The sequence below is a fragment of the Bifidobacterium catenulatum DSM 16992 = JCM 1194 = LMG 11043 genome (assembly GCF_001025195.1).
Classification (GTDB): Bacteria; Actinomycetota; Actinomycetes; order Actinomycetales; family Bifidobacteriaceae; genus Bifidobacterium; species Bifidobacterium catenulatum.
In genome coordinates, this window is sequence record NZ_AP012325.1 from 921,347 (window position 1) to 979,017 (window position 57,671).

Consider the following 57,671-nt stretch of genomic DNA (forward strand, 5'->3'; position numbering starts at 1 on the left):
CCATATCTCCAATCCGTCCGCACGCGACGAATTCCGCAAGCGTTCCGTGATTTCCCCGGTTGCGACCGGCACCATCACCGGCATGGGCTTCTACGGCTATAAGCTGGCGTTGGAAGCCGTGGCGCATCTGTTGGAAGCTAAGTAACGTTTTTCGATTTCTGATTGGGATTGCCTAAGCTGCACAATACATGCCGGATGCCTTCCGATGGACATCCGGCATGTATTGTGACCACCGATTCGCCCGGTCTTGATGTGCACCAGGAAGATGATGAGACCCTGCCGAACGATAGAAGCGTCACCATCTACTGCAAGCCCGATGCTGACAGCACGCCTGTCATCAAGGGACTTGCGGCTTCTGATAGTGTGGCGCTCGAATCGCAGTTTGATCAGAGCGCCACGCCTTTTCGTATTGAAGAAACACGCCGCGTCTTATACCGCTGATAAACTGAAGTTCCATGGTTAGAAGACAACATGGCAATTCTCAAGAGCACGTTACCAAGCATATTTTCGTCACCGGTGGCGTTGTTTCCTCTCTCGGCAAAGGCCTGACCGCCTCCTCTCTCGGCCGCCTACTTCGTAGCCGTGGCATCAAGGTTTTGCAACAGAAGCTCGATCCGTACATCAACGTTGATCCGGGCACTATGAATCCGTTCCAGCATGGCGAAGTCTATGTCACCGAGGACGGCGCCGAAACCGATCTCGACATCGGCCACTATGAGCGTTTCCTTGACGTGTATCTGAGCCAAAAGGCGAACGTCACCACCGGCCAGATCTACCAGGAAGTGTTGCGCAAGGAACGCGCCGGCGAATACCTTGGACAGTGCGTGCAGGTCATCCCGCACATCACCAACGAAATCAAGTCCCGCATGCGTGCGCAGGCGTCCGATGACGTCGACGTGATCATCACCGAAATCGGTGGCACCGTCGGCGACATCGAATCCCAGCCGTTCCTGGAGGCCGCGCGTGAGGTCCGCCGCGATCTGGGCGCCGAGAACTGCATGTTCGTGCACGTCTCCTTGGTGCCGTATATTGCCGCGGCTCATGAGCTCAAGACCAAACCGACCCAGCACTCCGTCATGATGCTGCGTCAGCTCGGCATCTCCCCGGATGCCTTGGTGCTGCGTTCCGACCGCCTGCTGAACCAGTCCATCAAGGACAAGATCTCCCTGATGTGCGATGTGGATTCTGAAGGCGTGGTCAACTGTGTGGACGCCCCGAGCATCTACGACGTGCCGAAGACCCTGTTCGACGAAGGTCTCGACGCCTATGTCGTGCGCGAACTCGGCCTGCCGTTCCACGATGTCGATTGGGACGAGTGGGAGGACCTGCTGGAGCGCGTGCACCACCCGAAGCATGAGGTGAACATCGCCATCGTCGGCAAGTACATCGATCTGCCGGATGCCTACCTGTCCGTCACCGAAGCCATCAAGGCCGGTGGTTTCGCCAACTATGCCAAGGTGAACGTCAAGTGGGTCGCCGCCGATAAGTGCGAGACCGAGGAGGGTGCGGCCGCCGCACTCGACCAGGTCGACGGCATCGTCGTTCCCGGAGGCTTCGGCATCCGTGGCATCGACGGCAAGATCGGTGCCCTGAAGTTCGCCCGTGAGAACAAGCTGCCGGCCCTCGGCCTGTGCCTCGGCCTGCAGTCCATGGTCATCGAATACGCCCGCCACGTCCTCGGCTTGGAAGACGCGAACTCCACCGAGTTCGAGCCCGATTGCGCGACCCCGGTCATCGCAACCATGGAGGAGCAGAAAGACATCGTCGCCGGCAATGGTGACATGGGACACACCATGCGTCTTGGCTCCTATCCGGCGGAGCTCGAAGAAGGTTCCATCGTCGCGGAACTGTACGGCACCACGCATGTTACTGAGCGTCATCGTCACCGTTACGAAGTGAACGTGGCATACAAGGACCGTCTGCGTGAAGCGGGTCTGCGCATTTCCGGCCAGAGCCCGGACGGCAAACTCACCGAGTTCGTCGAGCTTCCTCGCGAAGTGCACCCGTTCTATGTATCCACTCAGGCTCATCCTGAGTTCAAGTCCCGTCCGACCAAGCCGCACCCGCTGTTCGCAGGTCTGGTCAAGGCCGCTCTGGACCACCAGCAGGAGCGCTAGATCGACGAATTGTGATTAACGTCGGATAACCCGATACGCAACATGGCCATGGATCCAAAGGAGTTCATGGCCATGTTGCATAATGGGGACTTGGCCTCGAATTGCCAACAAGACGTATTCGTAATGAACAACCTTTACGAGGGGACATGAGTTTGAACGATATGGATTCTCCGGAAAGCGACAACCGTAAGTTCGCCTTCCCAAACATGGGCGATGACCCAAAAGTCATTTCGCAGGTGAGCTTGGATTCATTTGCCGAAACGGCCGATTCCATTGATGATGGTGCAGCGTTGTCTGTGAATGTCAGCAAGAAGCGCCATCTGTTGTGGCTGTGGATCGTTCTTGCGGTGATGCTTCTTTTCGGTGCCGTGGCCGGTGGCGGATACTGGTTCTTCCAGTCTCATGCGTTGCCAGGCGTTACACTCTGGGGCAGGTCCATGACAGGGCAATCCCGAGATCATATCGTCCAAGAGATTTCCGATACGGCGGAGTCATTGACGGTTCCCGTTTCCTATGAGGGAACGAGCAAGAAAGTTACGTTGAAGGATCTCGGCGTTGCCATTGACGCGGAATCCATCGCCGAAAATGTGATGAACGCGAAACGTGACGATTCCTTCTTTCAGAAGTATGCATTCTGGGCTCGTGAGGATGTCGACGTCGAGCCTTTCGACGATTCCCAAGCCAGTGCCCAGACGGTAGGTGGCATGCTGGGAGTGCAGTCTGCGTCCGCCACCAACCCGTCGCTACAGCTCAACGCGGATGGTACCGCCTTTGATGTGACGCCAGGTCAGCAGGGGACTGGTATCGATGTGACGGAGATTGTCAAGGAAGCCAAGAACGTGCTTGAGTCCTTTGGCAAGCAGACTGCTCAAACGGTGACTCTTGAAAATACGGTTACTGATCCCGTCATTACGGATGATCAAGCCAACGAGGCCAAGGCCTCTGCTGACGCGTGGATAGCGAAGCCGGTGTCTATCAAAATCGGCGACCATAAAGTGGCGGAATTCGGTGCGCAAGCCATAGCATCAGCCATCACGCTTGGACCGGATAGTGAGAAGCTCGGCGATAATCAAATCCGAAATGGCTCTTTGATCATCGACGGTGACAAATTGCAGCAATACTATAATGATTCCATCAAATCGAACTTCCATGCGGATCGAGTTGATGGTGATGTCATCGTTAATAGTGTCGGTGATGTGCTGCAAACCAATGTAGACGGGCATGATGGTATAACCGTTTCTGATGGTGGCGACACCAATGTTGGCCGTGATGCCGCTGAGGCGTTTGCCAAAGGCTCTGATTCAGTAAGTATTCAAGGCACTTGTGACGCGCAAAACGAGAAAAAAACTACGCGTACCGTGGTGGTCAGCTTGTCTTCACATACCGTTACAGCCATTGAAAATGGGCAGACCGTCCGTGTCATGCATATGTCTGCTGGTCAGGGCAATGATTACCAGACGGGCCAGTGCCAGCCGAGCGGCGACTTGTGCACGCCAACCTACTGCGATCCGAACTCCTATGACAACTGCACGCCTGACGGTGACTTCAAAGTGTGGCTCAAGTACCAGTCCCAAGATATGAGCGGCACGCTTACCCTGTCGGACGGAAACACCGAGAAGTGGGATGTCAAGGATGTTGGATTCGTCAACTATTTCTCGAAAACGGGTTGCGCGATTCACCGCATCGCCACTCAAAGCGCGTTTAACGACAGCAGTATTCAGGCTATGGGGAAGAACACGTCCCATGGTTGCGTCGGCGTCGGCTGGGATCAGGCTGAATGGTTCTACAATTGGTGCCTGATGGGAACGACGGTTCACGTTCAGGCCTGATATGCGGGCTATCGACAGAAAGACGAGAAGGCGGAAGGCTGAATGTTCGGCTTCCGCCTTTGCGCTATGTAAGATAAATCACGACAAATCATTGCCGAATAGCGAAAGGGGCGCTAGTATTTCGCCCAACGTTCTGTTAGGTTGTCATAGGTACAAACGAGTGATTGGAGGCAGCGTACGGTGGCAGAAAACCAAGCGCCCAACGCCGCGGCTGACGTGGAGATGAGCCAGTATGTGGCTGATCGCACGCGAGTGAACGAAGACAAAATCAAGCAGGATGACGAGATCATCCAGCAGTTCGGCGACTATACGTATGGATGGCATGACACGGATTTCGCCGGAGAAGCGGCAAAAAAAGGCATTGACGAGAATGTTGTGCGTGCCATTTCCGCAGATAAGAATGAGCCGGAATGGATGCTGGAAAAGCGATTGGAAGGCTATCGCGATTTCATCAACCGTCCGATGCCTCAATGGGGCGTCGATTTGAAGGATTTCGACGCAGACGATTTCAAATATTACGTCAAGCCGATCGACAAGCAGGCCACGACTTGGGAGGAATTGCCTGACGAGATCCGTGCGACGTATGACAAGCTCGGTATTCCCGAAGCGGAAAAAAGCCGTCTTGTCTCCGGCATCGCGGCACAGTACGAATCCGAGGTCATCTATAACTCAATCCAGAAGGATCTTGAAGACCAAGGCGTGATTTTCGTCGACACCGACACTGCGGTGCAGAAGTATCCGGAAATCGTCAAGAAGTATTTCGGCAAGTGCATTCCGAGCAACGACAACAAATTCTCGGCATTGAACACCGCCGCATGGTCGGGCGGATCGTTCGTCTACGTACCGAAGGGTGTGCATGTCGATATTCCGTTGCAGGCATACTTCCGTATCAATACGCCGAATATGGGCCAGTTCGAGCGCACGTTGATTATTGCCGATGAGGGATCGTACGTGCACTATGTGGAAGGCTGCACCGCACCGATCTACTCGACCGATTCGCTGCATTCCGGTGTGGTGGAGATTTTCGTCGAGCCGCATGCCCGCGTGCGTTACACCACCGTGCAGAACTGGTCGAACAACGTTTACAATCTGGTGACGCAGCGTGCCTACGTGCGTGAAGGCGGCACCATGGAATGGGTCGATGGCAACATTGGGTCCAAGGCAACCATGAAGTATCCGGCCTGCATTCTCGCCGAGCCGTATGCGAAGGCCAGCACCATGTCGCTTGGTTTCGCAGGCAAGGGCCAGTATCAGGATACCGGCGCAAAGATGATTCATCTTGCACCGCACACCAGTTCCACCATCGTGGCGAAGTCGATTTCCCGCGGCGGTGGACGTTCCGCATACCGTGGTCTCGTCAAAATCGTCAAGGGTGCCGAAGGATCGTCCAACTCGACGGTATGCGATGCACTGCTTGTCGATGAGTTCAGCCGCTCCGACACCTACCCACATGTGGATGTGCGAGAAGACGACGTTTCCATGGCACATGAGGCTACGGTTTCCAAGGTTTCTGAAGACCAGCTGTTCTACCTGATGAGCCGCGGTCTTTCCGAAGACGAGGCTATGGGCATGATCGTGCGAGGCTTCGTGGAGCCTATCAGCCGTGAGCTGCCGATGGAATACGCGCTTGAACTGAACCGACTGGTTGAACTGCAGATGGAAGGATCGGTGGGCTGATCACCATGGCACAAACTCAGGAAATCAACATTCCCGTTGCGGATCCGAACGATCCGTATGCGAATCCGGCAGCCATGCCCTCTTCGGCGGATCGCTCGCCGCGTTCATTTGATGTGGACGCATTCGAAGTGCCCGACCGCAAGCAGGATGATTGGCGTTATACCCCTGTGGAACGTGTCGAAGAATTCTTTGAACCGTTTACGCCGTCGAACGAAACCCAGATTGCCGTCACTATGATCGACGGCACAGCTCTCACTGAGGGCGTGACCTATAGCGAGGGCAAGCCGGGAGACGCCGATACAGGGGTTGTTTCCAAGCCTTGCGATCGCGTATCCGCGGTGCAATGGAATTCCACATCCCGCGCTGGAATTCTGCATATTGAGGGTGAAATCGAGCAACCAGTGCTTGTCAAGGTGCACGGTGCCGGAACCGACTTGGATGCTTTCCATCTGGTGATCATCGCAGCTGACCGCGCCCACGCTGATGTTGTTGTGGAGCATGACGGCGATGCACGTATCGCCGAAGGTGTGGAGATCCTCACAGGTAAGGACTCCCATGTGTCCACCACATTCATCCAGGAGTGGAACAAAGGTTCCAAGCATGTGGGCAACCAGCGTATCCACTTGGGGGAGGGCGCGTCCCTGCGCCATTCCGTGGTCACGCTTGGCGGCGATGTTGTTCGAATCCGTATGGATCAGGATTTTGGCGGCGATCAAGGCGATCTCAATATGCTTGGCATCTACTTTGTGGATCCGGGCGAGCATATCGAACATCGCACCATGATTGTGCACAACCATCCCGAGTGCAAGAGTCGTGTGGTATATAAAGGCGCTCTTGACGGCAAGGGCGCACACTCCACATGGGTCGGCAACGCGCTGATCGCTCCGACTGCGCCGGGTACCGACTCGTATGAGCTCAACCGCAATCTGGTACTTACTCCGGGCGCGATCGCTGATTCCGAACCGAATCTGGAAATCGAAAACGGCAACATCATCGGGGCCGGACATGCCTCTTCCGTCGGGCGCTTCGACGATGAAGAGCTGTTCTATCTGCAGTCCCGTGGCATTCCGGAAACCGAAGCCCGCAAACTTGTGGTGCGAGGCTTCTTCGGCGAACTCGTCGAGGAAATCGGCATTCCCGCAATCAGCGAACATCTCATGAACGTTATCGACAGGCGCCTGGCACGCGGTGAGAGCGACGCAATCGCCCAGGTGTTGGAAGAGAAGTAGAACGTAGGAGCGAAAACCATGTCAACTCTTGAAATCAAAGATCTGTACGCGCACGTCGAAACCAAGGACGGCATCAAGCCGATTCTCAAAGGCGTGAACCTGACTGTCAACTCCGGTGAAACCCATGCCATCATGGGACCGAACGGATCTGGCAAATCCACGCTGGCATACACGCTGGCGGGCCACCCCAAGTACGTGGTCGATTCCGGACAGGTGCTGCTAGACGGCGAAGACATCCTCAAGATGACTCCGGACGAGCGAGCCAAAGCAGGTGTTTTTTTGGCCATGCAGTATCCGGTCGAAGTGCCGGGTGTGTCGATGACCAATTTCCTGCGCACCGCAAAAACCGAAGTCGACGGCAAGGCTCCAGCCATCCGTACCTGGACCAAGGAACTGTCTGAAGCGATGAAGCGCCTGAAGATGGATCCGAAGTTCGCCACCCGTTCCGTGAACGAGGGTTTCTCCGGCGGTGAGAAGAAGCGTGCCGAAGTGCTGCAGCTCGAGCTTCTCAAGCCGAAGTTCGCCATCCTTGACGAAACCGACTCCGGTTTGGATGTCGACGCGTTGCGTATCGTCTCCGAGGGCGTGAACCGCGCCAAGGAAGCCAACCAGTTCGGCATCCTCATGGTCACGCATTACACGCGAATCCTCAAGTACATCAAGCCGGATATTGTGCATGTGTTTGCGGCCGGCCACTTCGTCAAGACTGGTGGCCCTGAACTGGCCGACGAGCTTGAGGAATTTGGATATGACGCATACCTGCCGGAAGGTGCCGACTCCGAAAGCGCGCTGGCATGACCGATTTCGCAGCGATCCGTAAGGAATTCCCGATTCTCAATCAGAAGATTCACGGCCATCAGCTTGTTTATTTGGATTCCGCGGCGACTTCTCAGAAGCCGCAATGCGTGATTGACGCCGAAAGCGATTTCTATCGCACCATCAACGCCGGTGTGCATCGTGGAGCGCATGAACTTGCCGCACGCAGCACCATGGCGTTCGAGGAGGCGCGTGCCAAGGTGGCGCGTCTTGTCGGAGCCAGTACGGTTGAAGGCGAGGAAGAAATCGTCGTCACTTCCGGTGCCACGGCAGGATTGAATCTGTTGGCGACCGCCTTCGGCAACGCATCCCAAGGGCGTGGGGGAGAAGCGGCACGACGTTTCGCTGTGAAGTCGGGAGACGAGATCGTCGTATCCAAGGCTGAGCATCATTCTGTGTTGCTGCCATTCCAGGAGCTTGCCGCACGTACTGGAGCGACACTGAAATGGTTTGATCTGGACGATGAAGGACGAATCCTTGCCAACACCGCAGATGAGGTGATCACTGAGCGCACGAAGATCGTGGCCGTCACCCATGTGGGCAATACCACTGGTGCCATCACCGATATTGCGCCGATTGTGAAGCGTGCGCACGAGGTGGGCGCAGTGGTTGTGCTTGACGCGTGTCAGTCCGTGCCGCACCTGAAGATCGATTTACACGCATTGGACGTGGATTTCGCTGCATGGAGTGCGCATAAGATGTACGGTCCAACGGGCGTCGGCTTCCTATATGGTAAGCGTGAGATGCTCGAAGCGTTGCCTCCGGCGAATTTCGGCGGATCCATGGTAGAACTTGCCTGGATGGATCAGGAAGCGCAATATATGGCACCTCCGGCACGTTTCGAGGCGGGTACGCAGCCGGTTGCCCAAGTCGTGGCAGCAGGTGTTGCAGCCGAGTGGCTAATGAACATTGGCATGGAAAATCTTGAAGCCCACGAACGCGTTATCGCAGGCGAACTGCTCAAGATGGGACAGATCGAGGGTGTACGCATTCTTGGACCGCATGCTAATGAGCGACGTATCGGCACGGTTGCTTTCGAAATCGAAGGCGTTCACCCGCATGACGTCGGCCAGTTCATCGATGCGCAAGGCATCGCCATCCGTGTCGGTCATCATTGCGCGCAGCCGGTGCACCGCCATTTCGGTGTATATGCATCCAACCGTGCATCCAGTGGCATCTACAACTGCGTCGAAGACGCACAGGCGTTGGTTGAGGCGTTGAAGAAGGTCCGTCCGTTCTTTGGAGTTAAGTAACACATATGAGTGATTTTGCAATGTCTGGCGACGATCTCGAGCAGATGTACCAAGAGGTCATTCTCGAAGCCTCAAAGAATCCGCATGGCAAGGAGCGTTTCGCTCCAGATCTGGCTTCTGAAAATGCCTTCCAAACGGGAAATGCCACGGTTCAGGCGGTTCACGAGTATTGCACTCCTGGCGAGTCCCATCAGTTCAATCCGACCTGTGGAGACGAGGCCACCGTGCACGTGGAGGTTTCCGACCAGGAGCCGCATGTTATCGAACGACTGGTGTGGGACGGTCATGGTTGTTCCATTTCACAGGCCAGCCTTTCGGTGATGGTCGACCTTGTGGAAGGCAAAACCGTGGATGAGGCCATGAACTTGGCTAATACCTTCCATAAGCTCATGGAATCACGTGGCAAGGGACTGGATGATGAATCCGCGGAAGAATCCCTTGAGGATGGCATCGTTTTTCAAGGAGTGTCCAAGTATCCGATGCGCATCAAATGCGCATTGCTTGGTTGGGAAGGAATGAAGGATTCCGTAGCTAAGGCGTTGTCTGCGAAAGCGTGACAAGCATCTTTCCGCAAGTGGGCCGGTGTTGTGTGCGTTATGCCTACAGTGAACGAAACACCGGCGACAAACTCCAGCCAACACGATAGGCTACTCAGCGAAATATACTCGAATCAAATATGGAGCAACAATGAGCGATACCTTGGTACCAGAACCGCAAGCCTCGATTTTCGATTCCGTTGCCAAGGCATTGGGCAATGACGAGGCCGCTGCGCGTCGCGTCATGCTTAACCCTAATCTCGCCAAAGGATTCAAGGACGGCAAACCAGTGGAAATCGAACACGAGAACATCAAGCAAGATGCTTGTGGCTGCGGCAATCAGGCTGGAGTATGCGGCTGTTCCGAGGAGCAGGATGACGGCATCGCATTGAAGGCTGTCGATGATATCGGACGTGCGACCGCCGCCGATGTGAAGGAAGCGCTGCATCAGGTCATTGATCCGGAACTTGGCATTGACGTGATTGATTTGGGCTTGGTATATGGCATTGAGATCGATGAGCTTGGCCGTGCCATCATCACGATGACGCTGACCACTCCGGCGTGCCCGCTGACCGATTTGATTGAAGACGAGTGCGCAAGCACCCTTGCAGGTCTCGTTGAGGAATTCCGTATCGATTGGACATGGCAGCCGCGTTGGAGCATGGAAAAGATCACTCCGGAAGGACGCGAACAGTTGGCTGCGCTTGGCTTCAACTTCGATAACCTTCCGAAATACTGACAATATAGCGACATAAAACAATATAAAAAAGCGTGCTCCCGACGCTGGGAAGCACGCTTTTGTTCTGTGTGCGGCAGAACGTCAGTCGTCGACCACGGTACCCTTCGGCACCACAGTGATGCCTTCCGGCGTGACGGTGAAGCCACGAGCCAGATCATGTTCAGTATCGATACCGACGGTCGAATTCTCGGTAAGCACAACATTTTTGTCGAGAATCGCCTTGTAGACGCGTGCTCGACGATTGATGGTCACGCCGTCAAACAAAATCGAATCGACGACCTGCGACCACGAGTGGATACGCACGTTCGGTGAAAGTACGGAATGGTGCACTTCGCCGCCCGACACGATGACGCCGGGGGAGACGATCGAATCGGTGGCGTGCCCAAGACGGTCACGACCGGCATGCACGAACTTTGCAGGCGGCAGGTTGCCGGACAACGTGTAAATCGGCCATTCGGTGTTGTACAGATTGAACTCCGGCACATAGGAAATCAGATCCATATGTGCATCGTAGAACTGCTTCAGAGTACCCACATCGCGCCAGTAGGCATGATCGGTCGGCGTCGCTCCCGGAATCTCGTTGGAATTGAAGTCGTAGACGCCGGCCTCATTGCGAGCCGCGAAGTACGGGGCGATATCGCCACCCATATCATGCTTGGTGTCTTCGGCCTTTTCGTCGAGCGCCAAAGCCTCGAACAGGGCGTCCGTGTTGGCAACGTAATTACCCATGGAAGCGAGGATGGAGTTCGGATCATCTGGCAGGCCAGTCGTGGTCTGCGGCTTTTCCTGGAAGCTTTTGATCATGCCTGGGTGTTCCGGATCAACCTCGATCACGCCAAACTGGTTGGACTGGCTAATCGGCTGGCGAATACCCGCCACCGTGAACTCCGCACCGGATTCGATGTGCTGCTGCACCATCTGCTGGAAGTCCATACGGTAGACGTGGTCGGCACCGACGATCACCACAATATCCGGCTGCACGTCTTCGATGATGTTGATGGTCTGATAGACGGCGTCGGCCGAGCCGAGATACCAGTGCTTGCCGAGACGCTGCTGGGCAGGAACAGGGGAGACATAGTTGCCGAGCAACGGCGAGAAACGCCACACTGTGGAAATGTGGCGATCGAGCGAATGGGATTTGTACTGGGTGAGCACCACGGTCTGCATGTAGCCAGAATTGACCAAATTGCTCAACGGGAAGTCAATCAGTCGGAACACGCCGCCGAATGGAACGGCCGGTTTTGCTCGGTCCCTGGTCAAAGGCATCAGACGAGTGCCTTCACCACCTGCAAGAACGATGGAAAGAATTTTCGGATTCTTCGCCATGAGAACTCCTCTCTAGAGCGTCGTTACGACACCGCACACATTGGTCGGTCTGCAGCATCGCAAACCGCTTACGCACTCAATAATTGCATATTTTTTGCAACATGCAAGGAGTTTGCACCGCGAGTCTTGAAAATTTGCTGATTGTTTCAGTGAACAGCTGTTGAATAGAAGGCTACGGCGCTCGAAGCGGCGACGTTAAGACTGTCCACTCCGTGGCTCATGGGAATCTTCACCGTCAGATCGGCACGGGAAATGGTGTGATGCGACAGGCCGTCGCCCTCAGTGCCGAAAATCAGCGCCAACTTGTCAATATGGTCCTTTTCGTCGTCGGCATTGTTCAAGCGGCGAACGAGCTCTTCCAACGAAATGGAGTCGTCTTCAAGAGCCATCGCAACGGTTGTGAATCCAAGATCGTGCAATTCCTGCATGCCGGTGAACGGCCAGTAATGCCTATCATCTCCGCCGATGCGCGTCCACGGAATCTGAAACACCGTGCCCATCGACACGCGGGCGGCGCGCCGATACAGCGGATCGCCGCAAGAAGGCGTCACCAGCACGGCATCGACATCCAATGCAGCCGCGGAGCGCATAAGCGCGCCGACATTGGTGTGGTCGACGATATTTTCCATGACCGCGATGCGGCGTGCCCCTCGGCAGACTTCCTCGACGCTGGGCAAAGGCCAACGCTTCATCGCAGCCAATGCGCCTCGGTGCAGCCGATAGCCGGTCAGCTGCTTGAGCTGTTCGGGGGAGGCCACGTACACGGGAATGTCGGTGCCCCATCGGTTGTCGATGAGCGTGAAGGTTTCAGCCATGCCTTCAATCCACGGTTCTTCGACCAGCAGCGATATCGGCTCTCGGTTGGCGGCAAGCGCCCTGTCAATGACTTTTGGCGATTCCGCGATGAACAGGCCTTTGCTGGGTTCAAGCTTGTTGCGAAGCTGGATTTCCGTAAGATTTGTGTATGCCGCCACGCGCTCGTCGTCAATGGAAACAAGATGGATGAACTGCATGTGACCGATCTTTCGCCGAATAGCCTTTCAGATACAAGAAAACCCCTTGTTTCCAAGGGGTTTTGCTGGTGTCCGGAGCGGGACTTGAACCCGCACGCCTGTATAAAATAGGCACTAGCACCTCAAGCTAGCGCGTCTACCATTCCGCCACCCGGACAGGTGCGTTGCTCACCGGCAACGAATAAAAACTATAGCAGATGCTCGGCGTGATGCAAGTCTCGGCGTGTCGCGTGGAATTTCACCATTAGTATCCGAGGTGCTGGTAGTCTCTGGAGCTATGACTGATGCCCTTTTTCTGCTTGATACGGAACATGATGATGTGCCTGTGAACAGCGATGAGCTGAACGCCGGATGGAAATTGACGTTGCCTCAATCGGTACGTCGTCACGCCATTCAGGCCATGCGTCTGAAAGACGGTGATGAGTTGCAGCTTTCCGATGGTAGGGGATTGCGCATCCATGCGGTGCTGTGCGACGCGCAGCAGGGAATCGCGCAAGTGTCGAGTTTCAGCAAGGAGCAGCAACCCGTCACCAAGCTCGCTTTGGTTCAGGCGCTGGCCAAAACAGGGCATGATGAACAGGCCATCGACACGGCAACGCAGATCGGTGTGGACGAGGTAATTCCATGGCAGGCCGATCGTTCCATCGCCAAATGGAAGGTGGGGCGTACCGACAAGAAGTGGAGGCAAGTGCTTGAGTCGGCCACCGAACAATCGCGACGTTCCTGGACGCCTGAATTGGGGGAGTGCGTGGCCAGCAAGCAGTTGGTCGCCATATGCAAACGTGCCTGCGTGCGCGGCGATATGGTAATCGTGCTGCATCAGGATGCCACCAAAACCTGGAACCAGTTGGAGGAATCGATCGCGGCGCTTTCCGACAAGTGCCTGCAGGATGGTCGCCAGCGTACCGTGTACGTGGTGGTCGGGCCGGAAGGTGGTATCGGCGACGCGGAAATCGAGTCTTTTACCGACGCCGGAGCCGAAGTATGCGTGCTCGGAAGTAACATTCTGCGGGCGTCCACGGCCGGTCCGGTCGCATTATCGTTGCTCGCACGGGCGCTGGGACGTTTCGTTTGATGCCCCATGCTGGCGATTTGCCGTGGATTATCCCGGTTGCGCAATAGCATGGTCATGACGGTTTCCCAGCATTAAGGAGCATTATGAGCGACAAGGATTGTCTGTTCTGCAAGATCATCGCAGGAGAGATTCCAAGCGAAAAGGTGTATGAGGACGATACTACCTACGCGTTCAAGGACATCAATCCGAAAGCCAAAGTCCATGTGCTTGTGGTGCCTCGTGAGCATTATGCGAACGTGGCCGAGCTCGCGGCGGCCGATCCGCAGCAGCTTGCCCACATGGCTCAAGTTGCGCAGAACATCGCAGATAAGGAATTCCATGGCGCCTTCCGGCTGATCTTCAACACCGGGCTTGATGCAGGGCAGACCGTATTCCATGTGCATGCCCACGTGCTGACCGGTGAAAAGCTCGACGAGTAGCTTTCTTTTCCCCATATATCAACGTTAGAAGAGGTTTTGTGGCCACCACTACACGTACCATCGCGATTCCCCAACAGCTTGATCCGGTAACCGTGCTTGGACCGGTCGACGAGGTTCTCCGGGAAGTGGAACGAGCGTTCCCCGACCTGACCATCATCGTCAGAGGCGACCGTATCGCGATCATGTCACGTTCCAACAAATCTGAATCCCAAGCTGCGCAGGCCGAACATGTGATTGAAAACATCATTCAAGCCGCATATACGGCTCCGATGGACGCCGACACGGTGCGGCGCATGCTCGACCAAAATGTGTTGAAAACCTCTGTTCGCGCCACGCGCCCGGGGCATGGGCGTGTAGTGGAAGAACTACGTTTGGCTGATAGGCAGCAGGGGCGTGCCTCACAACGTGAGCATGCCGCAGACCGCCGCAAGCCGCACGTGCCAGGAGTGATCACCTTTGCGCTTGGTAAGCCGGTTCGCGCGAAAACCGCTGGTCAGGTCGCCTATATCAATGCCATTGAGTCGCACACCATCACGTTCGCCATCGGTCCTGCCGGTACAGGTAAGACGTATCTTGCAGTGGCCAAGGCGGTTCGCGCCTTTCAGGATCGGCAGGTGCGGCGCATCATCCTGACCAGACCTGCGGTGGAAGCCGGAGAGAACCTCGGTTTCCTGCCGGGCACACTGAACGAAAAAGTCGATCCGTATCTTCGTCCGTTGTACGACGCGCTTTCCGACATGCTTGGAGCGGACCAGCTCAAACGCTACATGGATGACGGTACCATTGAAGTCGCGCCGCTTGCGTACATGCGTGGACGCACGCTCAACGATGCGTTCGTGATCCTCGACGAAGCGCAGAATACCACCGAACAGCAGATGAAGATGTTCTTGACACGACTGGGTTTCAACACGAAAATGATCATCACGGGTGACGTGACGCAGGTTGATCTGACAGTACCGAAATCCGGCCTTGCCACCATCGAACGCATACTTGAAGGCATCGACGATATAGCGTTCGCCCATCTCAAGCCGGAAGACGTGGTACGACACGCGCTGGTCGGCAAAATCGTCGCAGCCTATGATCGACACGCGGCCATCGCCGGCGACCATAGCCGGCACATCGCAAGCAAAACCACATCCAAGCAAACGGACGAGCAAATCGAAAGGAACGCTGAATGAGCGTCGAAGTAACCAACGAAACCGTCTGGCAGATCGACGGCAAGGTGTTCTCCGATCTCGGCATATGGGTGATGGACCAGATGCGCGTCAGCACGCAATCCGACCTGACCATCATGTTTGTCGACCCCGATCCGATCGCCCAATTGCACATGCGCTGGATGAACCTTGAAGGACCGACTGACGTAATGAGCTTCCCCATGGACGAACTGCGCCCAGGAGACGGCAGAACCGTGATGGAAGGCGTGCTTGGGGATATCGTGATCTGCCCATGGGTGGCCGCCCAGCAGGCGCTTGCAGCCGGACACAGCACCATGGAGGAAATGATGCTTCTGACGATCCACGGCATTCTCCACCTGCTTGGATACGATCACGCGACACCGGAACAGGAGCGCCAGATGTTCGGCCTGCAGCGTCAACTGCTGCTAACCTTCTTTGCTCTCCGCCAAGGATCGGGAGCGCAGGCGATTCTTCCGTCAGGAGCGCCGGATGCGCTTGCCGAATGGGATCGGGAGCATGGTACCGGGCGGCAGATCGCCAAATAGTGATGACGTTGCCGGTAGCATATCGTCCGGCATGATGGGGGCTGAATTATGATGCAGGAGACAATGATTGCGGTGATCGCGGTACTTGCCGTGGTAGCGTTGCTGCTGGTCTGGCTGTCTCTTTCGATGGCTGCCACCGAAGGCGCTGTGGGACGTGTGACCCGGGCGAGCCTGAACAACCTGATTCTTGAGATTCAGACGGATGCGGAACTTTCGCAGTTCATTCGCGACAAGAAGATCAAGCGCATCCATAAGGTCCAGCGGTTGGTGACCGACCGGTATGCCACTGCAGGATCGTGTGCGTTCTTCCGTATTTGCTGCAATGTGCTTGACGGTGTGCTTGTAACTGTGATCGCAGGCATGCTGGACGCCCCACTCTGGGCCGAATTACTTGCCGGATTTGTTTTTGCCATCGTCGTTGCGGTGATTTCGCTGCTGGTGCGTCCGCGTAGTGCTGGAGCATCCAAGCCCGTCGACATCATGCTGCAGCATGCGGATACCGTCTCCGTTGCGGTGCTGTTGACCCCATTCGCAAAAATCGGCGGGCAAAAGGGCGCGAAGCGCCGTGGCAACGATCTTTCCGACGACGAGGAACTCGAAAAAATCCAGATCGAGCAGGGGCGCGCGACCATCGACCGTCTGGTCGAAGCCAACGATTTCGACCCTGAAGTTTCCGAAATGCTGCGCAACGTGCTCACGCTTTCCGAAACACTGACCCGTGAGGTCATGGTGCCGCGCACCGACATGATCTGTATCGAGCGAGGCGAGACATTGGAAAACATGTTGAAGCTTTGCTCCCGTTCCGGGTTCTCGCGTGTGCCGGTCATTGGCGACGATGTGGACGATCTGGTCGGCGTGGCCTATCTGAAGGACGCCGTACGAGCGACGGCTTTTAACCATGCGGCGATGACGCGAGAAGTCGAATCGGTAGTCCGTGATCCGATGCTGGTTCCCGAATCCAAACCAGTTGACGACCTGTTCCATCAAATGCAACGCACACGCCAGCATGTCGCCATCGTCGTGGACGAATACGGCGGTATCGCAGGTATGGTAACCATTGAAGACGCCATAGAACAAATCGTGGGCGAGCTGGAAGACGAACATGATCGTACGCAACATGCTGATCCGGAACAGATCGGTGACAAAAAATGGAGCATGCCAGCCCGCACGCCGATTGCCGATCTGGAAGAGATTTTCGAAATCGACATTGACGAGGATGACGTCGACACAGTTTACGGATTGTTGACCAAATTATTGGGACGCGTGCCGATCGTCGGCTCTTCCGCGGTCACCCGAGGATTGCGTATGACCGCAGTCGATTCCGCGGGACGACGCAAGAAGGTGTCGACCATTGTGGTGGAACCGGCCCACGTCGAGGGCGTGGACGAAACTGAAACACGTAACGAAGAACATGCGGATGATGCCGAAGAGGCATCCGACAACGATAAGGATTCCAAAGACAAGCATGACTGACGCAGCAACGACTGAGACGACTTCCGACCATTCCGATTCCACTACGCCCGTTCCATATCGTTCCGGTTTCGTTGCCGTGGTAGGACGTCCGAACGTAGGCAAGTCGACGTTGATCAACGCGTTGATCGGCACGCAGATCGCCATCGCATCATCTCGCCCGGAAACCACACGTAAGGCCATTCGCGGCATTCTTACCACAGATAATGCGCAGATCGTTTTGGTTGATACGCCTGGTATCCATCGTCCGCGCACATTGCTGGGGCAGCGCCTGAATGATGTTGTGGACGAGTCTCTTGCCGACGTGGACGCCATCGCCTTCCTGCTGCCTGGTGACCAGGAGATCGGTCCCGGCGACAGGCGCATTTTGAGTCGTCTGCGCTCTGATTTCGCAGTGAAGCGCGATGATGGCACGTTCAAATGGAAAGTGCCGCTGATTGCCATCGTCACCAAAATCGACGAATTAAGCCGTGAAGGACTGATCAACAAGCTTATCGAAATCAACGAGTTCGCCGATTTCACCGATATCGTGCCGGTCAGCGCACTCAAGCATGACAATCTTGCCGAAGTCAAGAACGTGCTTATCGAAAACATGCCGGAAGGTCCGCAAATGTATCCGGCTGAACAGATCACCGAAGAACGTCCGGAAGAGACCATAGCGGAACTGGTTCGTGGCGCATTCTTGGAAGAATTGGATGACGAGCTGCCGCACTCGTTGGCCGTGGTCGTGGACTCCATTGAATATCCGGAAGACAACGATAGCGGAGCGGCTTACGATGGCAAAGCCCACGTCATTGTGTCGATTTATGTGGAGCGTGATTCCCAGAAACCGATTATCATCGGCAGGGGAGCGGAACATCTCGTGCGCGTCAAAAAGAAGCTGCGCACGCCGGTCAACCGCATCGTCGGTCAGAAAGCAAAACTCGACTTGCATGTCAAGGTCGCCAAAGGATGGCAGTCGGATCCGAAACAGCTTGAAAAGCTAGGCTTCTAAGCAGTTTAAGGTTCGTTCGCAGTCAAGCAGCTTGAAAAGCTAGGTTCTTGATTTGTTTAGGATCCGTTTCGCAACGGGTTGAATAGAATGAGGTCCGGTTCCCGCAGGAACCGGACCTCATTCTATTTTCGAAGAATCACTTCCTCTTAGTATACATCTGCGTGTTCAGCAAAGTGGCGTAACGCTGGATGACCTTCGGACGAATCACCTTCATGGAAGCGGTCATCAAACCGTTCTCCTGAGTGAATTCCTCCGGCAGAATAATGAACTTGCGTACGGATTCCGCACGGGAAACACCTTCGTTGGCCTGATCGACCCACTTCTGCACTTCGGCGCGGACGGCCGCGTTATTGGCGGCGTCTTCCATCGACATGTTACGGTCCAGACCCTTGCTTTCCAGCCATGGACGCAGGGATTCCTCGTCGAGTGTGACCAAAGCGGAAATGAACGGACGCTTGTCGCCGAGAACCAGCGCTTGGGAAATGAACTCGCAACGCTTGATGGCTTCTTCAATCGGACCAGGGGAAACGTTCTTGCCGCCCGCAGTGATGATGAGATCCTTCTTACGCCCGATAATGTACAGGAATCCATCATCATCGATACGTCCCAAATCGCCGGTACGATACCAACCATCCTCGGTGAACGAATCCTCAGAAGCCTCTTCGTTCTTGTGGTACTTCGGGAACACTGCCGTACCCTTGACCTGAATCTCCTCATCCTCGGCAATACGAAGCTCGAAACCAGGGAAGGCGACACCAACGGAACCCTGATGATATGGCACACCAAGCGGGTTGAACGCGCACGGAGCGGTGGTTTCGGTCAAACCATAACCTTCATATACGGGTACACCGGCGCCACGGAAGAACGCCATCAGTTCCGGATCAAGAGGAGCGCCGCCCGCCACAATCCACTGGGCACGTCCTCCGAGTACCTCACGCAGCGAAGCATAGACCATCGGATCAAACGCCATACGGCGAGCCTTGGTCAGAGCGCTGGCCTTGCCCTTCGCACTGACTTCCTTCATGTAATTCTGAGCTGCCACAACCGCCGCAGCGAAAGCCACTCCCTTGGCACCATGTCCGGCCTTTTGCGAAGCCGCGTTGTATACCTTCTCGAGTACACGCGGAACAACGATCATAACGGACGGTTTGGCGACCTGCAGATCGGCGATCAGCGTCTTGATACCCTGCGCGATGTAAATATGCAGCTCGCTGGCCACGCAGATGTAGTTGATGGCGCGTGCGAAGGAGTGTGCCTGAGGAAGGAACAACAGCACGTTCTTCTTCTCGTGCAGCAGCTGCGGCATGTATACCGGAAGATTCAACGCGGTGGTGCAGTAATGCTCATGAGTCATTTCCACGCCCTTCGGTGCGGCGGTGGAACCGGAAGTGTATACGATGGAGCATAGGTCGGTTTTCTTGATGGAATCAATGCGCGCATCGAGTTCCTCGTCGCTTACGCCGGAACCATAGGCCATAATCTCGTCAAGACCGCCGTTTTCGAAGCAGATGATATGTTCCAGCGTTGGGCATTCCTTTTCGGCGCCGTCGGCTTTGGTACGCATATCGGTGGTTTCGACCACCAGCAGACGTGAATCGGAATTATTGACGATGTTGCGAATCTGCTCCGCGGAATCTGTGTCATAGATCGTGGCGAGCACGCCGCCGCACGCCATAACGGCAGCGTCGAACACATCCCACTCGTAAGAGGTGCGGCACATGAACGCCACGCCATCGCCCTTCTTCAGACCGTAATGCATCAGGCCCTTGGCGATCTGGCGAATGTCGGCAAGCACCTCATTGCCGGTTTTGGTTACCCATTCGCTATCTGATTTATAGGTGTAGAGCGGTTCGTCACCCATACGTTCTGCACGATTGGCGTAGATGTCGTAAATGGTGGTGCCCTCGTCCAGCGGCGGCTGGCCCTCGGTTTTGGTGGTCAGCAAACCGGTTTCCGGGTCAAGGAACGTGGTGGATGGGAATCCTTCGCCCCACTCGACGGTGTGTGGAAGATCGATATGACCGTCGGGGGAGATGATGTTGCTCGGATTGTTGTAGTCCGGAGTGTTACCGGAATCGTCGCTGACGGGGTGAACGAAGTCACCGCCCAGACGCAGTGCCTTCTGCGCAAGATTTGCAGCTCGCTTGTTCAAAGAGGTGATGACGGACACGTGACTCTCCTACACATCTAAATCCAATATCTGTAGGAATGATAGACCCTTGAACGCGACACGTCACCTTACGGTAGCGTAGGAAAAGCGTATGCGCTAATAAAGCGCTGCATGAAGAAATCGTCATGGAATGCCATTCAATAGGTGAACTTTTCTTCATGCAAAGGTGCGACCTACGTTACACTGGTGCGCTGTATCTGTTCATTTTGATTTCTTTAACGAGGAAGAAAGGGCACCTATGGCTGAAAAAGCTGAAGCCACCGTGGTCTTCGGAGTTCTTAATGAGACTTCCGAGCACGAGTCTCGCGTTGCTCTGACACCGGATATCGTAGCGAGGTTGCGCAAATCGGGTGTTAACTGCCTGATTGAAACCGGTGCGGGAATCGCATCGCATTATGTTGATGAGGATTATATTAAGGCCGGAGCGCAGGTCGTCTCCGCTGATGAAGTGATTGCGCGTGCTGACGCGCTTGGTTTTGTCGATCGTCCGAGCGGTGCGTTGCTCGCTCGCGTCAAGCAGGGTACTTGGATTATCGGTATGCTTGGCTCGTTCACCGATGCCGGTTATATCGCTGCGATTGAGAAGGCCGGCTTGGTCGGTGTTGCCATGGAGAAGCTGCCGCGTCAGTTGAGCTCCGCTCAGTCCATGGATGAGATGACCTCCCAGAACTCCGTGATGGGTTATAAGGCCGCTATTGTGGCAGCCAACGCTTACGATTCGTTCCTGCCGATGATGACCACTGCCGCCGGCACGATCCGCCCGGCCAAGGTGCTCATTCTTGGCGCCGGTATCGCCGGCCTGCAGGCCATCGGCACCGCCAAGCGTCTTGGTGCGGTCGTCACCGCATACGACGTGCGCCCGGCCTCCAAGGGTGAAGTCGAATCCTTGGGTGCCAAGTTCCTGGATCTGGGTCTTGATTTCTCCAAGGGTCAGGGTGAGGGTGGCTATGCTCGTGCGCTGAGCGCCGAAGAGCAGACCCAGCAGCAGGCTGCCGTCGACCAGAAGGCCGCCGGTTTCGACATCGTTATCACCACCGCCAAGGTTCCTGGTCGCAAACCGCCGGTTCTGCTGACCAAGGCCGGCGTGGCAGGTCTGCACCGCGGTGCCGTGATCGTCGACTGCGCGGCAAGCGACCTCGGCGGTAACGTCGAAGGTTCCACTGTCGGTACTCAGGTTACCGAGAACGGTGTGACCATCATTGGCGCTCCGTACTTGGCAAGCGGCGTTTCCACCACCGCATCCAACCTGCTGAGCCGCAACGTGGCCGACGTGCTTGCGCATTTCGTACGTGACGGCAAGCTGGCCATCGATTTGAACGAAGAGCTTGACAGCGCCATGGTCGTGGCTGGCCGCGGCGAGGAAACCAAGAAGGAAGGGGAGTAAGCAATGGATATCGTTGTTGCGATCACTCTGTTCGTCCTTGCGCTGCTCATCGGTGTTGAGGTTATCGGCAAGGTGCCGGCCACCTTGCACACTCCGTTGATGTCGGGCGCGAACTCGATTCATGGCATCGTCATCGCAGGCGTCGTCATCGTCGCCGCGCATGCCACCAGCCCGCTCGCTTGGGTGTTTATCTTCCTGGCTGCAGTGCTGGGCACGATGAACGTGGTCGGCGGTTACGTCGTCACCGATCGCATGCTGGAAATGTTCAAGTCCGACAAGGGCAAGAAGAAGGAAGAGGAGGCCAAGTAAATGGGTACCATAGCTGAAATGCTGAGCACTCCGCTCGGTGTCGTCGAATGGTTTGTCTATCTGCTGGCCGCCGTGATGTTCGTTATCGGCCTGCACCTGATGAACTCTCCGAAAACCGCCCGCAAGGGTAATATGGTTTCCGCCATCGGCATGATCCTCGCCGTGGTCATGGCGTTCATCGTGCTGTTCGCCGGTGAGATCTCCAATGGTTTCCAGCATGGCGTGGCTGTTGTGCTGCTGATCGCCGGCATCATCATCGGTGCCGTCGCCGGCGTGGTTTCCGCCAAGAAGGTCAAGATGACCGACATGCCGCAGCTGGTGTCCGTGTTCAACACCGTGGGTGGTGGCGCGGCCGCGCTTGTGGCTTTGAACGACATTCTGACTTCCGAAGGCACGCCGTCCGTCGTGGTGCTGATCACCGCCGGTTTAGGTATCATGATCGGTTCCGTCACGTTTTCCGGCTCTCTGATCGCAGCTGGCAAACTGCAGGGCATCAAGTGGGTCAAGAAGCTGAGCCTGCCGGGCAAGGGCTTCTGGAACATTCTGTTCGCCGTGCTGACCGTTGCGTCCTTTATCATGCTGTGCGTGCAGCCGGGCCAGCGTCTGCTGTGGTCCGTGCTCACCACCGTATTCGCCCTGTGCTACGGCCTCGTGTTCGTCATCCCGATCGGCGGCGCCGATATGCCTGTGGTCATTTCCGTGCTCAACGCCTGCACTGGTACTGCAGTGGCCATGTCTGGCTTGGCCATCAACAACATCGCTCTGATCGTGGCCGGCGCACTGGTTGGCGCCGCTGGCGTGACCCTGTCCATCGCCATGTCCAAGGCTATGAACCGTCCGCTGCTGTCCGTGCTCGCAGGCGGTTTCGGCGGTGCCAATGCCGCCGCTGGCGCTGGCGAAGGTCCGGAAGGCACCATGAAAGAAACTTCCGCCGATGATCTGGCCGTGCAGCTTGTGTACGCCGAAAAGGTCATTTTCGTGCCGGGCTTCGGCTTGGCTCAGGCCCAGGCTCAGCGCGAGCTCGCCGATCTTGGTGTGCTCCTGAAGGACCATGGCGTCGAAGTCTCCTACGCCATCCACCCGGTGGCGGGCCGTATGCCTGGCCACATGAACGTGCTGCTCGCCGAAGCCAACGTGCCGTATGAGGAACTCGTCGACTTGGACGACATCAACCCGCAGTTCCCGCAGGCCAATGTGGCTCTTGTGGTTGGCGCCAACGACGTGACCAATCCGGCTGCACGCAAGCCAGGAACTCCAGTCTCCGGCATGCCGATCCTCGACGTCGACAAGTCCCAGAACGTGGTGGTCATGAAGCGTGGTCGCGGTACCGGTTACGCTGGTATCCAGAACGAACTGTACTTCGAAGACAACACGCAGATGCTCTTCGGCGACGCCAAGTCCAGCCTGCAGGCCGTTATCGCGGCAGTCAAGGAGCTCATCAACTAACAGCTGAAACGTTGCATTGATGCTTTCCTGAAAGGTCTCTTCCAGTGATGGAAGGGACCTTTTTGCATATGGTGGTTTTCGTAAGATCAGGTCTGTTGCATGCGAATTGTGAGTTATCCACAGTTGTTATTCGCCTGTGGATATGGGTGGAGTTTTCCACATATCCACAGATTTCCAAGGTTCGGTGGCGCAAGATGATTTGAATATGAGACAGTAGGTGCACCCTACAACAAAGGAGTTGCACATGGCGGAAATAATCACTGGCCCGTTCCATATGGATGAACAGGGATTTTTGGCAACGATCGAAGAACTTATCGAGCGTTTTGATGGATACAGTTCTGGCAAATATTTTGCGGAATTGGGGAAAATCCACGATGAATACGGTGAAATCGGGCCTCTTTCGCTTTTTGACGAAAAAGTCTGTGAACTGGGGAAAGAATTATTCTGCAGCACATCATGGGTGGCGAATCTGGCGTGGGCCATGATTTCGTTCGATTATGATCTGGTTGAGCATGATGCGAATTTTCTTGATGGATGCCGTAACATCGTGCGTAAGTACGGTATGAGCGTTTGGCTCTATGAAATGATCAATGACGCTTCGATGGCGGTGGCTTTGCAAAGGCCCAGCAGCAGAATGCCATTCCAGATTGGATTGACCTGCACCAAGGATGTGTTTCGGAGAAGCAAGAAAAAGGGCGGAAAATACGTTACTGGCAAAAAGAAGAGACTGGCCTGCATGGCTGAATATTTGCAGGAAGTATACTGGCTGGCCGCATACAGTCTGCTGCGTTGGGGTGAGGAAGAGCCGCGTGCGGCCGAGGTTGCGTTGATGGTGCTTGGATATGGCGGTATCGGCATGTGCATGCTGAGGGACGATCCGAAAGTGGTGGATTCCGGATGCGATGAAGACTTCTCCTATCGCAATCTGTGCGACCATCTGCGCGATCTTAGAATTCAAGCCGATCTGGACTATGCTTGCAATGCCGACCTTGCCGAATCCATGTTGCTTGAATATCCGGCGTGTATGGATGCGCGGTATCTGTACGATGCGGGGAAAATCGTGGAAGCGTATCGTGTTTTGTGGAACAAGCAGACTGAATCAGCTTCGCAAATCATGGAGCGCGTTTACCAGAAGGGCGCATATCAGGTGACGAACATTTGGGAGGATCCGCTGTACCTGCATGATCTTGCCCTGTCGTTGTTGGGGGCAGTGGGCTCGCGGCCCCTTACTGAAGGGTTCCGGACCCGTGATGACAAGATGTTCCAGCAGGGAGTGGAAAGTCTGAGACGAACGACTGAATCCGTTAAAGGGATGGGGTTGGTGATGACATTGGGAGGGTATATCTGCTTCCCGGAACCGGAAAGTAGGGATGATGCGCTTTTCGCACCGCGAAAGGAGAAGAAACAATTAATGGACACCTGTAACGGGCTTAGGGATCTGTCGACAATGGTTGCGCTGTACCGCTTTCCGAGAGATGTCGAATCCCTACGTGCCACGCGTGCGCTTTTAGCTCATGACGCGAAAGAATATATCGATCTGATGGATCCATACATGGGAAGCGTGGATGAGACGGGAGGAAACGAGGAGAGGCCGGTTTCAGTCGGCGACTGATCGGCCTCTTAGATTGCGAACGTCAAAGCGTATGTATCATGGTTGCGCCGAGATTGAATGGAGGAACGTTCTGATGAGCTCTGTCTCTTCAATCTCGGTGCATGCTATGCCGTATTGCTCCAACAATTCGCGAAATGCTTTCACGTATCTATCTGTGGTGAACTTCTGTGTGGATGTCAGTCAGAATTTCTCGTTTACGCAATTCACTTCCACCAGCATGGGCGTCGGATCCGCATAGGTGTAGCAATTTTGGATATGCCGTGCCAAAGAACCCCGATCGAACATTCCTGTATAACAGATGTCAACCGTTGAACGTCGCATGCTGATAACTTGTCTGCACATCTGTTTCTGGGCTTTCCAGATTCGGCAGGCTCTCAAGATAGTGATTCAGCCAAGTGGCTCCGGCCAGCTTGGGAATCAGTGTTTCAATATCGCACTCGTCTATCTGTTCATGGGATATTTTCATCTTGGTCCGGCAGATGTGGCTCTTGGCGCAATTTAGTGTTGATTTGCCTCGGCTTCGATACATGGATGAAACGCCGCGGACCGCTGAACCAAGCAGTCAAATGACCGCTGCTCGTTCGTCACCCTGCCTTACTTGGAAATCGTATCGTCAAGGTGCGTAAACAGTGGGTGAGCCAGCCATGCCAAGGGTAGTGATGCCAGTGCTGAGATCAGTAGAATAAGCCAAACCGTGCAATGTGCGTGCAGCCATCCGTAAAGCATTTGCCCGAGTGGCTGGGCGCATATCGTCAACGATGAAATAATGGCCATGACCTTGCCGGTAAACGCGGTTGGCGTCCTCATCTGAATAGATGGCACGAGAATGAGGTTCAAGAAATCAACGGAGATTATGACTACCGCAGTGCAGAATACCAGCATGATGAGCTTGGTTTGCGTTGAACATGGAAGCAGGAAAGCGATGGCCGGCGGAAGCAGCATAAGACTTTCCACGAACAACAACGAAGGGGCGTTTTGTGATTTCAAACGGTTGGCGAAACATCCAGCAATGAATGTTCCCGCTATGCCGGCAATGCCGATAATGCCATCGCATAGACCATATGTCGCCGCATCGTAGCCTAACGTAGTTCGAATAATGTAAGGAAAGCTTACTGAACTGAATCCAGTCAGTATCAGATTAATCCATGTGCAAACACCGGCTAATCGTGCTACGGTCGGCTCCTTGCGAAGCAGGAAAGCGGTCGCCGAATGCATATCGCCAATAATGACGCCGAGCAGGCAGATGCCGGTATCATCTTGATTCGATAGGGGCTTCGCGAGTCTGATGAAGCATTCAACCATGGCTGCCGACATAAGACATGCTGCGGTGATGAGCATCATCGGTCGAATGCCAACCAGCCCGTACATCACGCCGCCTAGGAAACTCGGGAGTAATTGGCTGAGCTGCTGCACTTGATTGATGATGGCCGTGCCTCGGCGAAGGTCAGTGGAGGACTCTCTTCCGATGATTTGTGGCAGTGCGGATTGTACGACGGGAGTTTCCATCGCATCGAGTACAGCCAACACTACCTGCATGATGGCGATGACGAGAATGTTGAATCCGGATAGTGCGAAAAACACAGTCGCGAGCAGTGTGACGATTCCTGAGATGATATCGAGCGCCACCATCATGGCACGTTTGCTTATTCGGTCGGCCATGATACCTCCGAATGGGCTGATAAGTATGGTCGGAATGACGGATATGGTCAGCACGGTGGCGAAGGTCGTGGATGATGCGGTTTCGTCCAGCACCCACATGGACATGGCAAATCGGAGCATGGTATTGCCGAACAAGGAAATGCCTTGACCGAGTACAAGCAGGATGAAGTTTGCAGAGCGCAAGCTGGATTGGAGCGTCGTTTCTGACGAGTTTTTCATGTCATTCCTTTCGATACCGACTGACGGTATGAAAAAACGGTACAAATAAAGATAGATTGACATTGCCGAGCTTTTATTGCGGATTGCTGGCGAGTAGGAAGAAGCCTTCCGCAAGCCGATCTTCCATATCACTGGCGTGATCGATAAGTGGAACTCCGAGCGAGTCCATAATCAATCCAAGACAGTGGATGCGATGCTTGAATTCACTAAGGGTAGTGATGGGGTAGAAGTTTGGGGCTAGCCAGTAATTGAACAGCAGTGAAAAAAGTTCCGCGGCTTCTTGAGGGTATTCGGTTGTGATTGAACCGTCCTTTAACCCCTCCTGGATGAAGTCGTATGCGATTTTAGTGCTGTCGGTTCGCCAGATGCGAAGATTTTCGGCGAGGATTTTCGGGTCGTTCAGCAGGGGAAATGCATCGCGCATGAGGGTCATATGTTCGGCGTCGGTAATCTGCAGCATGAGCGAATTGCGTAGTTTTTGCAATCCGTTTCGTGAGTCATCCTCTTGATTTGCTTGGGGAAGAAGTCGTTCGTTGTCGGAATCTACTAGCGCATGCAGCATCGCTTCTTTGTTTTTGAAATGATGGTAGATAGCGCCTTTGCTGAGGTCCTCGAGCTCGTCGAGAATATCTTGAATCGTGGTGCGTTCATACCCCTTTTGCGCAAACAGCTTTTTCGCGGCGTCAAGGATTCGCTGTCGCGTCACCTCAGGGTGTGCATTGCGCGCCATATGCCTCTCCTTCAATGGTGGAGTCGAATACACCAACATTATACATACCGTTGGTCGGTATGGTATGTTGGATGCCTCCCAGATCGGTCGAAAAGTGTGCCGAAAGAATCTCTGCGGATTTCTGCAAAGAAACCTGAATCTGCGTTGCCGGGGTGCGGGATGTCTGTCTTTTCTGCGGTTAGTGCATGATTGGGCGTCCAAGGTCAACTTGAGTGAGTGACGGCTGGGTTCCCGAAGGAGAATAAGACCCTGGTTCCTATATGCCTTTTATGGCATGGGGCTTTTAGTGAAGAACGATTGCATCCGATGTGAAAAATCCCACAAATCCGGCCCACGTCCTGCTCTAGAACTTCAAAACTGTTGCCAATGCTGGAAACACGCCGTATATAGTGTTTGAAAATGTGACGAGACACTGTATGTTGTGGTCTTGATTTTTATTTTCGTTCGGATAATGTGTGCCACGTACCAACGACGTACGGTCGTGAAAGGACGTGGAACATGAACATTACGTTATACACCAAAGCAAACTGCCCGCAATGCACGGCGACAAAACGCCAATTGGACAAACGAGGCCTTCCGTATACGACTGTCGACATTACGGCCAACGCACGTATTTCCGACAGATTGCGGAACGAAGGATGGCGGCAGATGCCAGTCATCATCGCAGACGACGAATCCTGGTCCGGGTATCGTCCCGACAAAATCCACGAGCTGGAGGCTCGCTGCCGGTGAGCGCGCTGGTGTACTTCTCGTCGGCATCGGGCAATACGGCACGCTTCGTTGAGGGATGCCGATTGGATGAATTCGGCATCCACGTAATGCGCATTCCGCTGCGGCCGGATGAGCCGGAACTGCATGTGGATGAGCCCTATGTCTTGCTGACACCTACATACGGCGGAGGAACAATCGGCAAAGCAGTGCCCGTGCAAGTCAAACGATTCCTCAATGATGAACGCAACCGCAGTGGCATCATCGGAGTCATCGCATCGGGTAACACCAACTTCGGCGAAGCCTACGGCATCGCAGGTGACATCATCGCGGCTAAATGCCGCGTACCGCTACTCTACCGGTTCGAACTGATGGGCACTCCGGAAGACACTACGGCCGTGCGCGAAGGACTGCGCAGATTTTTCGACGAATACACACAACAGGAACAACGATAACCATGCCAAAAGATTCAACGACACCACACGTAGCAACCGACGTTATAACCTCCTACGATCGCGCCCATGACTGGCACTCTCTTAACGCGATGCTGAATCTCTACGACAAGCAGGGGCGCATCCAATTTGATAAAGACCTTCAAGCCGTACGCGAGTACGTCGAAAAGCATGTGCTGCCGAACACCGTCCACTTCAAATCTACGCAAGACAGACTCAGTCGGCTCATCGCAGACGGTTACTACGACGAATCCGTATTTGCCCAATATGACACCGAATTCCTTGACAGGTTCTACCGCAACGTGGATGAGTGCGGCTTCGAATTTGATACATTCCTCGGAGCCTTCAAGTTCCACCGCTCATACGCATTGAAAACTTTCGACGGCAAACAATATCTGGAGAACTTCCCGCAACGCGCAGCCGCCGTTGCGCTCGCGCTTGCCGCCGGCGACCATGCGGCTGCCGAATCGTATTTCGAAGAACTTGTATCAGGGCGTTTCCAACCGGCGACGCCCACTTTCCTCAACCTCGGTAAAGCGCAGCGTGGAGAGGCGGTCAGCTGTTTTCTCATACGTATCGAAGACAACATGGAGTCCATATCGCGTGGCATTAACGCCGCATTGCAGTTGAGTAAGCGAGGTGGAGGCGTCGCGCTGTTGCTTAGCAATCTGCGTGAGGCCGGCGCGCCCATCAAGCGCATCAAACATCAGTCCAGCGGCATTGTGCCTGTGATGAAACTGCTTGAGGATTCTTTCAGCTATGCCAACCAGTTGGGCGCTAGACAGGGTGCCGGTGCGGTGTACCTCAGCGCTCATCATCCGGACATCATGCATTTCCTCGATACCAAGCGTGAGAACGCGGATGAGAAGATCCGTATCAAATCTTTGGCTCTTGGAGTAGTGATCCCCGACATCACATTCGAGCTGGCGAAGAGACACGAACGTATGGCCCTGTTCAGTCCATATGACGTCGAACGCGTCATGGGCAGACCCTTCGCTGATGTTTCCATCAGTGAAAACTACCGGAACATGGTGGATGATGAACGCATTGGGAAAACCTATATCGACGCACGAGAGTTCTTTATGACTTTGGCCGAATTGCAATTCGAATCCGGATACCCGTACATGGTGTTCGAAGATACTGTGAACCGAGCCAACCCGATCGACGGACGAATTGCCATGAGCAACTTGTGCTCGGAGATCCTCCAAGTGCAGGAGCCAAGCACCTATCATGAGGATCTGTCCTACGATCACGTGGGACGTGACGTGTCCTGCAATCTTGGATCGCTCAACATCGCCAAAGCGATGGACGGTGATTTGGGACGAACTGTGGAACGTGCGATTCGCGCATTGACCTCGGTGTCGGAACGTACGGACATCGCGTGTGTGCCATCCATCCGACGCGCCAACGACGAAGGTCATGCCATCGGCTTGGGACAGATGAACCTCCATGGATTCCTTGCCAGAGAATCAATCATGTACGGTTCACCGGAAGCTCTCGACTTCACCGACATGTACTTCATGACCGTTGCATACCATGCCTACCGTGCCTCGCATGAGCTCGCAGTCGAACGCGGGACACGGTTTGTAGGCTTCGAACGGTCCGCCTATGCGAAGCCTACAGGCGCAGGCAACTATTTCGACAAATACACGAACGGCGAGCGACCGCTGGCACCGAAGACCGGGAAAGTCGCGTCGCTGTTCGCACGGCGGGGCATCCATATCCCCGACGAGGATGATTGGCGTCGTCTGCGTGACGACATCATACGTGACGGTATCTTCAACCAATATCTGCAGGCTGTGCCGCCCACTGGGTCAATTTCGTACATCAATCATTCCACGAGCTCCATCCATCCTATCGCCTCGAAGATTGAGATTCGCAAGGAAGGCAAGATTGGACGGATCTACTATCCAGCTCCGTATATGACCAACGACAATCTCCAGTATTTCGCGGATGCGTACGAAATCGGTTGGAAGGCCATTGTTGATACGTATGCCGAGGCAACGCGGCATGTCGATCAGGGCCTGTCGCTGACCTTGTTCTTCCCCGATACGGCGACTACCCGAGATTTGAACAAGGCGCAAATTTATGCATGGCGCAAAGGCATCAAAACGCTATATTACATCCGCATTCGTCAGCAGGCGTTGTCTGGCACCGAAGTGCAAGGCTGCGTCAGTTGCATGTTGTGAGACCCGTGATTTGAAAGGAAAGGGAAAAGACATGTCTCGTTTGGTTTACCGCGCGATACTTCGCTTGACGGCTCCGGACGAATACAGGCGGTTATACGGCCGCAACGATAAGACGACGATTAGAAAGGACAACCATCATGGCGCCGATATCCGTACCTCGGCAGAGAATTAAGCTCATTGACCGTGTGAGTGCCATCAACTGGAACAAACTTGAGGATGACAAGGACCTTGAGGTATGGGACAGACTGACCGGCAATTTTTGGCTGCCGGAGAAAGTACCCGTCTCCAATGATCTGCCCGTTTGGCGCGCAATGAGCGAGGCCGAACATACGTTGACCATGCGCGTGTTCACCGGTCTCACCTTGCTTGACACTATCCAGGGAACCGTTGGCGCGGTCAGCCTCATACCCGATGCGCTTACCCCGCATGAGGAAGCCGTCTATACGAACATCGCGTTCATGGAATCAGTGCACGCCAAGAGCTATTCTTCGATTTTCTCCACCTTGTGTTCCACCCGACAGATTGACGAGGCGTTCTCTTGGAGCGAGGAGAACGAGTATCTGCAGAGGAAAGCACGCATCGTGCTCGACTATTACGAGGGGGATAGTCCACTCAAGCGCAAAGTGGCCTCCACGCTGCTGGAATCGTTCCTGTTCTATTCAGGCTTCTATCTACCGATGTATTTCTCCGCGCATGCCAAACTCACCAACACCGCCGACGTGATCCGTCTTATTATCCGCGACGAAGCCGTGCATGGTTATTACATCGGATACAAATATCAAAAAGGGCTTGAGCGGGTCAGCGAGGACAAACGCGGCGAACTGCGCGACTACACCTACGACCTGCTCAACGAGTTGTATGACAACGAGGTGGAGTACACGCGCAGCCTCTACGAGCCTGTCGGATTGACGCAAGATGTCGAAAAGTTCCTGCGATACAACGGCAACAAGGCGTTGATGAATCTCGGATATCCAGCGCTTTTCCCACAAGAGATCTGCGACGTGAACCCGTCGATCCTTGCCGCGTTAAGTCCGAACGCCGATGAGAACCATGACTTCTTCTCCGGTTCGGGAAGCTCGTACGTAATGGGCAAATCAGTCGAGACCGACGACGATGACTGGGATTTCTGACTGTATCCCAGACAACCCCGAGGAAAGCAGCTATGGGAAACCGTCACGGGCGAGTTCGCGTCGGATCATCCACGCAGATATCTGCCCGTGACGCTGTCAGGACAGGCACGGACCGTTTCCGGTGTTCCCTCGCATACGATGCGACCGCCGGCCATGCCTCCGCCCGGACCCATGTCGATGAGATAATCCGCGTTCGCGATTACATCAAGATCATGTTCGATTACTACAACTGTCGCCCCAGAGGCCACTAACGAGTCGAACACGCGTAGTAATACCAGCACATCCAACGGGTGTAGCCCGATCGTCGGCTCGTCGAACACGAATACCGAACCGGACTGTCCGCGTCCCATTTCGCTGGCCAGCTTCAGCCGTTGCGCTTCGCCGCCTGATAACGCAGGAGTTGGCTCGCCAAGTGTCAGATACCCCAGGCCAAGCTCATGCAGTGTGGACAGTTTCGATCGAACGGGGCGTAGGAAATCCAATAGAGGCATCATCTCGTCGACGCTTAGCAACATCAATTCCGGCAGTGAACGAGCGACGCTGTCCGTGCAAACCAATCGAATGTCATCGGCGGTCTGTGCATACCGTGTCCCATGGCAATCGGGACACGTGACGTCAACATCGGGCAGGAACTGCACATCCAACGAAATGGTACCGGTTCCATCGCAAGTGGAGCAGCGCAACTTGCCCGTGTTGTATGAGAATGCGCCAGGTTTGAGATTCTTCTTATGGGCATCGGAAGTCTTCGCAAACGCACGACGCAGATCATCGTGAACACCGCAATACGTCGCTACGGTCGAACGGATGTTTGCTCCAATGGGCGTGGCATCGATCAGTTCCACTTTCGAAATGCCATCCGCGTCAATCAGGCGAATCGAGCTCGGGAAAACGGTACCATCAGCGGCCGAGCGCAACGCAGGGACCAGTGTCTCCAATACCATCGTCGTCTTACCGGAACCCGACACGCCAGACACCACAGTGAGACGTCCTCGCGGAATGTCCACCAATAACGGATGCACCGTATGCACGGTATTCGTCTCCAAATGAATCCGACCCTTGGCGAACATCGCATCTAAGTCAATCTGCGGCCGCGCCCGCTCATGTATTTTGCCACCATCACGCAGAAAAGGAGCTATCTGAGAACCAGGTGCCGTCATAACATCCGCCACCGCACCCTGAGCGATCACATGACCACCTTCGGCACCGGCCGTTGGACCCATCTCCACCAAATGATCCATCGCGGCAAGCACACGGGTATCATGATCGACCACAACCACCGAATTGCCGTCAGCCACCAAATCGCGCATCACGCCCAACAGTCCATCCACATTCGCCGGATGCAATCCGATAGACGGTTCATCCAGCACATACAGCACGCCTGTAGTGCGGTTACGCACCGAACGGGCCAACTGCACACGTTGGCGCTCGCCGGTGGACAGTGTCGCACCTGCGCGGTCAAGCGACAAATAGCATAATCCGAGTTCCACGAGCCGCTCGGCCGTATCTTCGAACGATTCGCAGATGGCTGCGGCCATCGCACGCATCTCCTGCGGCAATGACTTAGGTACTGAACGCACCCAACGTATCGTTTCGTCAAGTGTCATCGCCGTGGCTTGTGCCAGATCAATACCGAGAATCTGCGGTTGACGAGCCTGCTGTGAAAGCCTCGTACCGGAACAATCCGGACATGGTTTCTCGCTGAGGAATCTCGACACGCGTTTGATACCCTTCTCATCCTTGGCTTTGGCGAGCGCATTCTCCACGGTATATACGGCGTTGAAGTACGTGAAGTCAAGTTCGGCGAAATCATTGCCTTTCTTCGGTTTGTATAGAATATGCTTCTTGACGGCCGGGCCGTTGAACACGATGTCCCGCTCGGCGTCGGTCAGCTGGTTGAACGGAATGTTCGTGCGCACTCCCATCGCGCCGCACACCTGCTTCATCAGATCCCACATCAACGATCCCCATGGTAATACTGCGCCGTCGTCGATGCTTTTGGTCTCGTCTGGCACTAGGGAAGCACGGTCGACGATTCGCACGATGCCTGTTCCGGAGCAGGTCGGGCATGCGCCGGCGGAATTGAACGACAGCTGTTCGGCGGATGGTGGGTGCATGAGTTGGTTGCAGGATGCGCATCGTATAGGCAACTCGGCCGCCACGTTCATTGTGGGACGGTTGCGTACGCCACAATGCTCGCAGACATGCGAGGCGCAACGGGAGAACAACAGACGTAGACTGTTGAGCAACTCCGTCATCGTGCCGAACGTGGATCGCACGCCGGGCACTGAAGGTCTTTGATGGAGGGCGAGAGCTGCGGGCACATGACGTATATCGACTACCTGCGCTCGACTCGCTTGGGTGAGACGTCGCCTGGTATACGTCGACAAAGCCTCCAGATAGCGTCGGGATCCTTCAGCGTATAGCACACCTAAAGCGAGAGAGCTCTTTCCGGACCCGGAGATGCCGGCGATACCGACTAATTTGTTCAACGGAATGTCGACGTCGACGTTCTTGAGATTATGCACGCAGGCACCGCGCACTTCGATGCGGGACGGTGGGAAAGCTCCAGATGATTGTTTCATACCTGCTACAGTACCTGTGTGGCGGAAAAACACGTGGGCAGGGGAGCCTTATCCGTCATGGTATTGCGGCATGTGGTATTTGATCCATATATTCGACCGCAACGGAGGGGATGTCATTGTTTCCACGGCTGTCGTCAGTGTGCGTGAATCGGAAGACGATGCGGTGGAATACGGAGAAATGGATTGGGAAAGGAAGGAATCATGTACATCGTATATATCAATGGGAAGAAGTTTGCCGGGGAACAGGACCGGAGTCTGTTCCCCGGCGTGGGGCGGGTTGCGGGCGAATGCCCAGAACATCCGTGTAAGGTGTTGATGGGCTCATCCGCCGTGTCAGCGTGTTGAACGATGTGTCATTGCTGTTCAGCGTGATGATAAGGCGTTGGCGCTCTTGCCTTTCGTGGCGAGCGTCACGGCGATGATGGATATGAGAGCGACGGCGTACAGTACGGTGATGATCGGAATCAGCGTGCTGTATCGGTGGGCTGCGTCCGTCGTATGGGAGACGACGAAGGACGCCAGCTGGTTGCCGGACAATCCGGCGAACGCCCACGCGCTCAAAGCCAGTCCGTGCACGGTGGACACTGATTTCATACCGAAGTGCTGCTCAAGCAGCACCGGCAGCGTAGAGAAGCCGCCGCCATAGCCGGCGTTGATAAGGAACAGCATCGTCACAATCAGCCATAGGGTGCCGTTGTCAATCGAATGTGTGAAAATCTGCAGCGCGCACACCGCGATGGACATGATGAAAATCACCAGTGCATGACCGGGCTTGCGATGGCCTTGGCCAGACCGAATCCCGCGACGGCGATGCCGGTGGCGAGACCCTTGTTGTCAGCGAACCACAGCATCAGGTTTTTCACCGGCGTCAGATACATGAGGAATCTCATGTGAGTCTTGACACAGTTTTCATGGCTCACAATTCGAATGCGCGTTTGATGAAGGTGTTGACGGTGTTCCAATACAGTTCGGGATCCACGACGGATGCTTCCATATGGCGTGCGTCGGGAATCATGAGCTTTTCTCGATCGATGCTTGAGCACGCTTCGTAATTGATCTTGAGGAAACGTGAGCTCACGATGTCGTCCTGTTCGCCATGAATGAACAGCATCGGAATGACGGTATGTCTGAGCGACTGCAGACAGGTGGCTTCCGAAAAATCGTACCCTGCATAATGTTTGCAGAACAATCCCGCGGCGTCCACGCATACCGCGGCAAGCGGTTTTGGCAGATGCGACGAATGCCGAAGGTTGTCGATGAACACCATACGTGCAGACGTGTAGCCGCTATCGACAATCGCGGACACCACATTGCGCGGCAGGCGCGGGTCTCCCGTCGTCATCATCACCGTTGCTGCGCCCATCGAACCGCCATACAGCAGGATGCGGGCGTCGGGGTCACTCGACACGATAAGGTCAATCCAATTCAGTAGATCATTGCGTTCAAGCCAGCCCATGCCGACGTACCGTCCCTCGCTCAAGTCTTGGGCACGCTGCGACGGAACCAATACGGTGAAGCCCATGCGGGCGTAACGATGTGCCCATTTCGCGGTTTCCTCCGGTACGCCGGTATACCCATGCATGCAGATTGCGTACAGGTGTGGTTTTGGCGCAGTGCAATCCGGGTCGAACAGCCATCCATGCAGTCGAAGTCCATCATCGCTGGTAATCGTCACAGGCTGTTTGGCTTGCGAGAACCATTCTCCTGCTTCCTTTGCCTCACCCTGCTGAAGTTTTTCGATACGTTCCGGCGAAATCAGCGATTGATGGAAAACGGAACGTTTCCATTGCGTATCGATGCAGAAATGGAACAGGTATTTCGCAGTCGCAGCCAACGATGCGATACAGGCAGCCGTTATGGCTCCCGTGGCGATGCGAATGTCGCGAACGATTGTGTCATTGTCATGCTTCATTGCTGTCTCGATTCCTTGCGATTGACGGATTGTTCACAATTACTATCGATTGTACGTGCGTACGGCGTTTTCGTGGGCTTTGACAGATTTTTGCATTTTTGATGTGTGACGTTTTTCGATGATGTCCGCCCTCGCCGTATACTAGTTAACTGTTGTCTTGGCGAGGGAAGCGTATGGCTTCCGTAATCGACTCGGCGTGTGATTGTAGGCTCCTTGTGGGTTGATTCACGGCTCGTTGATGCGCCGAAACAGAATGAACGAATAAAACAAGGAGAAATAGCCCATGGCTACCACCATTACCCTCGAAGGCGCTGCCCGTACCGAGTTCGGCAAGGGCGCTGCCCGCCGCATGCGCGTTGCCAACCTTATTCCGGCCACCGTGTACGCAGGCGGCGAAGAGCCGGTCTTCGTGCAGCTGCCGATGAAGGAAACCACCCTGTCCCTGCGTCACACCAACGCTCTGTTCACCATCAAGTTCGGTGACGAGACCAAGATGGCTGTCGTCAAGGACGTTCAGCGCAACCCGGTGAAGCGCATCGTCGAGCACGTTGACTTCTACGAGGTCAAGGCCGGCGAGAAGATCGACGTCGAGGTGCCGGTGTTCGTCGAGGGCACCCCGAAGGGCGCTGCCGTCGCATTCGTCGACATCCAGGAGCTCAAGGTTCGCGCCGATGTCGCCAACCTGCCGGAGAAGATCGTGGTTAACGTTGACGGTCTGACCGACGGTTCCAAGGTCTTCGCCAAGGATGTCGTGCTGCCGGAAGGCGTTGTGCTCGACGTCGAGGATCCGGAAGAGTCCGTCGTCACCGTCGAGGTGCCGGAAGATGCTGCCGGTGAGGCTGCTCCGGTCGAAGCCGCTCCGGCTGATGACGCTGAGTGAGTTCAGCTAGCTTAAGGAAGCAAACTTCCATCTTACGGTTTTGAAAAACCGTAAGAGATGATAAAAAGCCCATGTGTTCAGACGCACATGGGCTTTTTCGTACCCAGGCAACACCTGTTCTGTGAACTGGAAGACATAAGAAACTGACGGCAAATCCTGCATTCCTTACGCAATATTGATACAACGGGTGGATGCGGACTATACTCACCCATGCGTTCAATGAACCCGTTCGACAATGATCTGACGCAGGATTCCAGTAAATACGTGACATGCATCAGCATTCCAATCGAATAATGACTAGCATGACTGACGATGCATGGAAACAATGCACGAGAGACGAAGTGAGACGGTGCGGAGGAGAGGAACATTTGAATAAGCATATTATTCGGCTTGATGTGGTGGCGGTGGTATTCCTTGGCGGATGCATCGGCACGGGACTGCGGTATGCGAGCTCGTCCATTGCGGACGTGGGCGGCTTCCATGTCGGTACGTTCGCGGCCAATATGGTGGCCTGCTTCGTATATGCGGCGCTTTCCGCATGGCTGGGATCTTCCAGTCTGTTGAAAGGCCGTGCAAAAGAATACGTGAATCGTGGATTCGGCATGGGCATGTGCGGAGGCCTTTCCACCATGTCCACGCTCGCATTGGAAGAATTCATGATGATTGACGATCACGCGATTCCCGGCGTCCTCACCTATTGTTGCGCAACGTTCATTGTCGGTTTTGCGCTCGCCTACGCCGGTGCCTTATGCGGTTCGTGGTTGGCGGAACGAAACAAAGACGAACATGCTGACAAGGAGGCGATCCGATGAGCGCAATGCTTGCGATCGGCGTATGCGCATGCGGTGGCGTTGGCGCGGCCGCGCGCTATATCTGCGATTCGTATATCAAGGTATTGTGGCGCAAAACGTTCCCGCTTTCGACGTTTGCCATCAATGTTGTGGCCGGTCTGCTTGCCGGCTTGGTGGCGGGATTGTTCGCGGCGAACACCATAAGTCCTGATTGCCGCCTATTGCTTGCAACAGGATTTCTTGGCGGTTTCTCAACGTTCTCAACCATGATGAACGAGACGGTTACGCTCCTGCGCAATGGGAAAATCGCTTGTTTCATCGGCTATGCTCTGGCTTCGGTCGTCGTGCCCGTCATGGCCGTTGCGTGCGGTTACTGGCTGGCCTGAGCCAACGTAAACGTGATTTCAAAATCACGTTCAAATATAGAGACTGGCTTCAGTCCGCGCGTAGCATGCAACCACGCTCGGGACTATGGGAATCACGTATACCGATAAAAAGAAGTTCACCAAAGAGCGGACGCGGCAACTGTTCCGATCCGTCGGATGGGTGTCAGGCAAATATCCGGAACGTTTGCACAAGGCTCTGATGGGATCGTCCACCGTGTTCAGCGCATGGGACGGCGACCGCTTGGTAGGCTTGGTGCGCGTGCTTGATGACACTGAGATGGTGGCTTACATGCATTACGTGCTGGTCGATCCGGAGTATCAGGGTTATGGCATCGCAGGCCATCTGGTGGTCATGGTCAAAGAGAAATACTGCGACTACCTTTATATTGAAGTCATGCCGGAAGAAAGCAAGAACGCTACCTTCTACCAGAAGCACGGCTTCTCAATCATGGAAGACGGCGTGGCCATGCAGATCCGCAATCCGGGAGAACGCCGTTGAAACAGGCAACATGCCGCCGCTTGCCGGAATCTCGATTATCTCGAATAGTTTTTCGAGATTCTTATTCTGCTTCTTGTCCAGCGTCAGATTTTTCTTAAACTGGCTGGTGCACTTTACGTCGTATCTCATACTTCGAGGGCGGATCTAAGGGCGTCCATGCTGGAATAGCTGGGAGAGGAGCGAGCAGGCTGTATTTCGCTTATATATGGCAGATTTCTGGACGTGTTATGTGATATCTCACTTATATATGGCAGGTTGTGCCGCTGTGCTGTTTCCGGAGCAAAGGAAGTTGATATGCCATGGCAGTTAACAGCAGTTCCCTAGGCCTCCTGACAGTGCCCAACCCTGGGAGCTCTTTTTAGCCGAACGAAGCTGTGGCGGGTGCCGACAGTCGTGAGGGCGGCAACTTTTTCGCAGGATGTTTCTTCCTATCTCATATCGCGAACGCTTGTAATCGAAAGAGATTATGATGTGGGAGAGTTACTAACCAGAACCGGTGCCACAAGCGCTGGAATACCAACAACCGCGGGCCGCTTTCGGGCGGCTGCAACAAGAAGAAGTAAAGAATGACTGAACAGAATCATCACGATCCGGCAGAGCTCGACAAGCTCACCGAGAAGTTCACCGTGCTCCCGAACGAAAACCCGGCCTCCGACGCCAAACGTGCCGAACTCATCGACAAGCCGGCATTCGGTCAGGTCTTCTCCGACAATATGGCCCACATGACTTGGACCAAGGGCGAAGGCTGGGGAGACCGCCGCATCGAGCCGTATGCGCCGCTGAAGATGGACCCGGGCGCATCCGTTCTGCACTACGCTCAGGAATGCTTCGAAGGCCTGAAGGCCTACCGTCACGCCGACGGCTCCACTTGGCTGTTCCGCCCGGATGCGAACGCCGAGCGTTTCCAGAACTCTGCCAAGCGTCTGTACCTGCCGGAACTGCCGATCGACGATTTCATCGGCTCCGTGGCCGCTCTTGTCAAGCGTGACGTGAACTGGGTTCCGACCCGCCGCGAGTACACCCTGTATATGCGTCCGTTCATGTTCGCTTCCGAGCCGTTCCTCGGTGTGCGTGCTCCGCAGGAAGTGGACTACTGCGTGATCGCGTCCCCGTCCGGCCCGTACTTCCCGGGCGGCGTGAAGCCGGTTAGCATCTGGGTTGAAGACAAGTGGTTCCGCACCGGTCCTGGCGGTACTGGCTTCGCCAAGTGCGGTGGCAACTATGCCGCATCTCTGCTGGGCGAATACACCGGCATCGACCACGGCTGCGAGCAGGTCTGCTTCGTCGACGCCGCCACCAAGACCTACCTTGAGGAGCTTGGCGGCATGAACATGATGGTCGTGCACAAGGACGGCCATGTGGAGACCCCGTCTCTGACCGGCAACATTCTGCCGGGCGTGACCCGCCGCTCCCTGATTCAGCTCATTCAGGACAACGGCCACGACGTGGTCGAAACCATGATCGCCCTGGATCAGCTGCTCGAAGACATCAAGTCCGGCGAAGTCACTGAGGTGTTCGCTTGCGGTACCGCAGCCATCATCACCCCAATCGGTCGTTTCAAGTCCGAGAAGTTCGATGTGACCGTTGCCGACGGCAACTCCGGCGAATTCACCGTGAACCTGCGCAACCAGCTGCTGGGCATCCAGCTTGGCGAGATCGAAGATCCGCACAACTGGATGTGGAAGGTCTGCTGATTTTTCTCGACTGACTTTCATGGGTTCTGATCCTGCGTGAGGGCGGAACATATGTTGCTCGACACGCTCAAGGTCGTTCGGCCAAGCCTACGGTCGGGCAACACATGTTCCGCCCTCACGCTTTGCTTGTGTACGATGGGAAGTCACGAAATCCGAGAGCGAGGGAAGGGAAGCATGCCGGTGGCGTTGGAGAGTAATGCCTTCTTTTGGGGGATTGAATATTTGGCGACGTTCTGCTGCGGCATGTGCGGCGGACTTGCCGCCGTGCGCAAAGGCTACGACATTTTCGCGATTCTTGTCACCACATGGCTTACCGCACTGGGGGGAGGCATCATCCGTGACTTGCTGTTAGGTATTTCGCCACCAGTCGGCGTGTCAGACAAGGGTTTGGTGATCGTCGCGTTGCTCGCTTCTGTGGCTGTAGCGGTGTGCCATCCCGAAATCAATAAGCTCAAATGGTCCATGCTTTCGTTGGATGCTCTGGCATTGGGATTGTATGCAGTCAACGGTACCAGCAAAGCCATGATGTACCACACTTCAGGCATGACCGCGGTTTTTCTGGGCATGTTCACCGCGCTTGGCGGTGGGCTGATTCGAGACATGCTCATCAACGAAGTGCCGATGGTGATTCGTGACAAACATTGGTATGCGGTTCCATCCGCCGTGGGATGCGTACTGACGGTGCTTGTCTGCAAAGGCGTGGACGCTGGAATCGTCAGTTTTCCAGCCGAAGTGGTGCTTGATCTGCTGATTGTCGCATTGATGGTCGGCATGCGATTGGTATCAGTGATTTTCGACATTCAGCTTCCGGGAGCGCTGGTGCGTCATAATACATATCTGCCAAGTGAAGCGATATATTTGAAACGGCCGGTCATTCATTCTGATAAGGATTCCGAAAAACGCAAGTGTGATAAGCGCAAGTAGCGGCAGTGAGATAGTAATTAAACGTAAAAGATATTTGCGTAACAAAAAACCCGCAGGAAAGAACCTGCGGGTTTTTGTTAGCTGTGAGCTTCTAAAACTCAGAGAGCGTTAATGGCCACGGCAAGACCGGACTTGCGGTTAGCAGCCTGGTTCTTGTGGATTACGCCAGCGCCAGCAGCCTTGTCGAGCTTCTGAGCTGCGACCTTGTAGGCGGCTTCTGCTGCGGACTTATCGCCGGCGGCGATAGCTTCGCGGGTGGCGCGAACGGCAGTCTTCAGGCTGGACTTCACGGCCACGTTGCGCTTGTGGGCCTTCTCGTTGGTGAGAACGCGCTTCTTCTGCGACTTGATGTTTGCCACTATTTCTCCAAACGACGTTTTCTATAAGGACATACAAACGATGATGATAACATGGCGCGCGGATAAATCGCCAACGGGCTCAGGAGTGTCGCGACTCACCATGCCGATACTAGCAGTTAGAATCGTTTGCGTCGAATATTTCAAGAGGAGGATGGCGTGGGCCAGCAGCATAACCAGCCCGGTTTCACCGATCAGTCGTTGATTCGCAATTTCTGCATCATCGCGCATATCGATCACGGCAAGTCTACGGTAGCAGACCGTATTCTGCAGCTCAGCGGCATCGTGCCCGAACGTGAGATGCGTGATCGTTTTCTGGACCGCATGGATATTGAGCAGGAGCGTGGCATCACCATCAAATCGCAGGCCGTGCGCGTGCCGTGGACGTTCGACGGCACCGAATACACCCTCGGCATGATCGACACTCCAGGTCACGTCGACTTCACCTACGAGGTTTCCCGCGCACTCGCCGCATGTGAGGGTGCCGTGCTGCTTGTTGACGCGACGCAGGGCATCGAAGCGCAGACCCTGTCGAACCTGTATATGGCCATTGACCACGATCTGGCCATCATTCCTGTACTGAACAAAATAGATCTTCCCAGCGCGGAACCAGACAAGCATGCCGAAGAAATCGCAGGCCTGATTGGCTGCGATCCTTCCGAAGTGCTGCGTGTGTCCGGTAAAACCGGCGAAGGCGTGTCCGAACTGCTTGATCGTATCGTTGCCGACGTTCCGGCGCCGACTGGAGATCCGGATGCACCCGCACGTGCGTTGATCTTCGATTCCGTCTACGACTCTTACCGCGGTATCGTCACCTACATTCGTATGGTCGATGGCGAGCTACGTTCCCGTGAGAAACTGCACATGATGGGTATCGGCATGACCCATGATCCGATTGAAATCGGCGTGATCAGTCCAGACATGATGCCTACGAAGGCGCTTGGCGCGGGCGAAGTCGGCTATGTGATCACCGGCGCGAAGGATGTCAGCCAGTCCAAAGTGGGCGACACCATCACGTCTGCGCTCAAGCCCGCAGCCGATCCGCTCGAAGGCTACCGTGACCCACAGCCCATGGTCTACGCGGGTCTGTTCCCGATCGACAACGCACAGTATCCGGAACTCCGTGAGGCGCTCGATAAGCTCAAGCTCAACGATGCGGCCCTGATTTATGAGCCGGAAACGTCTGTGGCGCTAGGCTTTGGCTTCCGCTGCGGCTTCCTTGGCCTGCTGCATATGGAGATCGTGACCGAACGACTGAGCCGCGAATTCAATCTTGATCTGATCTCCACCGCGCCGAACGTGCCGTACGAGGTCACTGCGGAAGACAATTCCGTGTATCGTGTGACTAATCCGAGTGAATTCCCCGACGGCAAGATCAAGCAGATCGTCGAACCGATGGTTGCCGCCGACATCATCACTCCGAAGGAATTCATCGGCGCCGTCATGGACTTGTGCCAGGACCATCGTGGCCAAATGGGCACCATGGAGTACATTTCCGCCGACCGTGTGGAAATGCATTATCGTATTCCATTGGCCGAAATCGTGTTCGACTTCTTCGACCAGTTGAAGAGCCGAACCAAGGGTTACGCGTCGCTTGACTACCATGAGGACGGCGAACAGTCCGCCGATCTGGTGAAGGTTGACATTCTCATTCAGGGTGAGAAGGTCGATGCGTTCAGCGCCATCGTGCATAAGGATAAGGCGTATTCCTACGGTGTGATGATGACGAAGAAGCTGCGTGAGCTCATTCCTCGCCAGCAGTTCGAAATCCCGATTCAGGCCGCCATCGGTTCCCGCATCATCGCACGCGAGAACATTCGCGCCTTGCGCAAGGACGTGCTTGCTAAGTGTTATGGCGGCGACATTTCCCGTAAGCGCAAGCTGCTCGAAAAGCAGAAGGCCGGCAAGAAGCGCATGAAGATGCTCGGCCATGTCGAGGTACCGCAGGAGGCGTTCATCGCCGCATTGTCGACCGGAGAGACCGGCAATGACCGTGACACCAAAGACAAGATTCGTGCGGCTCAGAAGACCGAAGGCTGATGTTCGAAGTCTACATTCATGTGCCATTCTGCATGCGTCGCTGCGGTTATTGTGATTTCAACACGTATACCGCCGTCGACATGGGGGAGGGCGCATCGCGCGGCAACTACGCCAACATGGTGATTCGCGAGATGTCGATCGTTCGCGATTGGCAGATCGCGCACGGCATTGACGAACCGGAAGCGGCCACCGTCTTCTTCGGTGGTGGCACGCCCACGATTCTGAAAGCCTCAGATCTGGTGGCCATGCTGAATGCCGTGCGCGATACGTGGGGCATTGCCGAGAACGCGGAAATCACCACCGAAGCGAATCCGGACACGGTGAACGCCGATTATGTGAAAGAATTGGCGAACGGCGGATTCAACCGCATCTCTTTCGGCATGCAGTCGGCCGTGCCAAGCGTGCTGAAAATATTGGATCGTACGCACACTCCGGCCAATGTGGCGGCAGGAATCGCCGTGGCAAATGCTGTCGGCATGCGTTCCAGCGTGGATTTGATTTACGGTGCGCCGGGGGAGAGCCTTGATGATTGGCGTGCTTCCGTACGCACGGCGATCGATTTGGGCGTCAACCATATTTCGGCATATGCGTTGACCGTTGCGCCGAACACGAAAATGGGACGTCAGATCGCGGCAGGAACATTGCCTACGCCCGATGATGACGATGAGGCGACCAAATATGAGATCGCCGATGATTTGCTGTCTGCGGCTGGTCTTGAATGGTACGAAATCAGCAATTGGGCACGGCCTGGTTATGAATCGCAGCATAATCTCGGCTACTGGCGCAATATCGACTGGGCCGGACTTGGACCGGGTGCGCACAGCCACTATGGCAATGTGCTGGATGTCGAACAGTCCACGCCGAAGGAAAAAACCGAAACAGTCAAAACTTCGGGCTTGCGCAGCTGGGATATCGCACATCCGCGCATGTGGGGCCAGGCTATCAACGCCGGCGATATGCCATGGTCGGGAAGCGAACGAATCTCCAACGAGGAAAACCTCGAAGAAATCATCATGCTTGGTCTGCGCATACGTGAGGGCCTTGATTTGAGCCTTCTTGGAAACACGGTTGATATGGCTCGCATCCAACCCATGGAAGACGAAGGTCTCATCGTGATCCGTGACGGACGTGTGATTCCAACCCGAACCGGACGCCTGCTCAACGACACCGTCATCGAGCGTTTCTTCGACGCATGCTCTTTGTAAGAAAGTTTTCGACAACAGATTGCGATAACGATAATCCACAATGCCGATAATCGCGATTAATCATCTGTTTTTCAATAAGATTTTCCCGATTGGCTGGCATCATGCGGTATTGTGACAGTGCTGGCGAGCACATGCGCGGTGGTGACCCACAGCATGTGATTCATTCCACCTAGCTCGCCTATGATGGTAGGAAGCGTGCGTTTCGACGAACGGGACTTCCTCACCCCGCGCAACGGAAAGAACGCGCAATTGGTTGTCATTGCTTGCATGAGAGGGTACAGAGCCCCGTATGATCGTCTGATTTTCTCTCACGAAAGGGTCTTGACTTTTTTGGGTATTCGTTATATGGACACATGAAACGTGTTTGATACAGGGGCGCGGTATTCTAAACCACGCATTAAAGAACCGCAAGACTTTTCTTGCCCAAAAACATTGAAGGTGGTTTCGGTGACTTTCCACGCCCCGTTAGATCTCACGATCCATGATTCCCAAGGTATGTACGATCCCGGCGCCGAGCACGACGCCTGCGGCGTGGGTATGGTCACCACCCTCAACAAGCGCCCGGAACGCAAGATCATTGACGATGCCATCGAAGTGCTCGTCAATCTCAATCACCGTGGTGCGGTCGGCGCCGAGGAGAACACCGGTGACGGCGCAGGCATCCTCATGAGCATGCCAGACGAGTTCATGCGCGCCACCGCAGGCGTGGAATTGCCTGAAGAAGGCCATTACGCGGCCGGCATCGCGTTCCTCGACCGTGACATCGCCACCTCCGGCCAGCAAGAGCAGGCTATCGCCAAGATCGTGCGCGAAGAAGGCCTTGAAGTACTCGCATGGCGCGTCGTACCCACCAACCCGGACGGACTCGGACTACAGGCGCTCGCCAGCATGCCCGCGTTCAAGACGCTGGTCGTGGCCGACCCTGAAGGACAGCTCGCCGGCATCGAACTGGACCGCAAGACGTTCCGCATCCGTAAGCGCGTGGAACATGAGGTGGGCATCTACTTCGCGTCCCTGTCCGCACGTACCATCACCTACAAGGGCATGCTCACCACCATGCAGCTCAAGCCCTTCTTTCTGGACCTTTCCGATGAGCGCATGAAGGCGAAGATCGCCATCGTGCACTCCCGCTTCTCCACCAACACGTTCCCGAGCTGGCCGCTCGCACAGCCGTTCCGTCAGCTGGCCCACAACGGCGAGATTAACACCATCCAAGGCAACCGCAACTGGCTGTCCGCACGTGAAGGCCGCCTGAGCTCCGAGCTGCTCGGCGAATTCAAGCCGCTACTGCCGATCGCGACCCCAGGCTACTCCGATTCCGGCACGTTTGACGAATGCCTCGAACTGTTGCACCTGTCCGGCCGTTCCATGCCACATGCCATCTCCATGATGCTGCCGCCGGCATGGGAGAAGAACGACCAGCTTGACCCCGACGTCAGGGCGTTCTACGAGTACAACAACACGCTGATCGAACCGTGGGACGGTCCGGCGCACATCATCTTCACCGACGGCACCCAGGTCGGTGCGCTGCTCGACCGCAACGGCTTCCGCCCCGGTCGCTGGCAGCTCACCGACGACGGCTACATCGTGCTCGCATCCGAAACCGGCGTACTTCCGGAGAACGCCGAAGAGCACATCGTATCCAAGGGCCGCCTGGAGCCGGGCAAGATGTTCCTCGTCGACACCAACGAAGGCCGCATCATTCCCGACGAAGAAATCAAGAAGTCCCTCGCATCCCAGCATCCGTACCGCCAGTGGGTCGAATGCAACACCGTCGAGATGAGCCAGCTGCCCAAGCGAGAGCATGTCAACCACTCCGGCCAGTCTGTGCAGCGCCGCCAGCGCGCATTCGGCTACACTGAAGAGGATCTGAAGCTGCTGCTCGCCCCTATGGCCAACACCGGCAAGGAACCACTCGGATCCATGGGCAACGACGCGCCTATGGCCGCTCTCTCTTCCCGCAGCCGCATGCTGTTCGACTACTTCACCCAAAAGTTCGCGCAGGTCACCAACCCGCCGCTTGACTGGGAACGCGAAAAGATCGTGACCTGCCTCGAATCTGCCATCGGCCCCGAGCCGAACCTGCTGGCCGATTCCGAACTGCACGCCAAGAAGATCCTCATTCCGCTACCGGTGCTCAACTCTGACGAAATGGCGCAGCTCAAGCGCCTTGACCGAGCCAAGATCCTCGGCAGCTACTACAAGCCGTTCGTCGTCAAGGGCCTCTATCAGGTCGCAGGCGGCGGCAAGGCTCTGAAGGAACGTCTCGACGAGATCTTCCAGGAAGTCGACGAAGCCATCGAAAACGGATCCAACTTCCTCGTGCTCTCCGATCGCGACTCCAACTACACGTGGGGGCCGATCCCGTCGCTGCTGCTCACCTCCGCGGTGCAGCACCATCTGCTGCGCAGGCACACGCGCACCCAGATCTCCATGGTCGTCGAGGCCGGAGATGTGCGTGAGATCCACCATGTCGCTCTGCTGATTGCCTACGGTGCGGCGGCCGTCAACCCGTATCTGGCGTTCGAATCCGTTGAAGACTTGTCACGCAAGGGCTATCTCAGCGTCGATGCCGAAACCGCGGTGAAGAACCTGACCAACGCGCTGTCCACCGGCGTGCTCAAGATCATGGCCAAGATGGGCGTCTCCACCATCATGAGCTACCGTGGCGCGCAGCTGTTCGAAGCCATCGGCCTGAATAAGGACGTCATCAACGAATACTTCACCGGTACCACCTCCCGCGTCGGCGGCGTCGGACTCGACGAGCTGGCCGAAGAGGTCGCCATCCGTCACCGCGTCGCCTACCCGTCGCAGTGGACCGCACGCCCGCATCGCAACCTGCGTACCGGCGGCGAATACAAGTGGCGTCGTACCGGCGAGGACCACCTCAACGATCCTGAGGCCATCTTCCTGCTGCAGCAATCCACCCAGCGTGGCGATTACGACATGTTCAAGAAGTATTCGGCGCACATCAACGACACCTCCAACCGTCTGATGACGCTGCGCGGCCTGATGAAGTTCAAGTCCGATCGCAAACCGATTGACATCAGCGAAGTCGAGCCGGCCAGCGAGATCGTCAAGCGTTTCTCCACCGGCGCCATGAGCTACGGATCCATCTCCCAGGAGGCGCACGAGACCCTCGCCATCGCCATGAACACCATCGGCGCACGTTCCAACTCCGGCGAAGGCGGAGAATCCGAAGACCGCATCAACGATCCGCTGCGTTACAGCAAGATCAAGCAGATCGCATCGGCGCGCTTCGGCGTGACCAGCGACTATCTGGTGCATGCCACCGATCTGCAGATCAAGCTCGCCCAAGGTGCCAAGCCGGGCGAAGGCGGCCACCTTCCGGGAGCCAAGGTCCCGCCGTGGATCGCCAAGGTCCGTCACGCGACCCCGGGCGTCGAGCTCATCTCTCCGCCGCCGCACCATGACATCTATTCCATCGAGGATCTGAAGCAGCTGATCAACGATGCGAAGATGGCGAATCCAAAGGCCCGCGTCCACGTCAAGCTCGTCTCCGAATTCGGCGTCGGCACCATCGCGGCCGGCGTTGCCAAGTGCCATGCCGACGTGGTGCTGATTTCCGGTTACGACGGTGGCACCGGCGCGGCTCCGCTCAACGCTATCAAACACGCTGGTACCCCATGGGAGATCGGCCTGTCCGAAACCCAGCAGACGCTCGTACTCAACGGCCTGCGTTCGCGTATCACCGTGCAATGCGATGGCGAGCTCAAGACCGGACGTGACGTGGTGATCGCAGCCCTGCTTGGTGCCGAGGAGTTCGGCTTCGCCACCGCGGCGTTGATCGTCGAAGGCTGTGTCATGATGCGTGCCTGCCAGAAGAACACCTGCCCGCAGGGCATCGCCACCCAGGACCCCGAACTGCGCGCACGCTTCAAAGGCAAGCCGGAGCACGTCATCAACTTCTTCATGTTCATCGCCGAGGAAGTACGCGAGCTACTCGCACAGCTTGGCTTCCGCACCTTGGAGGAGGCCGTCGGCCATGTCGAATGCCTCGACCAGAACGAAGCGATCAAGCGTTGGAAGTCCGACGGCATCGATTTGAGCAACGTGCTCATGCAGCCGGGACCGGTTCCGGGAACCATCCTGCATCAGACCATCGAGCAGAACCACGAACTCGACAAAGCGCTCGACAACAAGCTCATCGAGCTTGCGCAGCCGGCCCTCGAGAAGAAGGAGCCGGTGCGCATCGAGATGCCGATCCGCAACGTGTACCGTACGCTCGGCACCATGGTCGGCTACGAGATCACCAAGCGCTACGGTGAGGAAGGTCTGCCGGATGACACCATCGACATGACCTTCCACGGTGCAGGCGGCCAGTCCATCGGCGCGTTCATTCCGCGCGGCGAAACCATCCGCATATACGGCGAAGTCAACGACTACGCGGGTAAGGGACTGTCCGGTGGACGCATGATCGTGCGTCCGGAAGCGTGCATCACCTTTGATTCGCATGAGAACGTGATCGCAGGCAATGTCACCGGTTTCGGTGCCACCTCCGGCCAGATGTTTGTGGCGGGCCGCGCCGGCGAACGTTTCGGCGTGCGCAACGGCGGTGCCACCTTCGTGGTGGAAGGCGTCGGCGACCACGGATGCGAATACATGACCGGCGGCACCGTCGTGATTCTCGGCACCACGGGCCGTAACCTCGGCGCAGGCTTCTCCGGCGGACACGTGTATGTGCTCGATCTCGACATGAAGCAGGTCAATCCGGTAGCCGCCACCAATGGCGCACTGTTGTTCGAACCGCTCGACAGTGAGTCGGACGAAATCGTGTATGGCCTGGTCAAGCAGCACGCGGAAGAGACCGGCTCTGCATTCGCAGCCGGACTGCTCGCCGACTGGAAGAATGCATCCAGGCGATTCACACACATCGTGCCGAAGCACTTCCTCGCCATGCAGAAGGCGATGAAGAACGCCGAAGAGAACAATATCGATTTCAATACGCCCGGCGTCTGGGAACAGGTGTACGAGCAGGTTATGGAAGGAGCGCGCTGACATGGGAGATCCACGTGGATTCCTGAAGGTCCGTACCCGTCGCGAACTGGCCGAACGCCCCGTCGAGGAGCGAATCAAGGATTGGTTCGACGTCCACGCCGAATCCGGCCTGCAACCTTGGACCACCGAGCAGGCGGCCCGATGCATGGATTGCGGCACGCCGTTCTGTATGAACGGCTGCCCGTTGGGCAACATCATTCCAGAATTCAACGATCTGGTCCGCCAGGAGAAGTGGGAGGACGCGTACAACCGCCTGTCCGAGACGAACAACTTCCCTGAGGTCACCGGCCGCATCTGCCCCGCGCTGTGCGAGGCCGCCTGCGTGCTAGGCATCCACCAGCCGCCGACCATGATCAAGAACGACGAGTGCACGATCATCGATCAGGCATGGGAGCTTGACTACGTCAAGCCGTTGCCTCCACAGCGTCTGACCGACCAGACCGTCGCCGTGGTCGGCTCCGGTCCGTCCGGTCTAGCATGCGCCCAGCAGCTTACTCGCGCCGGCCACACCGTGGTCGTATACGAGCGTGATGACGCCATCGGCGGTCTGATGCGCTACGGCATTCCGAACTTCAAACTCGACAAGCGACTCATCGACCGCCGTGTGGAACAGATGGAGGCCGAAGGCACCGTGTTCCGTACCGGCGTGGAGATCGGCAAAGACATCTCCTGGGACGACCTGCGCTCCCGCTACGATGCCGTGGTCGTCGCCATCGGCTCCACCGTGCCACGCGACATGAAGATTCCGGGCCGCGAACTCAAAGGCATCCACTTCGCCATGGAGTTCCTGCCTGACGCGACCCGCCGCGTCTACGGCGTTAAGCCAGTCAATGACATCACCGCCGAAGGCAAGCACGTCGTGATCATCGGCGGCGGCGATACCGGATCCGACTGCTTGGGCACGTCCATCCGTCAAGGTGCCAAGGACGTCACCGTGCTGCAGATCATGCCGCAGGAACCAAGCGAACGCCCGGCCAACCAACCGTGGCCGACTTTCGCACGCCTGTACCAGAAGACCTCCTCCATGGAGGAAGGCTTCGAAACCCAGCGCGCCGAATACGTGTACAGTACGGATTCCGTGAACTTCGTCGGCACCGAAGAGGAACAGGCTAAGGTGAAGGTGGAACACTCCACCGCCACCGAAGGCTTCGTGGCCGACGAGAACGGACATGTGACCGGCCTCAAGGTCGTGAACGTGGCACCCGGCGAAAACGGCCCGTTCACCCGCCAGCTGGGCACTGAACGCGTGATTCCGGCCGACCTGGTGCTCATCTCTGTCGGCTTCCTGCATCCGGACACCACCACGCTTGTGGACCAGCTGCCTGTCGACCTCGACGGGCGTGGCAATGTGGCTCGCAATGACAAGTTCGCCACCAGCCAGGATGGCGTATTCGCCTGCGGCGACGCCGGACGTGGCCAGAGCCTCGTGGTATGGGCCATCTCCGAAGGCCGCTCTTGCGCGGCTGCCGTGGATGAATACCTTACCGGTGCCACTGAACTGCCGGCACCCATCGTGGCCTCCAAAAGGCCGATGATGCTTCCGCGCTGATTCGACGGCGACACCAAGATCCAAGTGGTCTTCACCCGTATCCATCGGAATGCGGATGAAGACCACTTTTCCTATGGGCAACGTTTTTCTTGAATCGATATGACTGAAGCGTGGAAAACAGACGGCATACAGGTCTAGCATACGCTAAAGTAGCATGCAGCAACACGTAACAAAGGAGTGCACCAATGCCAAATCGCGCCGAACGACGTGCCCAAGCCAAGCAGAACCGCAGGGGAGTGCCCCAACAGTACGACCAGACCAGAGGCCGTGGCCGTTCCGGCATGCTTGACGAATACCAGCTTCAGGAGAAGTCCCGTCGCCTGCAGGACGGCACCGATGGTCCATGGAAGCCGACCGGCGACAGCGTCGTGGAAAACGAAAACCTGCTGACCACCAATCCGGATTATACAAATCCGAAGATGTTCAAAGCGCCGCATTCCATGCGCCAGTGGTTCCGCGTGGCCAGCTGGGCGCTGATCGCATTGTCCGCAATCGCATTCCTTGTAGTCATGTGGCTTCCATCGCATCCGATGTGGCTCATTGCAACCGTTTCCATTGTCTTTGCGGTCGGTGTGCTTAGCCTGTTCTTCACGGCGGGTAACCCGAAGCATAATCCGAACCTCGATCAGAATGGTACGGCCGTTTGATAGTAAGTCGATGAACATAAAGCGGGGCTGCGTCCGATGGAAGGATGCAGCCCCGCTTTCACATGCGAGTCACGAATGACGATGCTATTCATTCTTGGTTTATCAGAAAAGATGCAAAACTTTGTGACACGAACGAAACAATCAGGCGTTTCGTTGAAAATTTGCCTTACAGTAGTGATGGAATAACTGCCTGACTCGAAGAGGAGAGCACAGATATGAAGGTTGAGATCCTTTCCCGTGAATATCCGCCCAAGGTGTACGGTGGCGCAGGCGTGCACGCGGAGGAGCTTTCCAAAGTTCTGGCGGAACGCGTGGATGTGACGGTCCGTGCGTTTGATGGACCGCGTGCCGAGAATGAGATTCCCGAGATTCCGGGCGACAATCCCAAAGGTTCGCTCAAGGTCATCGGGTACGACGTTCCCAAGGAACTTCAAGAGGCGAACGGCGCGTTGAAAACATTTGGCGTCGACTTGCAAATCGCCAACGACGTGGACGCCGACATCATCCACGCCCACACATGGTACACCTGCCTAGCCGGTTACCTCGCCAAGATGCTGCACGGAACGCCGCTGGTCATCACCGCGCATTCCCTCGAACCGTTCCGCCCATGGAAGCGTGAGCAGTTGGGCGGCGGCTATAACCTGAGCTCATGGGCTGAACGTGACGCATACGAGCACGCCGACCGCGTCATCGCCGTATCCGCCGGCATGCGCGAAGACATCCTGTCCGCTTATCCGAATCTCGATCCCGACAAGGTGGTCGTGGTACACAACGGCATCACTATGAGCCAGTTCGAAACTCCTGCTGACGACGATCCAGGCTGGAAGGTGTTCGAACGCTACAACATCGACCGCAATAAGCCCACGCTCCTGTTCGTCGGCCGCATCACCAGACAGAAGGGTTTGCCGTACCTGCTGCAGGCGCTGCATTTCGTCGATCCGGGTATCCAGGTCGTGCTGTGCGCCGGAGCGCCCGACACTCCGGAAATCATGAACGAGGTCAAAACCGCGTTCGCCAAGCTTGATGAGGAGCGCGGCAACATCATCTGGATTGAGGAAATGCTGCCGAAGCCGGAGCTTAACGCGCTCGAACACGGTTGCGACGCGTTCATCTGCCCGTCCATCTACGAGCCGCTCGGCATCGTGAACCTTGAAGCCATGGTCTGCGGTCTGCCCGTGGTGGCCTCCGCGACCGGCGGCATTCCTGAAGTCGTCGTCGACGGTGAAACCGGTTACCTTGTGCCCGTCGACCAGTTGCACGACGGTACTGGTACCCCGACCAATCCAGACAAGTTCGTGCACGATATGGCCGACGCCATCAACCGCATCATGGCCGACCCTGAAAAGGCGAAGCAGATGGGCCAGGCCGGTTACGAACGCGCACGCGACAACTTCAGCTGGGAGTCGATCGCCGACAAGACCGTCAAGGTTTACGAGAACGTGCTTGCCGAGCAGGGCAAAGCCGCCGAATAGCCCGTTCGCCACGTAGACGATACGTGAACGCCTTCCTCCGGACGCATTATTCTGGCGGAAGGCGTTTTCATGACTGCAATCTGAACAATGGCAGGGGAGGAAGAATGTCGGAAAAGAACATCGCGCTGAAACTCACTGACGTGGAATTCCGTCGTCGTAAGCGCGTGATTCTCACTAAGGTCAATTTGGAAATCAACAAAGGTGAGAAATGGGTGCTGTTCGGTCCTAACGGCATCGGCAAATCAAGCCTGGTTCAGATGATGAGTACCAGAGGCTTCCCGTCGGAAGGTACCGTCGACATTCTTGGCAACCGTCTCGGCAAAGTGGACGTGTTCTCCTACCGTAACCGCATCGGTTTGAGCTCCGCGGAACTGAGCCGTGCGTTCCCACCTCAGGAAGATCCGCTTGACGCTATCGTGACCGCATTGACCGCGACCACCGGCCGTTGGCGCGACACCTACACCGACGAGGATTATGCCAAGGCGCGCTCCCTCATGCGCGAATTCGGCATCGAGTACCTCGAAGGCAAGATGATGTTCAAGCTTTCGGAAGGCGAACGCACACGCGTGCTAATCTGCCGTGCGCTGATGGCCGATCCGGATCTGCTGATTCTGGACGAACCGACCACAGGACTCGACCTGGGCGGTCGTGAGATCGCGCTCCGTGCGTTAAGCCGGGTCGGCGCCGAACAATCAGACCGTGCCGTGGTATTGGTGACGCATCGTCTTGAGGAGATTCCGCAGGGATTCGACCATGTGGCGATCATGGGTAGAATCACCGGCAGCGAAGCCGATGCCTATGCCGACAATGTGGCAGGCAACGATCCGGCCCCCGGAACCATCGTGTATACGGGCGACTTGGAACATGGCTTCACGTCCGCGCGCTTGAGCGAGGTGTTCGGCCTGAAGCTCGAGGTGACGCACGCGAATGGGCGTTGGAACGCGTACGCGCTGTAACTGACGCTTTGCATCGCAGAAACATGCTGTAGCATGAATAGCGCCAGACAGGCGAGTCTTGACCGCGCTGTCGCAATGATGAAATCTATATTGGGAATGAAGGAGCGATTGATGCGTCGAGGACCGTTGATGGCGGGCGAGAAAGTGCAGTTCACGGATCGCAGATCCAATAAGATCACCGACCAGCTGGTGCCTGGTGGCGTGACGCAGACCTCACATGGCATCATTCTGCACGACGACGTGATCGGGCAGCTGGAGGGATCCGTGGTGGTGACGGTGAGCGCCAAACGTGAGACCCAGATTAACCAGGACCATCCGGAACGCGACGCCAACAAGCCTTGGAAGGGCACGCGCGCCATCGGTGGATGGCAGTTCGCGGTAATGCGTCCGCGGCTGGCCGACTATGTGCTGTCGATGCCTCGCGGCGCGCAAATCATGTATCCGAAGGACATTGCCCAGGTGATTCAATTGGGTGACATTCGTTCCGGCATGAACGTGCTGGAATCCGGAGCCGGATCTGGCGCCATGAGCATCAACCTGCTGGACGCGGTGAGTGAGTCCGGCCGTCTGACCACCATCGAGATGCGTTCGGAATTCGCCCGCGTGGCCGAAGCGAACGCTACGGTTTATTTCGGAGGCCGCCCTGCTTGGTGGGATTTGAAAACCGGAGATTTCGACTCGGTGGCGGCCGCGTTGCCGGAGCATTCCTTCGACCGCATCATGCTTGACATGCTCGACCCTTGGAACCGGCTTGAACAGGCGTATCGAGTGATTGCCCCCGGAGGCGTGCTTGTGGCGTACGTGACCACCACCACGCAGCTGAGTCGTATGGCGGAGGCGTTGCGCGAAGCCGGCTGCTGGACGGAACCGGACATTCAGGAAACGCTGGAACGTGACTGGAAGGCGCAGGGTTTGGCGATCCGCCCCGACCATCAGATGATCGGGCACACCGGTTTCCTCATGGTATCCCGTGCGATGGCTCCGGGATTCCAGGCGTTACGCAAACGCGACCGCGCTACGAAAGACACGACCACAGATATCGATTCCCTGAGCGCCGAAGAACGTGCCGAACAGCTCGAAGACCTTGAACTGCGTGACATTTCAGACCGTAAGCTGCGCAAAGTGCTGCGCGATCTTGACGCTCAGGTCGAGGCTATCGGCGATTGATACGGTGTTTCTTGCAGTTGTTCTGAGACAATAGTCGTGTGCGTTGCGTTGACGCGCACCAGATCGTTAAGGATTGGAGCATTCGTCCATGGGAACGAGCCTCAAGAAGGTTGCGAAGAAAGCCAAGGATTACAAATATGTGCTGCTGGTGATGCGCCACGCCAAGACCGAACCGTTCGGTGACGGCGGCGATGCCGGGCGCGAACTGACCGACAAGGGACGCAAGCAGGCGAAGGCCGTCGCCAAAGGCTTGACCGCGCACAAAATGGTGCCGACGCGTATCGCTTGCTCCAGCGCCACCAGAGCAAGGCAGACATGCGATCGCATGCTCAAGGTGTTCGGCGACGATCCGAAGGTCGACTATCGCCAGAGTCTGTATGAGGGTGGGGTGCAGTCCGTGTTCGACGAGCTCGCCCAGACCAAGGAAAAGCATCGCGAATTGTTGGTGCTCGGCCATGAGCCCACCGTGTCGATCGCATGCCAGTGGCTGGCGAGCTCCGAATCGAATGCGACGCTGCTCGACTTGCTGAACCTGGGCATGTCGCCGGCTTCGCTCGCCGTGTTCGGATCGAACGAGCCGTTCAACCAATGGCAGCTGCACAGTGGTGAACTCATCGCATTGCTGACGGCCAAGGATTTTGAATAATTCCTTTGCAATCGACATGATGTTGAGGGACATGAAACGCTGTCGCACCAACTGATATAAACCGTGCTAATACGCGCCACACTATGCCGGTGTGACGCCGAATCGTTGGAATACCGCGGAAACGTAGACGGCAGTAAGGCTTGTATGGTGTTGTGCGCGCGTGACGCTGATACGAGTTTTCCCGCCGAAAACGGCGTTTTACGCCCGCTTAGAGTGTGATTTAGAGTGGACTCCCTGACACGGGAGGACAGTCATGGCGGGCAAGACGAAAAACAGGAGGACCGGGGGATCCGGAAGCGTGTTCCAGGACTCCAAAGGACGATGGCACTTCCGCAAGGATATGGGAACCGACCCGGCGACCGGACGCAGACGCCCGCCGATCGAAGCCACCGGCATGGTGAAAAGCGAGGCGCGCGCCCGTTTCCAGGCGAAGATAGCGGAATGGGAACGGGACGGAAGACTGCCCACCAAGGACGGCCCGAAAACCGCGGACTACTTCGAACGGTGGATGGAGGAGCACAGGACCGCCGTCAACCCCACCACTTGGCGCAACGAATCCAGCTGGATGCGCACCATGAACGCGATCATCGGGAACATCCGCCTCAACCGGCTCACCGCCGACGACATCAACGGCATGTGCAGGAGACTGCGCCGCACGCGCAAAAGCAAGACCGTCAACACCTATCTCGCAGTCCTTGGCGCCATGCTCCGAACCGCGAAACGGG

Annotated in this window: 49 protein-coding genes, 1 tRNA gene and 1 pseudogene (2 of these 51 running past the window's edge); 41 read left to right on the top strand and 10 right to left on the bottom strand. The window is 56.0% G+C overall.

Annotation, left to right across the window (positions count from 1 at the left end):
- The 10 genes from aroQ to BBCT_RS03895 all read left to right on the top strand — a co-directional run.
- Positions 1–145, top strand: the 3' end of a protein-coding gene (gene aroQ, locus BBCT_RS03850) for a type II 3-dehydroquinate dehydratase (RefSeq protein ID WP_003835112.1). The gene continues 305 nt to the left of window position 1, outside the view; 145 of the gene's 450 nt are visible here — the last part of the coding sequence; the start codon falls outside the window, past its left edge; the stop codon is at positions 143–145.
- A gap of 50 nt (positions 146–195) precedes the next feature.
- A complete protein-coding gene (locus tag BBCT_RS03855) occupies positions 196–441 on the top strand; it encodes a hypothetical protein (RefSeq protein WP_003835111.1) in 246 nt (81 codons plus the stop codon).
- A 14-nt stretch (positions 442–455) separates the two neighbouring features.
- On the top strand, positions 456–2,117 hold the full coding sequence (locus BBCT_RS03860; RefSeq protein WP_003835109.1) for a CTP synthase: 1,662 nt from the start codon (positions 456–458) through the stop codon (positions 2,115–2,117).
- A gap of 146 nt (positions 2,118–2,263) precedes the next feature.
- A complete protein-coding gene (locus BBCT_RS03865; protein ID WP_003835108.1) occupies positions 2,264–3,946 on the top strand; it encodes a L,D-transpeptidase family protein in 1,683 nt (560 codons plus the stop codon).
- Between the two features lie 222 nt (positions 3,947–4,168).
- Positions 4,169–5,623, top strand: coding sequence for a Fe-S cluster assembly protein SufB (gene sufB, locus BBCT_RS03870; protein WP_095279446.1), 1,455 nt, complete (start codon positions 4,169–4,171; stop codon positions 5,621–5,623).
- A gap of 5 nt (positions 5,624–5,628) precedes the next feature.
- Positions 5,629–6,852 carry a Fe-S cluster assembly protein SufD gene (sufD, locus tag BBCT_RS03875; RefSeq protein ID WP_003835104.1) on the top strand — a complete coding sequence of 408 codons (1,224 nt, stop codon included), beginning with the start codon at positions 5,629–5,631 and terminating at the stop codon, positions 6,850–6,852.
- A gap of 18 nt (positions 6,853–6,870) precedes the next feature.
- On the top strand, positions 6,871–7,650 hold the full coding sequence (sufC, locus tag BBCT_RS03880; protein WP_003835102.1) for a Fe-S cluster assembly ATPase SufC: 780 nt from the start codon (positions 6,871–6,873) through the stop codon (positions 7,648–7,650).
- Positions 7,647–8,921 (top strand): SufS family cysteine desulfurase, encoded by a 1,275-nt coding sequence (locus tag BBCT_RS03885; protein ID WP_003835100.1) that lies wholly within the window; start codon positions 7,647–7,649, stop codon positions 8,919–8,921. Before sufC ends, BBCT_RS03885 begins: the two co-directional genes overlap by 4 nt.
- A 5-nt stretch (positions 8,922–8,926) precedes the next feature.
- On the top strand, positions 8,927–9,478 hold the full coding sequence (sufU, locus tag BBCT_RS03890) for a Fe-S cluster assembly sulfur transfer protein SufU (RefSeq protein WP_003835098.1): 552 nt from the start codon (positions 8,927–8,929) through the stop codon (positions 9,476–9,478).
- 130 nt (positions 9,479–9,608) lie between these two features.
- A complete protein-coding gene (locus BBCT_RS03895) occupies positions 9,609–10,196 on the top strand; it encodes a metal-sulfur cluster assembly factor (RefSeq protein ID WP_003835096.1) in 588 nt (195 codons plus the stop codon).
- A gap of 81 nt (positions 10,197–10,277) precedes the next feature.
- On the opposite strand, the gene glgC is transcribed toward BBCT_RS03895, so the two are convergent.
- The 3 genes from glgC to BBCT_RS03910 form a co-directional block, all read right to left on the bottom strand.
- A complete protein-coding gene (gene glgC, locus BBCT_RS03900) occupies positions 10,278–11,522 on the bottom strand; it encodes a glucose-1-phosphate adenylyltransferase (protein ID WP_003835094.1) in 1,245 nt (414 codons plus the stop codon).
- A gap of 146 nt (positions 11,523–11,668) precedes the next feature.
- On the bottom strand, positions 11,669–12,535 hold the full coding sequence (locus tag BBCT_RS03905; RefSeq protein WP_003835093.1) for a TrmH family RNA methyltransferase: 867 nt from the start codon (positions 12,533–12,535) through the stop codon (positions 11,669–11,671).
- Positions 12,536–12,601: 66 nt separating this feature from the next.
- A tRNA-Leu gene (locus BBCT_RS03910) sits at positions 12,602–12,692 on the bottom strand.
- 120 nt (positions 12,693–12,812) lie between these two features.
- Here BBCT_RS03910 and BBCT_RS03915 point away from each other — a divergent pair.
- From BBCT_RS03915 to era, 6 genes are all read left to right on the top strand, one after another.
- Positions 12,813–13,610, top strand: coding sequence for a 16S rRNA (uracil(1498)-N(3))-methyltransferase (locus BBCT_RS03915; protein WP_003835091.1), 798 nt, complete (start codon positions 12,813–12,815; stop codon positions 13,608–13,610).
- Positions 13,611–13,693: 83 nt separating this feature from the next.
- Positions 13,694–14,029: a histidine triad nucleotide-binding protein gene (locus BBCT_RS03920; protein WP_003835089.1), complete on the top strand. Its 336-nt coding sequence runs from the start codon at positions 13,694–13,696 to the stop codon at positions 14,027–14,029.
- Between the two features lie 38 nt (positions 14,030–14,067).
- The gene (locus tag BBCT_RS03925; RefSeq protein ID WP_003835087.1) at positions 14,068–15,207 is read left to right on the top strand and encodes a PhoH family protein; all 1,140 of its coding nucleotides are present in this window, start codon (positions 14,068–14,070) and stop codon (positions 15,205–15,207) included.
- Complete coding sequence (ybeY, locus tag BBCT_RS03930) at positions 15,204–15,749, top strand: rRNA maturation RNase YbeY (protein WP_003835085.1); 546 nt, start codon at positions 15,204–15,206, stop codon at positions 15,747–15,749. The genes BBCT_RS03925 and ybeY overlap by 4 nt, the downstream gene beginning before the upstream one ends.
- A 48-nt stretch (positions 15,750–15,797) precedes the next feature.
- The gene (locus BBCT_RS03935; protein ID WP_003835083.1) at positions 15,798–17,222 is read left to right on the top strand and encodes a hemolysin family protein; all 1,425 of its coding nucleotides are present in this window, start codon (positions 15,798–15,800) and stop codon (positions 17,220–17,222) included.
- Positions 17,215–18,213, top strand: coding sequence for a GTPase Era (gene era, locus BBCT_RS03940; protein ID WP_003835081.1), 999 nt, complete (start codon positions 17,215–17,217; stop codon positions 18,211–18,213). The genes BBCT_RS03935 and era overlap by 8 nt, the downstream gene beginning before the upstream one ends.
- A gap of 136 nt (positions 18,214–18,349) precedes the next feature.
- Here era and BBCT_RS03945 read toward each other — a convergent pair whose 3' ends face one another.
- Positions 18,350–20,383: an AMP-dependent synthetase/ligase gene (locus BBCT_RS03945; protein WP_003835079.1), complete on the bottom strand. Its 2,034-nt coding sequence runs from the start codon at positions 20,381–20,383 to the stop codon at positions 18,350–18,352.
- Positions 20,384–20,621: 238 nt separating this feature from the next.
- Between BBCT_RS03945 and BBCT_RS03950 the strand changes: the two genes are divergently transcribed.
- The 4 genes from BBCT_RS03950 (at position 20,622) to BBCT_RS03965 (ending at position 25,134) form a co-directional block, all read left to right on the top strand.
- A complete protein-coding gene (locus tag BBCT_RS03950) occupies positions 20,622–21,767 on the top strand; it encodes an NAD(P) transhydrogenase subunit alpha (RefSeq protein WP_003835077.1) in 1,146 nt (381 codons plus the stop codon).
- Between the two features lie 3 nt (positions 21,768–21,770).
- Positions 21,771–22,076: an NAD(P) transhydrogenase subunit alpha gene (locus BBCT_RS03955; protein ID WP_003809446.1), complete on the top strand. Its 306-nt coding sequence runs from the start codon at positions 21,771–21,773 to the stop codon at positions 22,074–22,076.
- Complete coding sequence (locus BBCT_RS03960) at positions 22,077–23,522, top strand: NAD(P)(+) transhydrogenase (Re/Si-specific) subunit beta (RefSeq protein WP_003835074.1); 1,446 nt, start codon at positions 22,077–22,079, stop codon at positions 23,520–23,522.
- Between the two features lie 244 nt (positions 23,523–23,766).
- A complete protein-coding gene (locus BBCT_RS03965; RefSeq protein WP_003835071.1) occupies positions 23,767–25,134 on the top strand; it encodes a hypothetical protein in 1,368 nt (455 codons plus the stop codon).
- A gap of 594 nt (positions 25,135–25,728) precedes the next feature.
- Here the strand turns inward: BBCT_RS03965 and BBCT_RS03975 are convergent.
- On the bottom strand, positions 25,729–27,012 hold the full coding sequence (locus BBCT_RS03975; protein ID WP_033513019.1) for an MFS transporter: 1,284 nt from the start codon (positions 27,010–27,012) through the stop codon (positions 25,729–25,731).
- A 73-nt stretch (positions 27,013–27,085) separates the two neighbouring features.
- Positions 27,086–27,742: a TetR/AcrR family transcriptional regulator gene (locus BBCT_RS03980; protein WP_003835064.1), complete on the bottom strand. Its 657-nt coding sequence runs from the start codon at positions 27,740–27,742 to the stop codon at positions 27,086–27,088.
- A 498-nt stretch (positions 27,743–28,240) separates the two neighbouring features.
- On the opposite strand from BBCT_RS03980, the gene nrdH reads away from it, so the two are divergent.
- From nrdH to nrdF, 4 genes are all read left to right on the top strand, one after another.
- Positions 28,241–28,474 carry a glutaredoxin-like protein NrdH gene (nrdH, locus tag BBCT_RS03985; protein WP_003835061.1) on the top strand — a complete coding sequence of 78 codons (234 nt, stop codon included), beginning with the start codon at positions 28,241–28,243 and terminating at the stop codon, positions 28,472–28,474.
- Positions 28,471–28,905, top strand: coding sequence for a class Ib ribonucleoside-diphosphate reductase assembly flavoprotein NrdI (gene nrdI / locus BBCT_RS03990; protein WP_003835060.1), 435 nt, complete (start codon positions 28,471–28,473; stop codon positions 28,903–28,905). The genes nrdH and nrdI overlap by 4 nt, the downstream gene beginning before the upstream one ends.
- Before the next feature lie 2 nt (positions 28,906–28,907).
- Positions 28,908–31,091: a class 1b ribonucleoside-diphosphate reductase subunit alpha gene (gene nrdE / locus BBCT_RS03995; RefSeq protein WP_047750615.1), complete on the top strand. Its 2,184-nt coding sequence runs from the start codon at positions 28,908–28,910 to the stop codon at positions 31,089–31,091.
- A 137-nt stretch (positions 31,092–31,228) separates the two neighbouring features.
- Positions 31,229–32,221 (top strand): class 1b ribonucleoside-diphosphate reductase subunit beta, encoded by a 993-nt coding sequence (nrdF, locus tag BBCT_RS04000; RefSeq protein WP_003835055.1) that lies wholly within the window; start codon positions 31,229–31,231, stop codon positions 32,219–32,221.
- A 65-nt stretch (positions 32,222–32,286) separates the two neighbouring features.
- Here the strand turns inward: nrdF and BBCT_RS04005 are convergent, their stop codons facing one another.
- On the bottom strand, positions 32,287–34,335 hold the full coding sequence (locus tag BBCT_RS04005) for an excinuclease ABC subunit UvrA (protein WP_231858090.1): 2,049 nt from the start codon (positions 34,333–34,335) through the stop codon (positions 32,287–32,289).
- Between BBCT_RS04005 and BBCT_RS09745 the strand changes: the two genes are divergently transcribed.
- Complete coding sequence (locus BBCT_RS09745; RefSeq protein ID WP_229027363.1) at positions 34,334–34,519, top strand: hypothetical protein; 186 nt, start codon at positions 34,334–34,336, stop codon at positions 34,517–34,519. The genes BBCT_RS04005 and BBCT_RS09745 overlap by 2 nt on opposite strands.
- Positions 34,520–35,166: 647 nt before the next feature.
- Here BBCT_RS09745 and BBCT_RS04010 read toward each other — a convergent pair.
- Positions 35,167–35,678: pseudogene (locus tag BBCT_RS04010) on the bottom strand (OFA family MFS transporter); the annotation flags it as partial.
- A 41-nt stretch (positions 35,679–35,719) separates the two neighbouring features.
- Positions 35,720–36,715 carry an alpha/beta hydrolase gene (locus tag BBCT_RS04015; RefSeq protein WP_003835048.1) on the bottom strand — a complete coding sequence of 332 codons (996 nt, stop codon included), beginning with the start codon at positions 36,713–36,715 and terminating at the stop codon, positions 35,720–35,722.
- Between the two features lie 283 nt (positions 36,716–36,998).
- Between BBCT_RS04015 and BBCT_RS04020 the strand changes: the two genes are divergently transcribed.
- The 6 genes from BBCT_RS04020 (at position 36,999) to BBCT_RS04045 (ending at position 41,889) form a co-directional block, all read left to right on the top strand.
- Positions 36,999–37,595: a 50S ribosomal protein L25/general stress protein Ctc gene (locus BBCT_RS04020; protein ID WP_003835046.1), complete on the top strand. Its 597-nt coding sequence runs from the start codon at positions 36,999–37,001 to the stop codon at positions 37,593–37,595.
- Between the two features lie 293 nt (positions 37,596–37,888).
- Positions 37,889–38,407, top strand: a complete 519-nt coding sequence (locus BBCT_RS04025) for a fluoride efflux transporter FluC (protein ID WP_003835042.1) — start codon at positions 37,889–37,891, stop codon at positions 38,405–38,407.
- On the top strand, positions 38,404–38,772 hold the full coding sequence (crcB, locus tag BBCT_RS04030; protein ID WP_003835040.1) for a fluoride efflux transporter CrcB: 369 nt from the start codon (positions 38,404–38,406) through the stop codon (positions 38,770–38,772). The genes BBCT_RS04025 and crcB overlap by 4 nt, the downstream gene beginning before the upstream one ends.
- Before the next feature lie 85 nt (positions 38,773–38,857).
- Positions 38,858–39,271, top strand: a complete 414-nt coding sequence (locus BBCT_RS04035) for a GNAT family N-acetyltransferase (protein ID WP_003835039.1) — start codon at positions 38,858–38,860, stop codon at positions 39,269–39,271.
- A 566-nt stretch (positions 39,272–39,837) separates the two neighbouring features.
- Positions 39,838–40,965 (top strand): branched-chain amino acid aminotransferase, encoded by a 1,128-nt coding sequence (locus tag BBCT_RS04040; protein ID WP_003835037.1) that lies wholly within the window; start codon positions 39,838–39,840, stop codon positions 40,963–40,965.
- Between the two features lie 174 nt (positions 40,966–41,139).
- The gene (locus BBCT_RS04045; RefSeq protein WP_033501185.1) at positions 41,140–41,889 is read left to right on the top strand and encodes a trimeric intracellular cation channel family protein; all 750 of its coding nucleotides are present in this window, start codon (positions 41,140–41,142) and stop codon (positions 41,887–41,889) included.
- Between the two features lie 98 nt (positions 41,890–41,987).
- On the opposite strand, the gene rpsT is transcribed toward BBCT_RS04045, so the two are convergent.
- Complete coding sequence (gene rpsT / locus BBCT_RS04050; protein WP_003835031.1) at positions 41,988–42,248, bottom strand: 30S ribosomal protein S20; 261 nt, start codon at positions 42,246–42,248, stop codon at positions 41,988–41,990.
- A 156-nt stretch (positions 42,249–42,404) separates the two neighbouring features.
- Between rpsT and lepA the strand changes: the two genes are divergently transcribed.
- The 10 genes from lepA to BBCT_RS04100 all read left to right on the top strand — a co-directional run.
- A complete protein-coding gene (gene lepA, locus BBCT_RS04055; protein ID WP_033513012.1) occupies positions 42,405–44,285 on the top strand; it encodes a translation elongation factor 4 in 1,881 nt (626 codons plus the stop codon).
- Complete coding sequence (hemW, locus tag BBCT_RS04060; RefSeq protein ID WP_003835028.1) at positions 44,285–45,490, top strand: radical SAM family heme chaperone HemW; 1,206 nt, start codon at positions 44,285–44,287, stop codon at positions 45,488–45,490. Before lepA ends, hemW begins: the two co-directional genes overlap by 1 nt.
- 447 nt (positions 45,491–45,937) lie before the next feature.
- Positions 45,938–50,509 carry a glutamate synthase large subunit gene (gene gltB / locus BBCT_RS04065; RefSeq protein WP_033513023.1) on the top strand — a complete coding sequence of 1,524 codons (4,572 nt, stop codon included), beginning with the start codon at positions 45,938–45,940 and terminating at the stop codon, positions 50,507–50,509.
- A 1-nt stretch (position 50,510) separates the two neighbouring features.
- Complete coding sequence (locus BBCT_RS04070) at positions 50,511–52,058, top strand: glutamate synthase subunit beta (protein ID WP_003835023.1); 1,548 nt, start codon at positions 50,511–50,513, stop codon at positions 52,056–52,058.
- Positions 52,059–52,243: 185 nt separating this feature from the next.
- Complete coding sequence (locus tag BBCT_RS04075; protein ID WP_003835021.1) at positions 52,244–52,705, top strand: Yip1 family protein; 462 nt, start codon at positions 52,244–52,246, stop codon at positions 52,703–52,705.
- 215 nt (positions 52,706–52,920) lie between these two features.
- A complete protein-coding gene (gene glgA / locus BBCT_RS04080) occupies positions 52,921–54,177 on the top strand; it encodes a glycogen synthase (RefSeq protein ID WP_003835018.1) in 1,257 nt (418 codons plus the stop codon).
- A gap of 104 nt (positions 54,178–54,281) precedes the next feature.
- A complete protein-coding gene (locus BBCT_RS04085; RefSeq protein WP_003835017.1) occupies positions 54,282–55,133 on the top strand; it encodes an ABC transporter ATP-binding protein in 852 nt (283 codons plus the stop codon).
- Positions 55,134–55,244: 111 nt separating this feature from the next.
- Positions 55,245–56,300 carry a tRNA (adenine-N1)-methyltransferase gene (locus BBCT_RS04090; protein WP_033513005.1) on the top strand — a complete coding sequence of 352 codons (1,056 nt, stop codon included), beginning with the start codon at positions 55,245–55,247 and terminating at the stop codon, positions 56,298–56,300.
- A gap of 88 nt (positions 56,301–56,388) precedes the next feature.
- Positions 56,389–56,946 (top strand): SixA phosphatase family protein, encoded by a 558-nt coding sequence (locus tag BBCT_RS04095; protein WP_003835015.1) that lies wholly within the window; start codon positions 56,389–56,391, stop codon positions 56,944–56,946.
- Between the two features lie 253 nt (positions 56,947–57,199).
- Positions 57,200–57,671 carry the start of a tyrosine-type recombinase/integrase gene (locus BBCT_RS04100; protein ID WP_003835013.1) on the top strand. 749 nt of this gene lie beyond the right edge of the window, so only the first 472 of its 1,221 coding nucleotides appear in the window; it begins with the start codon at positions 57,200–57,202; its stop codon lies beyond the right edge, outside the window.

Bases quoted from the DNA above. Each gene is read 5' to 3' on its own strand.
- BBCT_RS03855 (WP_003835111.1), top strand. From the start codon at position 196: ATGCCTTCCGATGGACATCCGGCATGTATTGTGACCACCGATTCGCCC.
- BBCT_RS03860 (WP_003835109.1), top strand. From the start codon at position 456: ATGGTTAGAAGACAACATGGCAATTCTCAAGAGCACGTTACCAAGCAT.
- BBCT_RS03865 (WP_003835108.1), top strand. From the start codon at position 2,264: ATGAGTTTGAACGATATGGATTCTCCGGAAAGCGACAACCGTAAGTTC.
- sufB (WP_095279446.1), top strand. From the start codon at position 4,169: ATGAGCCAGTATGTGGCTGATCGCACGCGAGTGAACGAAGACAAAATC.
- sufD (WP_003835104.1), top strand. From the start codon at position 5,629: ATGGCACAAACTCAGGAAATCAACATTCCCGTTGCGGATCCGAACGAT.
- sufC (WP_003835102.1), top strand. From the start codon at position 6,871: ATGTCAACTCTTGAAATCAAAGATCTGTACGCGCACGTCGAAACCAAG.
- BBCT_RS03885 (WP_003835100.1), top strand. From the start codon at position 7,647: ATGACCGATTTCGCAGCGATCCGTAAGGAATTCCCGATTCTCAATCAG.
- sufU (WP_003835098.1), top strand. From the start codon at position 8,927: ATGAGTGATTTTGCAATGTCTGGCGACGATCTCGAGCAGATGTACCAA.
- BBCT_RS03895 (WP_003835096.1), top strand. From the start codon at position 9,609: ATGAGCGATACCTTGGTACCAGAACCGCAAGCCTCGATTTTCGATTCC.
- glgC (WP_003835094.1), bottom strand. From the start codon at position 11,522: ATGGCGAAGAATCCGAAAATTCTTTCCATCGTTCTTGCAGGTGGTGAA.
- BBCT_RS03905 (WP_003835093.1), bottom strand. From the start codon at position 12,535: ATGCAGTTCATCCATCTTGTTTCCATTGACGACGAGCGCGTGGCGGCA.
- BBCT_RS03915 (WP_003835091.1), top strand. From the start codon at position 12,813: ATGACTGATGCCCTTTTTCTGCTTGATACGGAACATGATGATGTGCCT.
- BBCT_RS03920 (WP_003835089.1), top strand. From the start codon at position 13,694: ATGAGCGACAAGGATTGTCTGTTCTGCAAGATCATCGCAGGAGAGATT.
- ybeY (WP_003835085.1), top strand. From the start codon at position 15,204: ATGAGCGTCGAAGTAACCAACGAAACCGTCTGGCAGATCGACGGCAAG.
- BBCT_RS03935 (WP_003835083.1), top strand. From the start codon at position 15,798: ATGATGCAGGAGACAATGATTGCGGTGATCGCGGTACTTGCCGTGGTA.
- era (WP_003835081.1), top strand. From the start codon at position 17,215: ATGACTGACGCAGCAACGACTGAGACGACTTCCGACCATTCCGATTCC.
- BBCT_RS03950 (WP_003835077.1), top strand. From the start codon at position 20,622: ATGGCTGAAAAAGCTGAAGCCACCGTGGTCTTCGGAGTTCTTAATGAG.
- BBCT_RS03955 (WP_003809446.1), top strand. From the start codon at position 21,771: ATGGATATCGTTGTTGCGATCACTCTGTTCGTCCTTGCGCTGCTCATC.
- BBCT_RS03960 (WP_003835074.1), top strand. From the start codon at position 22,077: ATGGGTACCATAGCTGAAATGCTGAGCACTCCGCTCGGTGTCGTCGAA.
- BBCT_RS03965 (WP_003835071.1), top strand. From the start codon at position 23,767: ATGGCGGAAATAATCACTGGCCCGTTCCATATGGATGAACAGGGATTT.
- BBCT_RS03975 (WP_033513019.1), bottom strand. From the start codon at position 27,012: ATGAAAAACTCGTCAGAAACGACGCTCCAATCCAGCTTGCGCTCTGCA.
- BBCT_RS03980 (WP_003835064.1), bottom strand. From the start codon at position 27,742: ATGGCGCGCAATGCACACCCTGAGGTGACGCGACAGCGAATCCTTGAC.
- nrdH (WP_003835061.1), top strand. From the start codon at position 28,241: ATGAACATTACGTTATACACCAAAGCAAACTGCCCGCAATGCACGGCG.
- nrdE (WP_047750615.1), top strand. From the start codon at position 28,908: ATGCCAAAAGATTCAACGACACCACACGTAGCAACCGACGTTATAACC.
- nrdF (WP_003835055.1), top strand. From the start codon at position 31,229: ATGGCGCCGATATCCGTACCTCGGCAGAGAATTAAGCTCATTGACCGT.
- BBCT_RS09745 (WP_229027363.1), top strand. From the start codon at position 34,334: ATGAGTTGGTTGCAGGATGCGCATCGTATAGGCAACTCGGCCGCCACG.
- BBCT_RS04005 (WP_231858090.1), bottom strand. From the start codon at position 34,335: ATGCACCCACCATCCGCCGAACAGCTGTCGTTCAATTCCGCCGGCGCA.
- BBCT_RS04015 (WP_003835048.1), bottom strand. From the start codon at position 36,715: ATGAAGCATGACAATGACACAATCGTTCGCGACATTCGCATCGCCACG.
- BBCT_RS04020 (WP_003835046.1), top strand. From the start codon at position 36,999: ATGGCTACCACCATTACCCTCGAAGGCGCTGCCCGTACCGAGTTCGGC.
- BBCT_RS04025 (WP_003835042.1), top strand. From the start codon at position 37,889: ATGACTAGCATGACTGACGATGCATGGAAACAATGCACGAGAGACGAA.
- crcB (WP_003835040.1), top strand. From the start codon at position 38,404: ATGAGCGCAATGCTTGCGATCGGCGTATGCGCATGCGGTGGCGTTGGC.
- BBCT_RS04035 (WP_003835039.1), top strand. From the start codon at position 38,858: ATGGGAATCACGTATACCGATAAAAAGAAGTTCACCAAAGAGCGGACG.
- BBCT_RS04040 (WP_003835037.1), top strand. From the start codon at position 39,838: ATGACTGAACAGAATCATCACGATCCGGCAGAGCTCGACAAGCTCACC.
- BBCT_RS04045 (WP_033501185.1), top strand. From the start codon at position 41,140: ATGCCGGTGGCGTTGGAGAGTAATGCCTTCTTTTGGGGGATTGAATAT.
- hemW (WP_003835028.1), top strand. From the start codon at position 44,285: ATGTTCGAAGTCTACATTCATGTGCCATTCTGCATGCGTCGCTGCGGT.
- BBCT_RS04070 (WP_003835023.1), top strand. From the start codon at position 50,511: ATGGGAGATCCACGTGGATTCCTGAAGGTCCGTACCCGTCGCGAACTG.
- BBCT_RS04075 (WP_003835021.1), top strand. From the start codon at position 52,244: ATGCCAAATCGCGCCGAACGACGTGCCCAAGCCAAGCAGAACCGCAGG.
- glgA (WP_003835018.1), top strand. From the start codon at position 52,921: ATGAAGGTTGAGATCCTTTCCCGTGAATATCCGCCCAAGGTGTACGGT.
- BBCT_RS04085 (WP_003835017.1), top strand. From the start codon at position 54,282: ATGTCGGAAAAGAACATCGCGCTGAAACTCACTGACGTGGAATTCCGT.
- BBCT_RS04090 (WP_033513005.1), top strand. From the start codon at position 55,245: ATGCGTCGAGGACCGTTGATGGCGGGCGAGAAAGTGCAGTTCACGGAT.
- BBCT_RS04095 (WP_003835015.1), top strand. From the start codon at position 56,389: ATGGGAACGAGCCTCAAGAAGGTTGCGAAGAAAGCCAAGGATTACAAA.